The following is a 56,184-nucleotide window of genomic DNA, read 5'->3' as shown; positions in this document are numbered from 1 at the left end:
GCTGTTTTCCATCTTCGTACTGATGGCGCTGGGGCTGGCGATTATTTTTGGGCAAATGGGCGTGATCAACATGGCCCATGGTGAGTTCATGATTCTGGGTGCCTACACCACGTATCTGACTGCCCAGGTGTTTGAAAGTGTCATGCCCGGTTTATACGGGGGTTATTTCTTTGTGGCCATGATCCTGGCCTTTGTTGTCACCTTTGCACTGGGGGCATTGGTGGAATGGTTGATGATACGGCATCTCTATCATCGGCCGCTGGATACCTTGCTGGCCACCTGGGGCCTGAGCCTGATTCTGCAACAGACCTACCGCAGTGTGTTTGGTGCCCGTGAAGTGGGTGTCAGCCTGCCGGACTGGATGATGGGCTCCATTGCCGTGACCGACCTGGTGGAAATTCCCATCAATGGTCTGTTCGTGATGGTGTTGTCGCTGCTGATCGCCTTCGCCGTTTACCTGTTGATGTTCCGTTCCGGTTGGGGCCGTCAGGTCCGCGCCGTCGTGCAAAACCGTCCCATGGCCGAAGCGGTGGGTATCGACAGTGGCCGGGTTGACCGGGTCACCTTTGCGCTGGGTTGCGGTATTGCCGGCGTGGCAGGCAGTGCTTTCACCATGATCGGTTCCACCGGTCCGACTTCCGGACAGCTGTATATCGTGGATACCTTCCTGGTGGTGGTGTTCGGTGGCGCCCAGAGTCTGCTCGGCACCATTGCCTCTGCCTTCACCATTTCCCAGGCCCAGTCCACCATGGAGTTCTTCCTGAGTGGTTCCATGGCCAAGGTTCTGACCCTGCTGTTTGTGGTCGGCATTCTGATGCTGCGCCCGCAAGGCCTGTTTGCCCTGAAAGTGCGTCGCTAGGAGGCTGCCATGAAAGCGAATCTTTTCTTCGAATGGTTGAAGTCCCGCGAGGGCATCTACTATCTGCTGCTGGCCTTGCTGCTGGTGGTGGTCTTCCCGCTGGCGCTGGATTCCTTCCGCCTCAACATGGTCGGCAAATACCTGACCTATGCCTTCGCGGCGCTGGGGCTGGTGTTGTGCTGGGGGCGCAGTGGCATCCTCAGTCTGGGGCAGGGGATCTTCTTTGGTCTGGGTGGTTACTGCATGGCCATGTTCCTCAAGCTGGAAGCGTCCAGTCCGGAGAACACCGCCATTCAGTCTACGCCGGGGATCCCTGACTTCATGGACTGGAACCAGCTCACCGCGCTGCCTTGGTTCTGGGAACCCTTCCACAGCTTCTCCTTCACCCTGATTGCGGTGCTGGCGGTGCCGGCCTTGTTGGCCTTCATCATCGCGGTGGCCATGTTCAAGCGTCGAGTGGGTGGCGTGTACTTTGCCATTATCACCCAGGCTATTGCTGCCATCCTGACCATCCTGATCATCGGTCAGCAGGGCTTCACCGGGGGCGTTAACGGGATTACCGATCTGCGTACCCTGATGGGCTGGGATATCCGTACCGATGAAGCCAAGACCCTGTTGTACTTTGTCTGTGTGGGCATGTTGTTTGTCTGCCTGATCGTGGGCGCCTGGGTAATGCGCAGCAAGCTCGGCCGCATTCTGCTGGCCATGCGTGACCAGGAAGACCGGGTGCGTTTCTCCGGTTATGACGTGGCGTCCTTCAAGATCTTCGTGTTCTGCCTGGCGGCCATGTTTGCCGGTATCGGTGGTGCCATGTTCACCCTGCAGGTGGGCTTCATGTCTCCCTCGTTCGTGGGCATCGTGCCTTCCATCGAGATGGTGATCCTGTGTGCGGTGGGTGGCCGGAACTCCTTGCTGGGTGCCATCTACGGTGCGCTGATCGTGAATGCCGCCAAGACCTTCTTCTCTGAATCCTTCCCGGAACTGTGGCTGTACGGCCTGGGCGTGTTGTTCATCGCCGTGGTGCTGGCTTTCCCGGATGGTCTGGCGGGTCTCTATCGCCGCTATGTGATGCCGCTGGAAAGCAAGCTGCCGGCAATGCTGCGTCGCAGTGCCAGCACCGCACCAACCTTGCCTGTGGAGGAAGCGAAATGAGCCCGAGTAAACAAGATTTCATTCTGGCCGTAGAAGGCCTGACGGTGTCCTTCGATGGTTTCAAGGCGGTCAACGATCTGTCGCTGTATCTGGAGCCGAAAGAGATCCGCGTCATCATCGGCCCTAACGGTGCCGGCAAGACCACGGTACTGGATCTGATCTGCGGCAAGACCAAGGCTACTGAAGGCTCCATCAAGTTTCAGGGCAAGGAGCTGACCAAGATGAGCGAGCACGGCATTGTCCGTGCCGGGGTCGGGCGAAAGTTTCAGAACCCGTCGATCTATGAAGATCTCACCGTGTTTGAAAACCTGGAAGTCTCCTATCCCGCGGGTCGCTCAGTGATTGGTGCACTGGCTTTCAAACGCGATGCAGAGGTGATCAAGGCGGTGGAGGAAGTGGCGGAAACCATCTTTCTCACCGAGATGCTTCATCAGGAAGCGGCGCTGCTCAGCCATGGCCAGAAGCAGTGGCTGGAGATTGGCATGTTGCTGATCCAGAAGCCGGACTTGCTGATGCTGGATGAGCCGGTGGCGGGCATGTCCGTGGCGGAGCGGAAAAAAACCGCAGAGCTGCTGCGGGTGATTACCGAGAACCACACCGTGCTGGTGATCGAGCATGACATGCAGTTTGTCGGTGATATCGCCGATCGGGTCACGGTGATGCATCAGGGCAAGGTGTTGTCCGAAGGTTCCATTGATCACGTCAAACAGGATCCGAAAGTCATCGAAGTCTATCTGGGACACTGACGCTTAGGCGAGGTACTGAATATGTTGAACGTATCGAATCTGCAGGTGGCTTACGGCCAGAGCACCATCATCAGCGACATGAATCTGAGCATCGCGGAGAACGAAATTGTGGCGGTGGTGGGGCGCAACGGCATGGGCAAGACCACGCTGATGAAATCCCTGATCGGGATGGAAAAAATGCGCGGCGGCAAAGCCGAGCTGGATGGCCAGGATCTTTCCTCCCTGAAAAGTTTTCAGCGGGTCAAGGCGGGGCTGGGTTTTGTGCCCCAGGGGCGAATGATCTTTCCGACCCTGACGGTAAAGGAAAATATTGAAACCGGCCTGGCGGCAGTGGGGGAAAAGAAAGTGCCGGAGGATCTGTATGAACTGTTCCCGGTATTGAAGGAAATGCAGAACCGCCGTGGCGGTAATCTGTCCGGTGGCCAGCAACAGCAGCTGGCCATCGCCCGCGCCCTGGCGACCCGGCCCAAGGTGTTGCTGCTCGATGAGCCCACCGAAGGGATCCAGCCTTCCATCATCAAGGACATGGCTAAGACTCTGAAACGCATCCGTGACGAGCGCGGGTTGTCCATTGTGGTATCCGAGCAGGTGCTGAGTTTCGTGATGGATGTGGCTGACCGGATTCTGGTGATCGAGAAAGGCAAGATCGTCCACGAAGAAAGCGGCGACGATGTGAACCAGGAAAAGATTGCTGCCTACCTGGCGGTGTAATTCCTCAACCGTAGAAAGGAGAGAGAACCATGCGACACGGGGATATTTCCAGCAGTCACGATACGGTGGGTGTTGCGGTAGTTAACTACAAGATGCCGAGGCTGCATAGCAAAGCCGAGGTGCTCGACAACGCCCGCAAGATTGCCGACATGATCAAGGGTATGAAGCAAGGGCTGCCGGGCATGGATCTGGTGGTGTTTCCGGAATACAGCACCATGGGCATCATGTACGACCCGGATGAAATGATGGAGACCGCCGCCACGGTGCCCGGGGATGAAACCGCCATCTTTTCGGCGGCCTGCCGTGAAGCCAACACCTGGGGGGTATTTTCCCTCACCGGTGAGCGCCATGAAGAACATCCCGCCAAGGCGCCCTACAACACCCTGGTGTTGATCAACAATGAAGGCGAGATCGTCCAGAAATACCGCAAGTGCATTCCTTGGTGTCCTATCGAAGGTTGGTATCCCGGTGACACCACCTATGTCACCGAAGGCCCCAAGGGGCTGAAGATCAGCCTGATCATCTGCGACGACGGCAACTACCCGGAAATCTGGCGGGACTGCGCCATGAAAGGTGCCGAGCTGATCGTCCGTTGCCAGGGTTACATGTATCCGGCGAAAGAGCAGCAGGTGATGATGGCCAAGTCCATGGCCTGGGCCAATAACTGTTATGTGGCGGTGGCAAATGCCACCGGTTTTGATGGCGTGTACTCCTACTTCGGCCACTCCGCGCTGATCGGTTTTGACGGCCGCACGCTGGGGGAATGTGGCGAAGAGGATATGGGTGTGCAGTATGCACAACTGTCCGTGAGCCAGATCCGCGATGCCCGCGCCAATGATCAATCCCAGAACCACTTGTTCAAACTGCTGCACCGTGGCTACACCGGTATGCATGCTTCCGGTGATGGCGACAAGGGCGTGGCAGATTGTCCGTTCGACTTCTATCGCACCTGGGTGATGGATGCGCAGAAAGCGCAGGAAAATGTGGAAGCCATGACGCGTTCTACTGTTGGAGTGGCGGAATGTCCGGTGGGTGAGTTGCCCGTGGAGGGCAAAGAGAAAACGGCAGGTGGCTGATGCCCTTCATCAATGAGCAGCTGATGACGAACAAGGAGGTGGCAGATCGGCAGCGCTGGTCTGTCGACCCCGGTCGCCAGAGCCGTTTCCTGTTCGACCCGGCTGACGTCATGGCTCGCCTGCGGGCGCGCATCGTCGGCCAGGCTCATGTGCTGGATAGCATCGACAACATGCTGCAGGTGCTCAAGGCGGATATCGGTGCAGCGGACCGTCCGTTAACCGTGCAGCTGTTTGTCGGGCCTACCGGTGTCGGAAAGACGGAAACCGTCAGACTGCTGGCGGAGGCGATTCATGGTAGTGCGGATGCGGTGTGCCGCATCGACATGAGTACCCTGGCCCAGGAGCACTATGCGGCCTCGCTGACGGGCGCACCGCCTGGCTATGTGGGCAGCAAGGAAGGGCAGACCCTGTTCGATGTGGATGCCATTACCGGCAGCTTCAGCAAACCCGGCATCGTGCTGTTCGATGAACTGGAGAAGGCCAGCCCGGAAGTGGTGCGGGCCCTGTTGAATGTGCTTGAACGGGGGCGCTTGAGATTAAGTGCGGGCAACCGGGAAATTGATTTTCGTAATAGTCTGATCTTTATGACCAGCAATGTGGGTGCCGCTCAAGTTTCCCGACTGAGTCGGCAGCAGCAGCGACGCTGGTGGAGCTGGGGCAACGCCCGGCAGCAAATCCACGATGTGGTTGATCAGGCCCTGCATCAACGCTTTGATCCTGAGTTCCTTAACCGTATCGATAACATTATTACCTTCAATCCCCTCGCCAAGGACTTGAGCGAACAGCTTCTCGATATCGAGCTGGATCGACTTAACCGTCGACTGCAAAAGCGAAAGGCGCTACTGAGCCTGGGAGAGGGCGCGCGCCGTCATCTTTGCCGTCCGCTTGATGCCCGCTTCGGTGCCCGTGAGATGGCACGGCGGGTACGCAATGAACTCTCGCCCCCGTTGGCGAGGGTGATGCTGGATTACCCCAAAGCCGATACGTTTGAAGCGCGAATGGAGGGTGGTGCGCTTATCGTGATTCCGGTGTAGACCGCCAATCTGCCAAGGCACAAAAAAGCCCGCCCGGTTTTCCTGGCGGGCTTTTTTTGTGTCAGGCATTTCCACACCGGGTGCGATTCAATACGTCAAATGACGTACCCCGAGTGGGACATGGGCGAATGGTGAGAGGTGGATCTTTTTCCGATAGTGAACTGGCAACGACGGGAATACCGCGATGAAGGTAAATCCCAGTGGTCAAACCGGAGGAGAGCTCACCATGGCTGAAACGATTATCAAGATTGACCTGAACCAATCGCCTTACGAAAACGAAAACATCCATAACCGCTGGCACCCGGATATTCCCATGGCCAAGATGGTCAAGCCGGGTGACGATTTTATCCTCGAATGCCATGACTGGACCGGAGGCCAGATCAAGAATGATGACTGCGCCGACGACGTGCGCGATGTGGATCTCTCCCAAGTCCATTTCCTGACCGGCCCGGTGGGCGTGGAAGGGGCTGAGCCTGGTGATCTGCTGGTGGTGGACATTCTCGATATTGGCACCTTTGAAGAAAGCCAGTGGGGCTTCAACGGCTTCTTCTCCAAGCAGAACGGCGGTGGCTTCCTGACCGAACACTTCCCGGAAGCACAGAAGTCCATCTGGGATTTCAATGGCATGTTCACCAAGTCCCGTCATATTCCCAATGTGGAATTTGCCGGTCTGATTCACCCCGGCCTGATCGGCTGCCTGCCTTCCAAGGATATGCTGGATGAGTGGAACAGCCGTGAGAAAGAACTTTACGACACCGAGCCTGACCGTGTGCCGGGCCTGGCCAACCTGCCTTACGCCGACACTGCCCACATGGGCAAGTTGTCTGGCGATGCCAAGGCCAAGGCCGCGGCGGAAGGCGCCCGTACCGTGCCACCCCGTGAGCATGGCGGTAACTGTGATATCAAGGATCTCTCCCGCGGTTCCCAGGTGTACTTCCCGGTCTATGTGAAAGATGCCGGTTTGTCCGTGGGCGACCTGCACTTCAGTCAGGGTGACGGCGAGATTACCTTCTGTGGCGCTATCGAAATGGCCGGCTGGATTCACCTGCGGGTGAACATCATCAAGGGCGGAATGGAGAAGTACGGCATCAAGAACCCCATCTTCAAGCCCAGCCCCATGGCGCCCAAGTATGACGACTACCTGATCTTTGAAGGTATCTCCGTGGATGAGCAGGGCAAGCAGCACTACCTGGATGTGCATGTGGCCTATCGTCAGGCCTGTCTGAATGCCATCGAGTATCTGAAGAAGTTTGGTTACACCGGTGCTCAGGCCTACGCCTTGCTCGGTTGTGCGCCGGTGCAGGGGCATATCAGTGGCGTCGTTGATGTACCCAATGCCTGTGCCACCCTGTGGCTACCCACGGATATCTTCGACTTCGATATCAAGCCGGGGATGGACGGGCCGCAGCATAGCGTCGCCGGCAGCACCGACGTTCCGCTATCAAAAGACAAATAAGCAAGAGAGGAGCTGATCATGCCGCTTTATGATTACAAATGTTCCGAGCACGGCCTGTTCCACGATCTGGTGCCGATGCAGGCCTCTGGGGAATGTGCCCCCTGTCCCACCTGCGGTGCGCTCTCCGCCCGGGTGATCATGGTGGCGCCGGAGCTGCTGGATATGGCACCGGAACGGCGCCAGGCCTTTGAACGGAATGAGAAGGCAGCCCACGAGCCTCGTCATGGCAACAAGCACTCAGAGAAAGAGCAGGGCTGCTGTCATCACAAGCGCAAATCCAAGCTGTTCTACACCGCGGAAGGCAACAAGATGTTCCCGTCGGCACGGCCCTGGATGATCAGCCATTGATTGCTATTGATCTACGGCAGTAAGGCGTCAACGGCGACGCCTTAACCTTCCCTTGCGGGCAACTGGATGTTGCCCGTTTTTTTCTGCTTTGCGCTTCTTGCAATATGCCAAAAGTTCCTTGAGCTAGCGATCTTTCAGAAACGAGCTGGCCGTGAAACCCTTGAGCCTCTATGGAGAAGACTGGATGCGTTCCAGGGCCGATATGCGCTGTTGCTCTGCTTCGTTGAAAAGCGTGCTACGCAATTGCTCAAGCTGTTGTTGTTGATCTTGATCAGATAAACCCGACATCTGGATTTTTTGGCGCTGCTGCTGATAGTCATCTACTTTCCGCTTCCAGTTATTCCGTTGCCGGGACAGCTGTTGTAATCGCAATGCTGCGGCATCCCCAAACTGTTCCTGATGCAGGGCAAAGAGATCGGTTTCGTCGCCACCGGATTCAATAAGGGCTTGTTCGCTCTTCTGCAGAGTTCGCAGCTGGTGTTGTTGCTGATATTGCCTTGCGAGATGTTCTGGTTGAGTTTGCCGCAGGGTGGTCAGGGCCAGCTCTTTTTCCTGATCGCTCAGTTCAGAGGCAAGAATATCGTGACGCTGGAGACTGTACTGATCATAGCGATCTTCATCGGCAAAAAAGCTGGAAGCGTGGTCGGCCCCCAGGATGTCGTCGCGCAAACGCTGCCGTCGTTGCAGCTGATCGCGAATGTTGCTGTCATTGGTGGCGGCAAAATCACCGCTGGAAAATGCTCGTAAATAATGCTGGTAGCTATCATGTAGCGTAGTCAGTTCGCGTGCTGCGGTTTCTCCTGCGGTACCGGAGGCCCACTGCTGCAGCAACGAGCGAATCTGTTGTTCTGGAATTTCACCGGAGAGGGAGAGGAAATAATCCAGGATAGCCTTGCTGTTGCTATCAACGATCAAATGTCCTTGCCTGTCTATATTGAGCTTTGCAGGAACCTGGGTGTCAGCCAGCGATGTGGTTGCCAATATCCTGTTAACGGAGATGGTTGACGCTTCATCTTGTGCACTTTCCTGAACCACTCTTTGGGAACCGGTAGTGGGCGAACGTCCTTCTCTGATCTCGTCTGACTCTGGATATGAAAGCGAAGATGTAGCTGAGTCAGGCTTTTTTAATTCAATGATGATGGCAACCAGCGAGATCAACACTATGCTGGATAAAGCCAGATATTTTTTCATGGCCAACTCCTGTATCAGGCGGGGCGATACCCCGCCTGATGTTTTTTACAGACCAGCGTTTTTCAGACGGTTGGCATGATTGCGATACAAGGTCTTGGGGTCGGTTTCCCAACCCAGTAACCCGAATAGCTGACGTATAGCGTCGGCATGATTGTGGTTGTAGTTATGACGAATCGGCTTGCCCAGATACATGCCACAGACGGGCAGTACGCCATCGTGCTGTTCATCATCAAAGGCCAGCTTGGTGACACTCACCAGCAGGCTGTCAAAGGGATCCAGCAGGTTGGTTTGCACGCCATCGCCACCCCAGGACCAGTAGCGGACGCCGTTGACGTTGTGTGTTCCTTCCCGGCCACAGGCCGTGGTCGGCATGGCTTGCGGATAGCGCTGATTGAATTCAGCCATCCCCTGGGTGGTAGAGTCGGCAAGCACGGCAGAGGCTGACTGGTTGAGCGGGTTTGGGCCACCGGAGGCGGCTTCCCACAGACCGGCAAAGGCAAAGGTAATGGCATCGCCAAGGCCTTCGACGATGCCGCCTTCCGGCATAATACCGCGAATCACATCAGCGACTGGAGTGCCGCGGTTTTCGCCATGTACGGAAGTGACAGAAGCGACAAGCTCCGGCCTGACGGCTGCCACGTAGCGTGCGGTGGGGGCACCCTGAGAATGGGCGATGATATTGACCTTTTGTGCGCCGCTGACGGCAAGATAATTTTCAATTTGTTGAATGAGTTCTTCGCCGCGATATTCGTTGCTCTGCATCCCGCTCACATTACTTTCGTAGACGTCGGCACCGTAGTCTCTCAACTCGTCAGCGATGCCATAAAAGTAATCAATCCCGGCAATCTCATCGAAGGCGATGATGCCGCCAACCATCACTATGGGGTAACGGGTTTCTGCGTAGTGTTTGTCTTTGCCAAACCACCAGGCACTGGCCGGGTTGCTGGCTATGAATATCAACAGGGCTGTGATCAGCCGGTTCCTTTTGCTTGTCATGGTGACTCTCCGTCGTTGTTGTTTTCTGTGTGGCCGGCGCCGGGCCATTTTTTTGTCGACGGGAACACTCTAAAAAAGATGTCTGGTAGCAAACTTGTAAGAAACCGTGTAGGTATACATATTGTTCTGCTCTGTGCCTGATTTTGTGATGCATCGCACGCTGCGTGAGAAAAACAATAATGAATCACTCAGAAACGCTGCCTACAACGCTGTATCTGTGGCCTCAACGCACCCTCTTTCTGGGTTACATTGGGCCGCTCGCTCCGCTGAATATTGGTGCTCACACACTTTTGGTGGGTGTCGATCAGGGAATTCCGGTCACCGTGGGTGATCGGACTATAGTGTCCGACAGGTTGCTGATTCCTGCCGGTACCAGCTTTACTGCCTCGTCGAACGGTGGGCGAATTGGTTGTTGTTTTCTGGACCCGATGGGCAGGGACTTCCGTTTTCACAAGAGCCGTATGCGGGAGGAAGAAGCGGGCCTGTTTGTGGCCGATATCGAGGGTGACCTGCAACACCAGATCCTGGCGCAGCTACACGATCAGCAGGCCGGTGCGGCGCAGGCGTATAGCAAGCTTGCAGGGGTGTTGTTCCCGGCAGGCGATGAAGTGGTTGCGGATTTTCGCGCTGATGAGCGGATCGCCGAGGTGATTTCCCGCATTCGCAGTGATCCTTCCGATAACGTGTCCAACAACACGCTTGCGGATGCGGTGGGATTGTCGGGCGACCGTCTACAGCGACTGTTCAAGGAAGTGACCGGTGTGCCTATTCGCCGTTACCGACTCTGGCACCGACTCTTTGTGACATCCTCCATGATGGCGCTGGGAAGCAGCCTGACGGATGCCGCCCTCGCGGCCGGGTTTTCCGACTCGTCGCATCTCACGCATGCTTTCAAGAGTATGTTGGGGATGAGTCCTTCAACGGTGCTGCGTCGTTCCCAGCAAATCCGGATTCTGGTGGGCCAGGGTGAGGGCTTCACCTGAGGTCGGCTTCCCGCTATGGTGCAGGGGTTTATTCACTTGGCAGTCAGGCATCCATGCATATTCATATTCTCGGCATCTGTGGCACATTCATGGGCTCGCTGGCCCAGTTGGCTAAAGCTCAGGGCCACCGGGTCACGGGCAGTGATCTGAACGTTTATCCCCCCATGAGTGACCAGCTGGAAGCCGCGGGCATTGAACTGATCCAGGGTTATGACGCGGAGCAGCTGGAACCGGCACCGGATCTGGTGGTGATCGGCAATGCGCTTAGCCGAGGCAATCCGGCGGTGGAAGCGGTACTGGACAAGGGGCTGGCGTATACCTCTGGAGCTCAGTTGCTGGAAGAGGTGGTGCTGCCCGGTCGATGGGTGTTGGCGGTGGCAGGAACCCATGGCAAGACCACCACCAGCTCCATGCTGGCATGGATTCTTGAACATGCCGGCTTGAATCCCGGTTATTTGATTGGTGGTGTACCTGGCAACTTTGGTGTCTCGGCTCGTCTTGGTGAGACACCGTTCTTTGTGGTGGAAGCGGACGAATACGACACCGCCTTCTTCGACAAGCGCAGCAAGTTTGTACACTACCGGCCGCGCACCGTGATTCTGAATAATCTGGAATTCGACCACGCGGATATCTTCGCCGACCTGGCCGCTATCCAGACCCAATTTCATCATTTGATTCGTACCGTGCCCTCCACTGGCCGATTGATCCTGCCGGAAGGCGAAGCCGCTCTGGAAGAAACCCTGGAGAAGGGTTGCTGGAGTGAAGTGGAGCGTTTCGGTGAAGAGACGATGCTGGGCTATCGGCTCGACAAGGAAGATGGCTCAAGCTTTACCGTGCTGGAAAACGGAAAGCCGGTGGCGCAGGTGAACTGGGGCCAGACCGGCCGCCACAGTGTTAACAACGGCATGGCTGCGCTTCTGGCCGCGCGCCATGTGGGTGTTACCCTGCCTGATGGGGCTGCAGCACTGTGCGAGTTCGAAGGCGTAAAACGTCGCATGGAATTGCGTGGCGAAGTGGGTGGTGTGCGTGTCTACGATGACTTTGCCCATCACCCAACCGCTATCGCTACTACGCTTGATGGGTTGCGTCGCAAAGTGGGCGAAGGCCGCATCCTGGCGATCATTGAACCGCGCTCCAATACCATGCGCATGGGCAGCCACAAAGCCGCCTTGGCTGGCAGCATCGTGTCTGCCGATGAAGTGATCTGGTATCAACCACCGGGACTGGACTGGTCACTGGATTCGGTGCTGGAAGCATCCTCCGTACCGTCGTCAGTCAGCGAGTCCCTGGACGACATCATTGCCCGCGTGGTGGCTCACAAAGGCGAATCGCTGGATGTGGTGGTGATGAGCAATGGTGGCTTTGGCGGTATTCATCAGAAGTTGCTGGATGCGTTGGCGGGGTAAACGCCTCACGCTTCACGCAACACGCATCAACACGGGATGGCTTGCTGTGTACTGGCAGGCCGTGCCCGCGTTTCAATGACCTCTACCTCTGATCTGTGTCAGTTTTCCAGTCGGGCAGGGGTTGGAGTTGAAAGTTCAAAGTTTAAAGTTGAAAGGCGCGGGGTAGCATAGGCGGAACCTTCAACGTCGTACCCGCGCACAAACTCTTGATCGCGGCGATGGTCTTTCAGTCAATGTTGGCCTGTGTCGCGCTTTTGAACTTTTAACTTTGAACTGCTTTTGAGGGCTTGCCATGTTCTGGTCCGTGTTCTGGGCGTCTGCGCATTATCTGGGTATTCTGGTGTTGTTCGGCTGCGTTTACGGCATGCTGCTGTTCTGGCGGACGCAGATCAATGAGTACAATTTCCGTACCCTGTTGTGGCTGCATGTGGCGTATTGGGTGTCATTGCTGGTGGTGCTGGTCAGCGGGCTGGCACGGGCCGGATGGACGGAGAAGGGCATGGTTTTTTATATGGCCAATCCCTGGTTTCACGCCAAGGTGACTGTGTTTGTGCTGATAATTCTGCTCAGTCTCTACCCGGTCAAGCTCATGCGCGCCTGGCGCAGGACGGCGGACGGGGAGGCGGTGCCACCGGTTTCCTTTGCACTTCAGAAGAGCCTGCGACGGACTCTGGTGGCAGAAATTCATCTGATATCATTGATGCCAATCCTGGGTGCTTTGATGGCTCGCGGTGTAGGAATGTAATCATGGGCAAACGTGTCACACTGGCGTTTACCGGGGCCTCTGGTGCGCCTTACGGGTTACGACTGTTGCAGTGCTTGCTACAGGCAGACTGTGAAGTGTTCGTGATTCTGTCCAAGGCGGCGCGAATCGTGATTGGCACGGAAACCGAACTGTCTCTGCCTGCCGGCACGGGCAAGTCCGAACAGGCCTTGCGTGACTGGGTTGGTACCGACAAAGGGACGCTGGTGGTGTGCGGTCTGGAGCAATGGACGGCACCGGTGGCGTCGGGCAGTGGCGCTCCTGCGGCCATGGTGGTGTGCCCCTGCTCCACTGGGACCCTGTCGGCTATTGCTAGCGGCGCCAGCGATAACTTGATCGAGCGTGCGGCTGACGTGGCCATCAAGGAAGGCCGAAAACTGATCCTGGTCCCGCGAGAAACCCCGTTCTCCGCCATTCATCTGGAAAACATGCTCAAGCTCTCCCGCCTCGGCGTCACCATCATGCCAGCGGCGCCAGGGTTTTATCACCAGCCTGAAAGCGTTTCCGATCTGGTGGATTTTATGGTGGCGCGGTTGCTGGATCATCTGGGTATCGAGCAGACGCTGATGAAGCGGTGGGGGGAATAGACAATAGCTACGAGCTACGAGCTACGAGCTACGAGCTACGAGCTACGAGCTACGAGCTACGAGCTACGAGCTACGAGCTACGAGCTACGAGCTACGAGCTACGAGCTACGAGCTACGAGCTACGAGCTACGAGCTACGAGCTACGAGCTACGAGCTACGAGCTACGAGCTACGAGCTACGAGCTACGAGCTACGAGCTACGAGCTACGAGCTACGAGCTACGAGCTACGAGCTACGAGCTACGAGCTACGAGCTACGAGCTACGAGCTACGAGCTACGAGCTACGAGCTACGCTCGATTGGATAGGGCGATTCTGAAAAGTTCCCCGGCGGTGCTGCACTTTTTCGAAGCCGCCGTAGGAGCGGCGCTTGAGCCGCGAACCGCGTGTTAACGCGGAATCGACCGCAGGGCGGCTGGGCAATCCTGAGCTCGACTGGTCTTTGAAAATAATTATCTTCGGTCGCCTCGCTGCACTTGCTGGCAAGCTCCCGGGGCTTTTCGGCCTGATATTGTCGGTTCTCCTCGCAGCTGAAAGCTCGTAGCTCGCAGCTGCTTTTCACCCCACCAGCAAATGCCCTACCAACCCCAAGGCAAACCCGGCAACGGCTCCCTGTGACGGTGCCCAGGCCCGCTTGAGCGGAACCTGTGGGGCGATGTCCTGGAAGATCAGGTAGAGAATGCCGCCGCTGGCAAACAACATGATGCCCCCGAGGATGACCGGCATGTCTACCAGTATGGCAAAGCCAAGCCAGGCGCTGAGTGGACCCAGCAGGGATAGGGCGGCAAAAGCCAGAATGATCTTGCCGGGCGCTAGCCCGCCACCGCCACGAATCTCCCGATAGGCGTTGAAGCCTTCAGGAAGGTTCTGTAACCCGATCAGGAACGCCAGCAGATACGCTTGCCCTCCGCCAACTGCCAGAGCCGCGCCAAGCGCAATGGCTTCGGGTACAAAGTCGAGCAGCATAGCCAGCAGCTGTGACATGGCCCCTCCCCGTGCCGCCAGGGCGCGGTCGATGATCATGAAGACGAGACCGCCTCCCACAAACATGACGGTGGCGGAAAAGGGGGAGTGATGTTTGGCTCCTTCCGGTACCAACACCAGCGCCACAGCGGCAAGCAATGCTCCGCCCCCAAATGCGATGACGGTGTGGCGAACCTCCTGGCGAAGCCAGTCCCGTGCAATAAGGGGTTTGACGGCGAGTAGTGCGCCTATCGCCATGCTTAACCCGGCGGCCAGGCTCAACAGTAGAGCAAGATAAAGTGGGTTCATCCCGTGTCCTTGTCTTGTGGGAGACGTAGGGAGCCTCTGAATAACTCCTTGCGTACTCAGCGTGACCTGAAGGGTGCAGCTGCTGTGTTTTGTCTCGATGGTCAGGGTGGCTCCCTTTCCGAGAGGCAAAGCGCAGAAGATGGGCCCTTCAGGTCGCGCCCTCCGGGTCTTTCAGGCTGATCCACACTCGTTGTTGCCGTTCTTTGAAGGTAAGAGGCTCGACAGGCAACCAGAATGCCTTCAAAAGTGCGCCCCGCTTTACCTTTTGGCCCTAGAGGGGGTGAATCGGCCTGAAAGACTGAGCATGCAAGGAGTTATTCAGAGGCTCCCTAGCAGGGGTTGCCCCGCCTGTCTCTTGAAAATACGGACAGGCGGGAGAGGGATCAACTGTTGTTCAGGCTGTAATCTACCGGCACGGTGATGCTGACGGGGATCGTTTTCAGCTCGCGGGGCGGAGCTTCAAAGCGCAGACGGGACAGGAGCTCCAGAGTGGCGCGATCGAGAATACGGCTGCCGGAGCTGTCGGTCAGCGCTACCTGTTCCGCACGGCCATTGGCGTTGATGGCAAAGCTGATCTTCACCGTGCCTTCCTGACGACGCATGCGGGCGCGGTGCGGGTACTGCTTGTTGTCTTCGATTGTGTTGCGCACCTTGGCCAGATAGCGCTTCAGCAGCGTGTCGTTATTACCACTCAGGTCTGCGCCTTTGCCTGGATCGCCGGCTATGCCTTTGGCGCCCTGCTGCTGGCTCTGGGATGCTGTCTGCTGTGTGGTTTCCAGTGGCTGCTCTGTGGGAGCCGTTTCCTGTGTCACCACTTCCTCTACCGGCTCGGGTTTCGGCTCTGGCTTGGGCTCGGGCTTTTTCACCACAGGCTTGGGTTTGGGCGTGGGTTTGACCTTGGGCTTTGGCTTTGGCTTCGGTTTGGGCTGTGGCGCCGGCTGTGGCGCAACGGTCGGTGTCGGGGCCGGTGGCGCAGACAGGTTAATGGCGATTTCGGTAACGCCGGGTTGGGCAGGGCGTCCACCTGCCAAGGTCAGGGCTCCAACGGTAACCAGGACGCTGGCATGGACAACGATAGACAGGCCCCAGGCCATCAAGGTTCGTTTGTTCATGGTTGGCTCTCGTCCCCGTTACTACCTGGATCCGCTTGTGTTACCAGACGCACCTGTTCCACACCCATGGCCTGAAGAATTTCCAGTCGCTGGCGAAGTGATGCCATGGAAATACTGGCGTCGGCCAGCAGGCGAACTTCCGCATCCTTCATCAGGGTGCCTGTGTCCTCGTCGGCAACGGTAGGCAGACCGTTAATGAGTTCTGCCAGAGCCGCCTCATTCAGCGGTGACTTGCCGTCTTCGGTGAACCATTGCCCATCGGATTTGAGAACCAGCAGCAGTTTTTCACGGGCTTCCTTGCCATTCGCCACCTGGCTCACCGGTGTCTCTACCGCCACCACGGGTCGTTTCGCTAACTGGCCGGCCAGCATAAAGAAGATCAGCAGCAAGAACACCACGTTGATCAGTGGTAGCACTGGTTCCAGCGGCGGCCGGCGGCTGGAGTTTTCCATGATCATCATGGCAACAGCTCCAGTTGTACGTCACGGGCCCCTGCCGCCTTAATGTCGTCCACTGCACGCAGGGCCTGCTGCAGGGTGGCATCCGGGCTTACGGTTACCCATACCTTCTGGTTTTTTCTTTCCAGACGGTCGGCGATGGCGGCCGGAGTAAAGCTCACGCCGTTCAGCATCAAAGCGCCATCAGCTTTCACTTCCACCACCAGCCATTCGTCCTGTTGCTCGCTGCTGCTGTCTGCCGGCTGCACATTCACCGGCAGATCGTTGAACTGCCCAAAACGGGTGGCCAACATAAAGAACACCAGCAGGATAAATACCACATCAATCAGTGGTGTCAGGCTGATGAACGGTGCGCGATGGTGTTCGGCTTCAATATGCATGCGATACCGCCGGCTCGCTGCTGTCGTCTACCGGTTCGGGGTCTGTTTTGAGGTTGCGAACCACTTTCAGGCGGGAAAGACGGTCCTGCATTTTTTCTCGGCACTGCTCAATATTACGATCAGCCCAGTGGAATGCCGCCAATGTGGGGATGGCCACAGTGAGACCCGCTGCGGTGGTGAGCAGTGCTTCCCAGATACCACCGGAAAGGATCGACGGGTCTACCTGAGAACCTGCTGTTTCCAGTGCCTGGAAGGCGCCAATCATACCGAATACGGTACCGAGCAGGCCCAGCAATGGGGCGATGGCGCTGATCACTTCCAGCACCCGCAGACCGCCGCGCAGATCGTCCAGGGAAGTGCGTGCCAGGCGCAGGCTTTCTTCCTGCCAGGCGGCTTCGTCCAGATTGCGGTTCTTCCAGCATTGCCAGATCACCCGGTCTACCGGCGAAGACAATTTGCCGGGTTTGCCTGGTTGTTGTCCTTTACGCAGGGCGTCAAGCAGCTGATCCGCCTGGCGGGTGTTGCCGGGGCGAATACGGGCGAAGTGCAGAATCTTTGAGATTAGTGTTGCCAGGGCAACCACCGAGAGCAGGGCCAGTACCCACATGGTGATGCCGCCGCTGACAAACCATTCCGGCAGCTGCAGAGTAAGAGGGGGCATGGCAAAACTCCTGTCGGATACCTGTGTAGATCATCTGATGATTTAAACGCGCCAGACTTTGCGTGAACCGAATGACAGTGATGTGTCAGGGGGTGCGATGGGCTCAAGGTTCCCATCGGGGGCAAAGTAGCCTGAATACGGTTCGCGATATTAGGCTTGGGGCGGCCTAAATGCAAGTCATTCCTATTCGCAGTAAGACAATCTGATCAGAAGGGTAGCTTAGCGATGCTTCGTTTTGTGGGCGCGGCAGGAATGCCGCGCCCCGAGGGTGTTGGGGCTACTTGCTTAGCAGTCGGTAATTCAGATTGCTTTCGATAATATTGCCATCCTGGTCAAGCTGCTCAACCGCGTTGACTGCATCACGCAGGTACTGGCGTTTGGCGTCCGGAGTTTCCGGATTGATGATGTACAGATCCATTTGACGGTCATTATGGATGCGGTTCTCCAGCGCCCAGTCTCCACGTTCAACGGCTGTCAGGCCAACCTTGGAGCCCTGCAGATATTCTTCGCGCAACTGGAATCGGGTTGGTGCATCGAACTGGTCGCGATACAGGGTGAGCGTGGTACGAATGCCAGAGCAATCTGCACAGGGCAACATGCCACTGTAAACGGCTTTCTGTGCGGTAGGATTGATTACCACTGGCTCTTCATCAACCGGTTGCTGGGATTGGCAGCCGGCCAAAACGGCGGCGGCAAGACCTGCAATCAATGCTTTCTTCATTTTTTCACTCCCTCGAATGGTCCCGACATTGTAATCCTTGGAGTCCTTGCTGCGACAAAGGTTCGTGAGTTTTAACCCTTTTTAGCAATCCCTGATGGCGGAATTAGGCTGTGGGTATGAGATTGCTGACAATGCTCAATCAATGCCTGGAGAGGGCGATCTTGATAAGACTGCTCGCCATGGCGCGAGTGCTTAAGAAGCGAAAGGTAGTGGTTCAGGGCCATCACACCGACAAAAACCAGCAAGAAGTACAACAATATCATTGTCGCTGCATCCTCAGTACGTTGCAGCAAGACTAGAAGGGCTGCTGGGCGGACGCTGTAGCCACTTTGTTATGGCTTGTTATGTTCCTGTTTCTTGTCCCTTTGGACATGAAAAATCACAGAAAGCGGGAGTTGTGATTGGGGGTCCAGCGGTTCTTCAATGCGGACGATCTTGCCATGTTGTTGTAGCAGGTCGAGCCAGCCGGCCATTGGGCGGAAATACCATGGGGGAGCCTCTCCCAGCGCCTGCCCCTGCTCATCGAGACCTTGCCATTGACTGTCCCGCCAGCCTTCCCGGTAGTCTCCCTGACAGGCGCTGAGTGGGTGGAGGGTCTGAATCAGCAGGTAGCCGGTGGGGGCAGTCAGATCATCAAGTGTAGCAAGCAGAGATCGAACGGAGTCGTCGCCGAAGAGGGAGAAGTTGCATACCGCCAGATCAAACTGCTGCCCGGCGAGAGGTCCGGGCAGTGCTGCGTATTCCAGACAGTAATATTGGCTGCGGGGATCCTGCTGCCGGGCATTCTCAATCAGGCTGCTCACGGCATCCGTGGCGGTGATGGTAATGCCGCGTGCTGCCAGTCTCCGGGCCAGCCAGCCTTCTCCGCAGCCCAGGTCAAGAACCGTGGCGGGCTGATAATCAAGAATAGCCTGCTCAATGGCTGGGTTGGTAATAGCGCGGCTTGCCAGGCGGTTGTGCGTAATCAGTTGCCGCCAGTGGTCAGCACTTTGCTGCCAACACGCCAGTACCTTGTGTTCGGGATCTGGCGCGTTGTCGGCAGGCGAGTGTGTCACGGTTTAGCTCATCGGAGTGAGTGGGCCAGCAGTTTCGACTGCACGCTGGTATGCCGGGCGAGCCTCCATTTGCTCCAGGAAGCGTTTGATGCCCGGTAGTGTATTAATGTCAGCGCGGGCACTGGCCGCCTGCAAGGGAAAACTCATCATGATGTCGGCGCAGCCGGGCTGTTCGCCGGTAAACCAGTTGTGCTCAGACAGATGTTTGTCGATCACTTCAAGCTGGGTCTGTAGCTGAGGGTTGATATAGCCTCCGATTACCTTGCCGCTGATGCCTTTGGCTACCGGTTTCACGAAGAAGGGCATCGGTGAGCGCGGGATATGACTAAAGATCAGCTTCATCACCAGCAGCGGCATCAGCGAGCCCTCTGCGTAGTGCAGCCAATAGCGCTCTTGTTGCCAACGGGGGCTATTGGCCGGGATTACCCAGTCTGGCGAGCCGTAGCGATTGGCAAGGTATTCGATAATGGCACCGGATTCGGCAATCACGTTGTCCCCATCGGTAATGACCGGAGACTTGCCGAGCGGGTGGATCTCACGGAGTTCAGCAGGGGCAAGCATGGTCTTGCTGTCGCGCTTGTAGTGCTTGATGCGGTATTCCACGCCCAGCTCTTCCAGCATCCAGACGATGCGAAGGGAACGGGAGTTTTCCAGGTGATGGACAGTGATCATGGTGACAAATCCGGATTCGCGTAAGGGAGGTGCTCTGCTGCGGCTATCTGTTATTGATTGCTCGCAGCAGTGTTGCACAAACCATCCAGCAAAGCATGGACGTCATGAACGGAGGGTGAGCGACTACTGATTGGATGCGGTATGAATGGGTTGCAGACGAGCGGCGAGGTGAACCTGCTCGATGATCTCATCCAGTACCGGTTCGGTTTTCCAGGCCCGCAGGTCATTTACCATGGCAACGACGACCCAGGTGGTGTTGTTTTCATCCCGGGTGTAGCCGGCGATGGAACGCACATCCTTCAGCGATCCGGTTTTGATATGGCCCATGCCTGCCATGTCGGCGTGGCCGAGGCGGCGGCGCATGGTGCCATCCATCGCCACCAGCGGCAGTGAGGCGATAAGTTCGGCGGAGAAACGGCTGGCCCAGGCGTGCTCCAGCAACTCGCCCATCTGGCGGGCGGAAATGCGTTCGCTGCGTGATAGTCCAGAGCCGTTTTCGAAGACCAGATTGGTGTTGTCGATCCCTTTGTCGGTCATCCATTCACGAATGGTGCGGTCTGCCGCAGCCAGGTCATCGGCGTCATCCGGTGTACGGAACTTGGCGCCCAGCGTCAGATAAAGCTGGCGCACCATTACATTGTTACTCCACTTGTTGATATCCCGCACCATGGTGACCAGATCATGGGAGGAGGTGGTTGCCAATAACTGGGAGCTCTTGTCACGGGGGCGCAGGCCTTCGCGAATTTGTCCGGTGAGGGTGCCCCCCAGTTGTTGCCAGAGGCCCACCAGCAGCGCGCCGGTGTAGTCGGCCTGGTCCAGAATGGACAGGTAACTGGAGGTGGAGCAGCCCTCCGGCAGTACTCCCGTAAGGGTGATTTTCGTCAGCCCATTTTCTGTGACCGAGGGGGTGTAATCGAACTGGAAACGCCGTGGGCAGGCCCCATACTTGCGAACCACAATCTGGTTATCCAGTTCCACGCCCGCCAGTTGCGGTTCCATCCAGCTGTGAACACCTCGTTGATCTGCCCGTGAGCGAATGCGCAGCACATTGAGATTGGTGAGCAGGCCGTTGGGTTCCACCAGAAAGGGCGCGTTGGGATTGCCTCCATCGTCATCAAAATCGGCAATGCCATTGGGCAGATTGAATACGCTGCCGTCCAGTACCAGGTCACCCTGAATGTGGTCGATGCCCATGGAACGCAACTCCCTGAGCAGTAGCCAAAGCCGCTCCTCGGTGAGTTTCGGGTCGCCACTCCCGGCGTAATACAAATTGCCTTGAAGGGTATCGCCTTCAATGGTGCCGTCGGTGTAGAGGCGAGTGTGCCACTGGTAGGTGGGGCCAAGCAGTTCCAGGGCGGCGTAGGTGGTAACCACCTTCATGATCGAGCCTGGGTTGAAGGGTTGGTCAGCGTTCAGAAAGTGTGCTTCACCCGGGCCGTTGAGAGGCACGGCCGCCAGTGCCAGATTCTGTTCATCCAGGCGCAGTTTCTGGGCGGTGCTGAGCACCGTTTTCATGATCGGGTTTGGCGACTCGGCGAGACTGGTTTCGCTGAGTAAAAGTGCAGCCAGCAACATCATGGCAAGGCCAAGTTGCTTGTGTAATGTCGTCACCCGGACTACGAGCGGCAGCATAGAAATACCCCTGAAACGGATGTCACTTCGACGAAAGGACAGCTTGTTGTTGTTACAGACACCGTTCCGGAAAGTCAGCAGGCATGCAGCAGCAGGAACGGCAACGACTGGATTAGACTACCGCAAACCTTGTGGCGGGTCAGTGTGCCAGTCGATGCATAATTGTAAATTTCGCAGCACGGCAGTGCTGGATTCCAGGGTTACGCGGGTTTGTGAATGCCCACATCGACACCCTTGTGCTGCAGGTCGGCATGGTAGGAGCTGCGAACCATCGGGCCAGATGCCACCGAGATGAAACCCAATTCCTCGGCGATGCGCGCATATTCACGGAATTCGTCGGGGTGGACGAAACGTTCAACGGGGGCATGGTGTTTGCTGGGCTGCAAGTATTGACCAATGGTAATCATGTCTACGTCATGGGCGCGAAGGTCGCGGATGGTAGCAATTACCTGATCGAAGGTTTCACCCAACCCGACCATGATGCCGCTTTTGGTGCTGACGTCTGGACGACGCGATTTGTATTGCTTGAGCAGGTCGAGGGAGTGTTGGTAGCGGGCACCGGGGCGGATGTGTTTGTACAGGTCCGGTACGGTTTCGATGTTGTGGTTGAAGACATCCGGCGCGGTGGCTTCCAGTATATCCAGTGCGGTGTCCATGCACGGACGGAAGTCCGGTGTCAGGATTTCGATGGTGGTGTCCGGGGTGCGGCTGCGTACCTGGCGAATACATTCGGCAAAGTGTTCAGCGCCACCGTCGGCCAGATCATCCCTGTCTACAGAGGTGATCACCACATAGCTCAATTCCAGGTTTTCCACGGACTCTGCCAGATGCACGGGCTCTTCCGGGTCAAGCGCATTGGGACGGCCAAAACCCACGTCACAGAAGGCACAGCGGCGAGTACAGATGTCGCCCATGATCATGAAGGTGGCGGTACCCCCGCCGAAGCATTCCGGCAGGTTGGGGCAGGCGGCTTCTTCACACACGGTATGCAGCTTCTGCTTGCGCAACAGGGTCTTGATGCGCTGGATTTCCCCATTGGCAGGCACCCGTACACGAATCCAGTCCGGTTTGCGCTGGTAGCCCCCTTCCTCATTGACCAGAGGAATGGTGCGCACCTTGTCTGCGCCACGCAGTTTGTCGCCGATCTGAACCTTGCGTTTGGCCTGTGTCTGCTCGCTCATGGAGTGCCTGTATTGATTGCCTGTGTCCTGGCTGAAGATCAGTCAGAGGTAGTGGAGTCAGGGTTATTGTACCAGTCCGGGGCTGGCGCTGTCCGTGCTGTCAGCCCCAGACGTTTGGCTAAAACGGTCACCAGCTGTTGCTCCATGTCTTCACGGGTCAGATGGATGCCCAGGGCTTCCAGGGTGGTCATGGGTTGCCCCACGTGGCCACAGGGGTTGATCCGCTGCCAGGGGGAAAGGTTCATATCCCGGTTGATCGCCAGACCGTGGTAGGTGGCCCCACGCCGAATGCGAAGCCCCAGAGAGGCGATCTTGGCGCCCTGCACATAGACGCCGGGGGCATCGTCACGGCTGGCAGCCTGAATACCCAGATCGGCCAGAAACTCGATAATGCTTTCCTCGATGGCGGTGACCATTCCGCGGCTGCCCAGCCCCAGTCGTTTGATGTCCAGCATCAGGTAAATCACGGTCTGGCCGGGGCCGTGGTAGGTCACCTGGCCACCCCGGTCGGTTTTGACCACAGGGATGTCGCCGGCATTGAGCACATGCTCGGGCTTGCCGGCCTGGCCGAGGGTAAAGACGGGAGGATGTTCCAGCACCCATAACTCGTCTGGCGTGTCCGGTGTGCGCTGGTCGGTAAGATCACGCATGGCCTGCCAGCAGGGGGCGTAGTCCACATGGGGGAAGTAACGGATCAGGGCTTCTTTCATGGGCAAAGAGTATAAGGCTTGCCGCGACTGTCGGGCTATGCGTTGGCGGGCGAAGTGATAAAAAAAGCCCGGTGGGGGGACCGGGCTTAAGGCAGACCCCTCTCGGGGTAACAACAGTCAATCAGATTCATACTGATCAGATCAGGCGGTTTCCTGTTTTCTGGTTCACCAGATGCAGGTTTAATTCCCGGACGCTGATGCCATATTCAATGCCATCGTCATCGTGCAGGTTGATAGTGTTGAAGGCATCGAAATGCACCGGTGTGCCATTCACGCGCTGGAGAATCGCGGGGCTGCGTGGCATGGCGGGAATAATGGTTTTGTCTGGGCGAAGATGATCAGTATTGGCGACGGGCTCTGCGGTAGGCGCGGTGCTGAGGCCAACCAGTATCATGAGAGTTCCAATCAAACCCAGTAATGAAAGTACTTTCATGTGAAGCCCCCGAACATTGTTGTTATTGGGGCTAAGCTAAACGGACGGAAGGTCGAATCCAATGCATGGTTGGTGGGGCTTCGGTGTCGGGCTGTGACGCCGGGTTACTATGTGTAAGAGCGGTATGAAAAGTACAGAACAGCAAAAAAATATGCCATGCGCTCCCTGGGGATGCCGGAGGCTTAAACCGGAACTGTCCCGGCTTTTGGCGTTAGCGTCCGGCGTCGTAGCTTAAATCGTCATCTTCACATGTGGGCATTCGTTCAGAGCCTTGTAGATGGCTTCTACCTGGCCCCGGTTGCGCATCACTACCTGTGCGGTGAATGAGATGAAGGTGCCTTTGCTGCTGGGTTTGCTGGTGAGATGAGTATCCGCCTCGAAATCGTCCAGGTGGGTCGAAAGGATTTCGACCAGGGCTTCTTCGAGAGGGGCGTCTGCGGACCCCATGACTTTTAGCTGCATGGCGTGGGGAAATTCCCACAGGTGTTCCTGAATAGCCATGAGGTTACTCCTGATCCTGGCCGCACAGGCGGCGCTTGAAGTTGACGTAGTGGCGAGCCACTTTTTTCCACACTTGTCCAGGTTTGCCATCGCCCACCGGGGCGTTGTTGAGCTGGATAATGGGCACAATTTCCTTGGTCGAGCTGGTGACCCAGATTTCATCCGCCTGTCGTAGCTGGTTTTCCGGGATTTCCCGCTCTTCAATGGGGATATGGTGGCTACGACACAGTTCCACAACCAGGTCACGGGTAATTCCGCCGAGAATGGCATGGCTTTTGGGCGGCGTGATGATGGTGTCGGCGATGACCACAAAGACATTGCTGGCTGAGCCTTCGGTAACGAAACCATCTCGCAGCAGGATTGCTTCACTGGCCCCTGCTTCCACCGCCTGCTGGCGGAGCAGGCTGTTGGGGAGTAGCGAGATCGACTTGATATCACAGCGTGCCCAACGGATGTCGTCCAGGGTAATGGCCTTTGAGCCTGAGGCTGTGTCCGGGCTGTCGGCGGCAGGAATGGCGATGGCACCGGTCATCATGAAGACGGTGGGTGCTACTGGCGGGTTTGGAAAGGCATGATCCCGTTTTTCCGTGGCCCCGCGGCTGATCTGCAGGTACACCGAAAGGTTTCCGCCACCGTTGCGCTCGATGAGTGTCTCGCAGAGGTGACGCCACTCTTCACGACTATGGGGGTTGTGGATAGCGATTTCAGCAAGAGAGCGTTCCAGTCGAATCAGGTGCTCATCGAAACGAAACAGTACACCGTTATAGGCCGGGATGACTTCATAGATGCCATCGGCAAACAGGAATCCCCGGTCCATGGGTGAAATGTGTGCTTCCTGTGGGGCCATGAAGGCGCCATTGAGGTAGACCTGTGACATGGGCTGTCCCGGTGTAGGAAAGGGAGGCCGTCCTCTCTGTGTGGTGCGGCCTCCGGCGCTGGGTCAGGTTTAGAATAACCCGGTGAAGAACATCAGGATATGGTGCCAGATCTTGGTCAGGAAGCCGGCTTCTTCGATGGTTTCGAGTGCGACCAGGGGTTTTTCTACCAGCAGCTCATTGTTCATCCGAACGATGACTTTGCCGTACTGTTGGCCCTCGGCAATGGGGGCCTGCAGCTGCGGGTTGACGGTGACTTCCGCTTTCAGGTTCTCGTGGCTTTCCTTTGGGATAGTCAGCACCAGGTCCTCAGCCAGACCCAGGCGAACTTCACGTTTCTCTCCCATCCACAGTTCAGCTGTGTCGAGGATATCGCCAGCGCTGTAGGCCTTGTAGGTTTCGAAGAAACGGAATCCATAGGTCAGCAGCTTCTGGGATTCCCGAGCTCGTGCACTTTCTGAATCTGTGCCCATGACCACAGCAATCAGGCGCATGTCGCCATCTTTCGCAGAAGAAACCAGGCAATATCCTGCTTCTTCGGTGTGGCCGGTTTTCAGACCATCCACCCGGGCGTCGCGCCACAGCAGCAGGTTGCGGTTCTGCTGCGTGATGCCGTTGTAGGTAAATTCTTTTTGGGCGTAGGTGTCGTAGTGCTCGGGGAAGTCACGCACGATGGCGCGGGCCAGGGTGGCCATGTCCTTGGCAGTGGTGAAATGGTTTTCCGCCGGCCAGCCGGTAGCGTTCATGAAGTGGGTGCTGTGCATGCCCAGGCGGCGAGAGTGCTGGTTCATCAAATCAGCGAAGGCGTCTTCGGAGCCAGCCACGAATTCGGCCATGGCGACGCTGGCGTCATTACCGGACTGGATGATGATTCCTTTCAGAAGATCACCCACGCTAACGCGGGTCCCTTCCTTGATAAACATCTTTGAGCCGCCCATGCGCCATGCCTTGACGCTGACAGGGGCCATGTCGTCTTCGGACAGATTCCCTTTCTGCAGCTCCGCCTCGGCAATGTAGGCCGTCATCATTTTGGTCAGGCTGGCGGGCGGCAGACGCTGCTCGGCATTGTGTTCCACGATAACGTGGCCACTGGCAGCATCCATCAGCAGGTAGCCGCGCGCATCAATCTGGGGAGCGCGGGGAACCATGCTGGCGTTAGCCTGCAGGGTGATCAGGGCACCGAAAAAAGCAAAGAAAACAAAAAAAGAGCTGCGTAATGACTGGGGGCGCATGGTGGTCTGCCTGTAGTTCCTTGTCTGCCTGACAAAATGAATAGTTATGGGCCGGTTGGCAGGGGTTTGACATGAGAATGACAAAAAGATCCCTGCGTATCGCAATGTTCTACGTTAACCGTAACGGCCCTGTGACGACATGATGGCCGCATTTTAGGGGTTGGATGCCAGAATTTGTACCGCGGACTGAAGCTTGTCCGACGATGCGTCATGTTGGCCTGCAAGTCACGGGGCAACCGGCATGGGGCGGTCAAAACCCGCATCAGCAACCTGTTGGCGCATCTGTTGGCGACTCAGATCATCCTGATAAGGGCCAAGCCAGACCCGAAACAGGGGCTGCTGCTCTCGGATCTCGGCTTCCAGACCCAGCTGCTCACGCAGGGACTGGCGCAGGCGTTCAGCGCTGCTTCGGTCCTGAAAAGCGCCCGCCTGCAGGTAGAGGCGTTGGGCGGAAGAGGGGGTGCTGGCGGTATTGGGAGGAGGGCTGTCTACAGCCGCTCGGACGGCAGTTGGCACGGTGCTGCCGGGTGTTTTCTCGTCATTGGCGCTCAGCGCTTCTACCCGGACCCTGCCGGTGCCCGCTTGATCAATCCCCAGGCGAACGGCGGCCGCCCAAGACAAATCGATGATGCGATTGTCGTGGAAGGGGCCGCGATCATTGACGCGAACCACCAGATTCTTGCCATTATCCAGATTGGTGACGCGTACATAGGTGGGTAGCGGCAGGCTGCGGTGAGCTGCGGTGAACTGGTACATGTCAAAGGCTTCACCACTGGATGTCCTGTGGCCATGGAATTTCTGGCCGTACCAGGATGCATTACCCTCAGCGATATACCCTTTGGCATCCGGGAGCACATGATAGGTTTTGCCCCAGACGCTGTAGCTCTCCATGTTGCCGTATTTACTGCGCGGCTCTTGTTTTGGCACCGGCTCGGGCAGGGCTGACACATCGCGATGCTGATGTGGGGCTGTATCCTGCTGCAGGCTGTAACGATCAGACCCAGGGGCTCCATTGGGGTCCTTCTGGGTACCCGTGGGGGGCGGGGCTGTCACGCAGGCGCCAAGGAAGGCACTTGCGGTTGCCAGTATGGCAAGGCGTTTCATTGCGTGTTCTCCAGCGCAGCGGCTAACTGTCGTGACAGTTGTAACACGGCCATGGCGTAGAGACGACTATGGTTGTAGCGCGTGATGGTATAGAAATTGTCAGTGGCCAACCAAAACTCGGCGCCGTCGGTACCCTGCAGATCCAACAGGGCGACACGGGTGCTGTCCGGCAGATCGAAGCAGAACTCACTGGTAATGGCTGCCTGGCAACTCAATGGGGTGACACCTGCCGCCTGGGCCGTGGCGAGAGTGAAGCTGGGTTGGTATCCCTTCTTGGCCAGCGCCTGGTAGCCAGAACCGGTGAGTTGAGCCCGTGCTGCCACAGGCAAACCGGGCTTCCATTTATGTTCACTGAAATAGTTGGCGACCGAGCCGATGGCGTCTACCGGGTTGTTGACCAGATCGGTGACGCCGTCGTTGTCGAAGTCCACCGCATAGGCCTGATAGCTGGTAGGGATAAACTGGCCGAAGCCCATGGCTCCGGCATAGGAGCCAGTGATGGTCTCGGCATCAATGTGCGCCTGCTGCTCCAGTTCAAACAAGGCTTTCAGTTGCTTGCTGAAGAACTTGCCCCGCGGCGGATAATCAAAGCCCAGAGTGGCGAGCGCATCGACCACCCGGTATGTGCCCATGTGCTGTCCATAACGGGTTTCCACACCAATGATGGCGAGTATGATCTCCCGCGGTACACCGTAGGTTTGTTCAGCGCGGCTCAGAGTGTCGGCATGCTCATGGGCGAATTCCACCCCTTTCTGTACCCGGCTCTCCTGAAGGAAAATCTTTTGGTAGGTCGCCCAGGTGTGTGTCTTTTCGGCTGGCCTGGCGATGGACTCGAGAATTTTCGGCTGACACTCGGCGCTACCCAGTACGGTGCGAATGCGCTGTTCATCCAGGCCTTGTTTTACCAGATCAGCGATCATGGTTTTGGCCGCAGGACGCTCAAGATAAGCGCCATTTTCCGGGCAGGTATGCTCCAGTTCGGCTTGGGCCGTGAGGGCAGCAAGGGAAAGCAGGGTGCCAATAAATCCGTGATGAATACGCCGCAAAGCCGCTACTCCTGTTTGTTTTCTTTTGGCGCAGCCTCTCCCGCATGTTGCGTGAAGCGTGCTGCAGTTGCTCAATAACTAATCAGGCGTCGATGGGTCTGAATCGACATTAACATTCCGAAGCTGGCCAGCAGTGTCACAATAGAGGTGCCGCCGTAGCTCACTAGTGGCAGCGGAACACCGACTACGGGTAACAGCCCGGTCACCATGCCCATGTTGACGAAAACGTAGATAAAGAACGTCATGATCAGGCTGGAGCCCAGTAGCCTTGAGAAGGTGTCCTGTGCTTGCCAGCTGATAAAAAATCCGCGCCCGACAATGACCAGATACATGATCAGCAGGATGCAGACACCAACAAGACCGAATTCTTCGCTGAGCACTGCCAGAATGAAATCGGTTGAGGACTCAGGCAAAAAATCGAGCCGTGACTGAGTGCCATCCAGCCAACCTTTGCCGTCGATGCCGCCAGAGCCGATCGCTGTCTTGGACTGGATAATGTTCCATCCAGTTCCCCGTGGATCGGCTTCCGGGTTCAAAAAAGTGTCTACCCGATTGCGCTGGTAGTCATGCATCACGAAGAAATACATCAGCGGTGCGGCGGTAACAACGACGATCACTGCCACGGCGATCAGCCGCCAGGACAGTCCAGCCATAAACAGGACGACCAGGCCGCTGGCTGCAATCAGAATGGCGGTACCCAGATCTGGCTGAAGGCCAATCAGCATGGCGGGCAGGCCCAGCAGGATCAACGCGCCTATCACGTCTAGCAGTTTGGGCGGTAGCGTGCGTTCGCTGAAGAACCAGGCCACCATGGCCGGCACGGCCAGCTTCATGACTTCAGACGGCTGAAAGCGGCCGAGACCGGGGATGGAAAGCCAGCGCTGCGCCCCTTTGGCCTCGGTGCCTGCCACCAGTACCAGCACCAGTAGTATCAGGCCAATGGTATAAATGACGGGTGCCCAGAAGCGGTAACTGCGGGGAGGGAACTGGGCCAGCACAAACATGGCGGCAAGGCCTGCGCCAAAGCGAATACATTGGCGAACGACCAGTTCCATGCTCTCGCCACCGGCACTGTAGAGCACTGTCAGGCCACCCAGCATCAGCATTAGCAGGCTGGCCAGTAGCGGGGCGTCCAGATGCAGACGCTCAGCCAGGCCGGGAGAGAGCGAGGCGCCACCCTGGCCTGGCATTTGCCGAAAAAATTCGCGCTGGCTCATGGGCTCTCCTCGCCGCTGGTTTCATCACTGTCGGGCGATGGGGGCGCTGCTGTTTCAGATTTCGCTGCAAAAACCGCCGGAACGTTCAGGTTGCCGTCCTTGTCCAGCAGCCAGGCATCCATGACTTCCCGTGCAACCGGGCCAGCGGTGGAGCCGCCATGGCGACCATTTTCTACCAGTACCGCTACTGCTATCGCCGGATTGTCGGCAGGGGCAAAGGAGACCATCAGGGCGTGGTCGAGCATTCGCTCGGCGATTTCGTCTTCGTTATAGGTTTCATCCTGGCCTACGGAGAAGACCTGGGCGGTGCCGGACTTGGCGGCGATTGGGTATTGGGCGTTGACTGCCATGACTCGTGCTGTGCCTTTGGGGCCGGTCACGTCCACCATGGCGTTGGTCATCTTTTCCCAGTTGCTTTCATCCTGAAGCACCAGATCGCTGCGCTCTATCGCCTGTTGTTCTCCCGCCAGCGTCGGGATGACTTGCTTGCCGTGATTGGCAGTAATGGCGGTGGCGGTGGCGAGTTGCAGAGGGGTTGCCAGGACAAAACCCTGTCCGATACTGGCGTTGATGGTGTCGCCGTGGAACCAGGGGCGGTTGCGGAAGGCCTTTTTCCATTGCTTGGATGGCATCAGGCCCTGAGATTCGTTGTCCAGATCAATGCCCGTGACTTGTCCGATGGAAAACTGGTTCATGTAGTCGTGCATCCTGTCGATGCCCAGCTTGAAACCCATGTCGTAAAAATAGGTATCACAGGATTGCACGACGGCCAGATGCAAATCGACGCGGCCATGGCCCCAGCGTTTCCAGTCGCGGTAACGGTGGGGGTCGTTTTCCAGCTGGTAGAAACCGGGATCACGAATGCTGCGTTGCCAGTTGGTGACGCCGGCATCCAGGCCAGCGAGCCCGAGCATGGGCTTGATGGTGGAGCCCGGCGGGTAGCGTCCCTGCAGGGCCCGGTTGAACAGGGGGTTATCGTGATCGTTACGGTAGGCGGAGTAATCCTTGTGTGAGATACCCGTCACGAACAGGTTGGGATTGAAACCCGGACGGCTGACAAACGCCAGTACACTGCCATCGCGGGGATCAATGGCGACTACCGCGCCGCGGCGGTCCCCCAGGGCATCATAGGCGGCCTGTTGCACCCGCATAGACAAGCGCAGGGTCAGGTCCTGGCCGGGAACCGGTGGTTGTTCTTCCAGTACGCGCAGGATGCGGCCACGGGCATTGGTTTCCACTTGTCGATAGCCCACTTCACCATGCAGGCGATCTTCGTAAAAGCGCTCGATGCCGGTGCGACCATAAAAGTGGGTGCCGGCATAATCCCGTTGCTGATCCAAGGTCATGTTATCCAGATCCTGGGCGTTGATCCGGTTCACGTACCCGATCACATGGGAAAACAGAATGTCATGGGGGTAGTGACGGACCGGGTCGGCGGAAATGCGCAGCCCTGGCAGGCGGTGCTGGTTGACCACCAGGCGGGCAATTTCCTCTTCGGTCAAGCGGCCGCGCAAGGGTACGGGTTCCCATGGGCGACGGGCGGAGCGGCGACGTTTGTCGAACCGCTCCCGGTCCCCTTCGTCCAGTTCTACCAGCTTGGCAACTTCGGTGAGCAGAGCGTCCAGATCCCGAGTCTGTTCGATGATCACTTCCAGTGAAAAGTCGGGCCGGTTTTCGGCGAGGATAACGCCATCGCGGTCAGTGATGAGCCCCCTTGGCGGAGACATCGCCTGGGTTTGCACCCGGTTGTTATCACTGAGGGTGGTGTAGCGGCTGTGCTCGATGACTTGCAGCCAGACCATGCGACTGATCAGAACGCCGGTGAGCAACAGCACCAGAAAGACGCCCACGACCAGTCGCACGCCAAAGATGCGCTGTTCATGGTGATGGTCTTTGAGGGTTAAAGGTCGACGCATGTTGGCGTTAGCGCACACTCAATAAAGGTCAGCGATGATAGGGGTGCCCGGTCAGCAGCGTCCAGCCACGATAGAGCTGCTCGGCCAACAATACCCGCACCAGTGGATGCGGCAGGGTCAGCTTGGAAAGGCTCCAGCGTTCATGGGCACTGGCAGACAGTTCGGCGCAAAGCCCATCGGGGCCACCGACCAGAATAACCAGATCTTGTCCCAGATCCTTCAGTTCACCCAGTTTACGGCTGAGTGACGGGGTGTCCAGTGCGCGGCCCAGTACTTCCAATGCCACCACCTTGGCACCGGGGTACTTTTCCAGTCGCTTGCGGATCGCCTCGGCTTCACTGCGAATCTGGCTGGCGGTATCGCCCTTGCTGCGTTTGGGCATGGGGATTTCTTCCAGTTCCAGGCGCATGTCTGGTGGCATGCGTTTCTGGTATTCGGAAAAACCTTCGGTGACCCACACAGGCATGCGGGTGCCCACTGCCAGCAGAAAGATGCGCATGGGTCAGGCGTCTTTATCCTGATTGCGGTCGGGGTGATGATCCGGGTTTTGCCACAGACGCTCCAGATCGTAGAATTCGCGGGTGGCGGGTAGCATCACATGCACAATCACATCACCCAGATCCACCAGAATCCATTCCCCCGAGTCCTCCCCCTCGCTACCAATCGGCGGTTGTTCAGCCTTCTTGGCGGCATCGATTACATTGTCTGCCAGGGCTTTCACATGACGGTTGGAGGTGCCGCTGGCGATCACCATATGATCGGCCATGCTGGTCATGTCGCGCACGTCCAGTTCAGTGATTTTCTGGGCTTTCAGTTCTTCCAGGGCGTTGATGACCAGGGACAGAAGCGGGGTGTCTGCGCTCATGGTGCCTCGTGATTGGTTGATGAATTCAGTGTTGCCACATTATACAGGTGCTGGCGGCGAATATGAGCGCTGACGGCGGGATCCAGTGCCGGACAGTCGCCTTTTTTTTCCAGCGCCTCGCGGATGGCGGTGGCAGAGACATCCAGAAAGGGACGTTTGAGCATTAATCGAAGCCCAAAAGGCTGCCGCATCAATTGCTCTGCATCACTCTCCGGGAAGGCTGCCTGAACCTGGTCCGGTGCCAGTGCACAGTCTGGTCTCGGCACGACGGCCAGATGGCAAAGGGTGGTGTAATCCTGCCATTGATGCCAGAGATGGAGAGAGTTGAAGCTGTCTGCCCCAATCATGAACACCAGGGGTCTGCCGGGGTTCTGCTGCCGAAAATGGCGCAGGGTATTGAGGCTATAGCTGGGGCCGTCCTGGCGTAATTCCCAGTCATCCACCACGAGTTCCGGGTAGCGCTTGCATGCCAGCCGCAGCATGGCCAGCCGCTGTTCGCCATCAGCCATGGGCTGGGGGCGATGGGGTGGCACTGCGTTGGGCAGCAGGTGCACCGGGGCGCCGTGCAGCACCTTCGACACAGCTCGTGCGGCACTGATATGCGCACGGTGCACCGGGTCAAAGGTACCGCCAAAGAGGACGAGGGGCGCCTGCGGGCTCAGCTTGCGAGGTCCAACCTCAAGCATCAGGCTTTACTGCCTAATGTGTCCATCACCCAGCACCACCCATTTCTGGCTGGTCAGGCCTTCCAGGCCTACCGGGCCGCGGGCATGGATCTTGTCGGTGGATATACCGATCTCAGCACCCAGGCCGTACTCAAACCCATCAGCGAAACGGGTGGAGGCGTTCACCATGACCGAGCTGGAGTCCACTTCGGTCAGGAACTGGCGGGCGCGAGTATAGTTCTCGGTGATAATGGCTTCGGTATGGCCAGAGCTGTAGCGATTGATGTGCTCAATCGCTTCGTCCATATCCTTGACGATCCTGACCGCCAGGATCGGAGCCAGATATTCTTCGCTCCAATCGGTTTCAGTGGCTTCGCTCATGCCTTCTATCAGGCTGCGAGCCTGCTCACAGCCGCGCAACTCTACCCCGGCGTCCTGATAGCGGGCGGCTAGCTGAGGGAGTACCTGTGCGGCAATGGCATTGCCCACCAGCAGCGTCTCGGTGGTGTTACAGGTGCCATAGCGCTGGGTCTTGGCGTTGTAGGCCACCTCAATGGCCTTGTTGATGTCGGCCTGATCATCAATATAGGTGTGGCAGTTGCCATCCAGGTGTTTGATCACGGGCACCCGGGCATCATTGCTGATGCGCTCAATCAGACCCTTGCCGCCCCGGGGCACGATCACATCCACATATTCGGGGTGGCTGATCAGCTCGCCCACGGCTGCGCGATCAGTGGTTTCCACTACCTGCACGGCGGTATCCGGCAGGCCAGCATCTCGCAGGCCAATGCGAATACACTCGGCAATGGCCTGATTGGCATTAATCGCTTCGGAGCCACCACGGAGAATCGCCGCATTGCCGGATTTCAGGCACAGGGCGGCGGCGTCGATGGTCACGTTGGGCCGGGATTCATAGATGATGCCAATGACGCCCAGCGGTACCCGCATTTTGCCCACCTGGATGCCGGAAGGACGATAGGCCAGGTCGGTGATGGTGCCTACCGGGTCTGCCAGGCTGATAATCTGCTCCAAGCCTTCCACCATGCCATCAAAGCGGGCAGGGGTCAGTTCCAGGCGGTCAAGCAGGGCGGCGTCCAGACCGTTATTGCGGCCGTTGTCCAGGTCCTGCTGGTTGGCTTGCAGAATTGCACTGCGATGGCTGCGCAGGGCGCTGGCGATTGCTGCCAGGGCCTTGTCCTTGTCTCCGGAGCTGGCGCGGGCCATGGCCCGGGATGCCTGGCGAGCTTGCTCGCCCAGGCGCTGCATGTATTGCTGGATATCCATAGCGTCACAAACTGAAAGAGGTAAAGAGCGGCATTATAGCGATAACTGGTGCTTTACGCTTGCACACAAATGGTGAAGAATTGAAATCCTTTGCTACACAAACGGTGCCAAGTTGTTGTTTTCTGGCACGATTGTGCCAGTTTGGCACAGAAAAATGGTAGCGCACAAGCGCGTGAACTTGGCGTGCAATCAGGACTGCCAGAGCCTTTGAGGGCCAGAGGCTGCCTGATATTACGGTAGTTATACCGGTGCCCCCCAGAGATCAGATAAAGAGATCAAGTGATGGGCACCAAACAACAAGAACAAGATACGGAGCCAGCCAATGGGAATCCATTACGAGGAATATACCCGCGCCTCCATCAAGGCAGAACCCTTGCAGATGTGGGTAGGGAAATGGCGAATCGATTACCTGGCGTTTGCGCATCCCGGCAATGCCCACAAGCCGCCTCTATTGGTCGTTGGTGGAGCCTTCCAGAATTTTACTTCCTACAAATACTGCGTCGAGCGTATCTACGAGGATTTCCCGGTCATCCTTGTCGATTTGCCTTCTCTCGGTAACAACACCCAGATCGCTCCCGATTTGAGTATGGAGGACCTGGCTGACCTGCTTTATGAGTTTTCCTGTCGCTCCGGCCTTTCCACGGTGCATCTGATGGGGTTGTCATTGGGGTCAGCCATTGCCAGTACTTTTGCCTACAAGTATCCCGATGCCACCGGCAAGCTGATTGTGGCTGGTATTGTCACCCGCCCGCGCAAGAGCTGGCGCATGCTGGTGGATGAGTCCAAGCGTGTGCTGGGTGAAGGACGCATGGATGAATTCAGCCAGGCTGTGGTGCTGTATCTGGTGAACTACAACCGCATCAAGGAAACCGGCATCACTCCGACCGCCAGAAAACTGTTCTATCGGCAAATGAAAAAGTTGTCCGAGAACGAGCAGGAGCGGTATGTGATTAACGGGAGCCGGTTGCTGTCCGTGGAAGGGCTGCTGGGCTATCCGGAATGCGACACTCTGGTGACCACGGGCGAGTTCGACAGCTTTACCCTGCCGTGGGAGAACGCTTCTTTTGCCGAGAAGTGTCCCAATGCCCAGTTTGTGCTGATCAAAGGCGCGGATCACCTGCCCCAGCTGGAAAAGCGTGAGGTGTCTCTGGATCTGTTCTCCACCTTCCTGCGTGGTGAATCCATCGAAAATGTCGAGGGCACCCGATACTTCCGCAAAGGAGAATCAAAAAATCTGGATCGCCGACGCGCCGAGCGCCTGATTCCATGCAACAGCCGTGGTTATGTCACCAGTGAATCTCGTATTGGTGATCAGTATCGTTTCAACAAGCCGGTGAAAGTGGTCGACATCAACTTCTTTGGTTGTCTGATCAAGCTGGATGATCCAGGCTTCTCGATGGCGGACCATGCCAGGGATTGCACCCTGTACCTGGAAAACCCGGAGCTGAAACTGGATTTGCTGGTGTTTGACTATGACGACCAAGGCTATCTGCGTTGCTTGTTCAAGCACGGCAATATTGCCTTGGCGGAGAAATTCACCGAATTGCTGAAAGACAACCAGTACTTTCTGAGCCCGAAAAATGACGGCAAAGTGCACCGGATCTATGGCTGATCCTAAAGGCAGTTAACAGCTAAAAGCTAAAAGAAAGATCCAGACCAAAAAGGCTGCGCCCGGGATTCGGGCGCGGCCTTTTTGGTTCCGACTAAGTGAAAAAACCGCTCGCGCGCTGTTCACTATTAACTGTTAACTATTCACTGCTCTTAACCGCTTCCATGATCCGCACCATAGGGTTGCCCCGGGTTTTGGGGATGGGGAGCTGGTCGTAATAGTTAGCCGGGTTGTGAATTTTCAGGTCGTCGAAACCCAGTGTTTTAAAGTGGCTGATGGCTTCGTCGTCGGCGTGAAAGTGGAAGCCGACCTGGCTGCGCGATACCGCACCGAGCATATTGCCGAGCACTTTCAGGGTGCGGTAGAAGGGCATGCCGCGATAGAGGGGATAGTTGTCGGTGAGGTAGGTGCCCTGAGGAAAGGCTTGCAGGGCGATGGCCAGTTTTTTCCAGAATTCTGAAATGACGTCCAGCGGGAAGTAATTCACCAGCCCTTCGGTAATCACCACCACGGGTTTGCTGTGGTCCAACTGGTCGAGCACATGTGCCAGGCTCAGTTCGCCGTCTTCGGCGAAAATATTGATAGGCATCACCCGGTGACGTTCACTGAGCACATCATGTTCCTGCAGCAACTGTTGCTTGCGATGCGCCATATCGGGAAGGTCGGTTTCCAGATAAGTCAGCTGCGGATACTGCTGGCAGAAACGATGTCCCCGTGGCGACAGGCCGCAGGCAATCTCTACGACTTGAGTCACGCCTGCTTCGATCAGCTGGTGCAGGCGGTGATCAATTAGGTGATGCCGCTGCAGCAGAAAGGTGCGGATGTTGCCGCCGACAATATGTCGCCCGACAAACTCGAAGGGTGCCAGCGCCCCATACAGGAAGGCTCCACCGCGAGTGTGGAAAAACGGGGCGGAGATGCCGTCACGGGTCCAGACATGGCCGGTGTACAGGGCAGTGAAACTGATGGAGGACGTATCGCGGGGTTCGCTCATTGTTGTTCTGCTGCTGTTGATCGTGGTCTGACAGGCTAGCAGAGATTGGCGATCCGGTGAGGGCTATTTGGGCCAAATGAGCAGAACTGGTGAGTCTCATTTCTTGGCTTGCAGGAAAATCAGTTCCGAGTTTCGAAAGGCAAACCTCAAACCTCGTCGTGCCTGGTTGTTGTTCTTTGATTTTCGAAACTCGCTTCTGGAATTCTTGCCTCGCCAAGGCTCGGATTGCCTGCAGGCAGGCTATTGCGGGTAGTAGCGAGTGTTTACCAAGGCATCATGGGTGCAGCGGCATAGCTACCTTTCCATGCTTCTCGGCAGCGGCTTGCCCGCGAGGCGCAGGGCCAGGTTGGTGATGTGTTGCCAGGGGTCGCCCTTGGACATGCCTTTGACACACTGATCGGCACGGATAGCGCTGGCCTGGGCGGCGCGGATTTGTTGCGGGTTGAGGCGTTGTGCCTGGGCCTGCATGGCGCGTGCGCGTTGTGGCGGCAGACGTGGTGGTGGGCCGCCGGCAATCATGCCGTCGAGCATGCGAATATCGCGGCTGAGCGCCCACAGCAGAACGGGGGGCTCAACCCCTTCTGCGCGCAGGGTTTGAATGATGTGCATGACCCGATGGGCATCGCCCTGGGCGGTGGCCTCAGTGAGATCGAACGGAGAGTAGCGGCTGGAATCGCCCACTGCCTGCTGTACATCTTCCGGGGAGACCTGACCGTTTTCCACCAGCAGGGACAGCTTGTCGACTTCCTGGGCGGCGGCCAGCAGGTTGCCTTCACTACGTTCGATGAGCAGCGCCATGGCATCGTCGCTGGCGTGCAGGCCACGGCTGGCTAGTCGGTCCTGTAACCAGTTGCGCAGGTTGTTGCCTTCCACCGGCCACACTTCAATGATGGCGCCGATCTCGTCCAGGGCCTTTACCCAGGCGCTGTTCCAGTCCTTGCGACGATCCAGCTTGGAGCAATTAATCAGCAGCAGGGTGTCGGGGGAGGGGGCTGCGAACAGTTCACGCAGGATCTCGCTGCCATTTTTATCGGGACGTTTGCCATTGAGCACCAGCTCGAGAATTCGGCGACCACCGAACAGGCTCATGCTCTGGGCTTCGTTGCGCAGGGCGTTCCAGTCGATCCCTGTGTCTGAGGAAAAACGGTGGCGCTCGTCGAAGCCCTGGTCACGGGCAGCCCGACGCAGGTCATCAAGCAATTCCTGTTGCTGCAGGGGTTCATCACCGGCGATCAGATAGGCCGGTTTCAGATCTGCTGACAAGTGCTTGCCGAGTTGCTCCGGGCGCAGACGCATGTCAGTAGGGCTCCCAGCGCTGCGAGGCGGTGGCGATCTGGTTGATCAGGCGAATGGTCATGTCCTCATAGAGGTCATCACGCACCAAGTCTTCCTCATCGGAGGAGGCGGTGGCGTTTTCCGGGTACCAGGGCAGGGTACGAATGGCGCGCAACCTGGCCGGGGTGGTGAGCAGGGCCCCGGTTTTGCGATCCTGGATATGCCAGTAGAGCGTGTAGCGGAGTTCAATTTCTGCCTGGCGGCCCTGGGCATCCACAGCAGAGGTTCGCCGCATCCAGTCTTCGTCATCCACGATCAGCAGGTAGGGCGACTCGCCGTGCGTGAGTACACCCTGTTTTTCCAGCTGGGCTTCAAGAGTGTAATGCAGCTTGGTGCTGGCACCCTTGATAGTGAGGGTTTCCAGATTCGGCTGGTTGGTGACGCCGCGTAGCTGCCAACCACAGGCGCTGATCAGCAGAGTCAGAAACAGGGCGGTGATACCGGCAGCAGCCTTCATGAACATCTCCGTGAACACTGGTGGCGGAGATCGGCTAGCGCCGATTTCCGCCCTAGGTTAGTTGGCAACGATGTTGACCAGTTTGCCTGGTACCACAATGACCTTGCGGATGGTCTTGCCTTCAGTGAATTTCTGCACGTTGGGCTCGTCCTTGGCAAGGGCTTCCACTGCATCCTTGTCCGCATTGGCGGGCACGGTCAGCTTGGCGCGCACTTTGCCGTTCACCTGTACCACCAGCTCGATGCTGTCTTTCACCAGGGCGCTTTCGTCTACGCTCGGCCAGCCGGCTGTGAGTACAGTGTCATCATGACCCAATGCTTGCCACAGGGCATGAGCCGCATGGGGGATGATTGGGGCAAGCAGCAGTACGGCGGCTTCCAGGGCTTCGTGTTTAACGGCGCCATCGGCTTCGCTCTTCCCTTCGAAGCGGCTGACTTCGTTGATCAGCTCCATCACCGCGGCGATGGCGGTGTTGAAGGTGTGGCGGCGACCGAAATCATCGCTGACTTTCTGGATGGTTTCGTGAGTCTTGCGGCGCAGGGCCTTGGCGTTGTCATCGACTGCATCCACGTTCAGCGCACCAGGCAGACCGCCTTCCACATGCTCGGCAACCTGACGCCACAGGCGCTTGATAAAGCGCGATGCGCCCTCTACACCGGAGTCGTTCCATTCCAGGGACTGCTCCGGGGGCGCGGCGAACATGATGAACAGGCGCACGGTATCGGCACCGTATTGCTCGATCATTTCCTGCGGGTCCACGGTGTTGCCCTTGGACTTGGACATCTTGGCACCGTCTTTCAGTACCATGCCCTGACACAGCAGTTGCTTGAACGGCTCGTCAGAACTCACCAGGCCGGTATCACGCAGCAGCTTGTGGAAGAAGCGGGAATAGAGCAGGTGCAGAATAGCGTGCTCGATACCGCCTACGTATTGGTCGACCGGCAGCCAGTAGTTGGCGGCGTCCGGGTCCAGCATGGCCTGATCGTTCTGCGGGCAGCAGTAACGGGCGTAGTACCAGCTGGACTCCATAAAGGTGTCGAAGGTGTCGGTTTCACGCAAAGCAGGCTGACCATTGAATGTGGTCTTGGCCCACTCCGGGTCGGCCTTGATGGGGCTGTTGACGCCATCCATTTCCACGTCGGTGGGCAGTACCACCGGCAGCTGGTCGGCAGGTGTCGGGTGCAGCTGGCCGTCTTCGGTTTCCACCATGGGAATGGGGGCGCCCCAGTAACGCTGACGGGAGACCCCCCAGTCGCGCAGGCGGTAGTTCACTTTTTTCTCGCCCAGGTTGCGCTCCTTCAGCCAGGCAGCGATGGCATCGAAGGCTTCGGCGGAGGTTAGCCCCGTGAACTGTCCAGAATTAACAAGAACGCCTTTGTCGTCGTACCAAACCTTCCATTCGGTTGGTTCAAACGCGTACTTTTTTGCAATGCGCTCCAGCTGTTCTTTGCCTTTCTCGGTTGCATCAGCCATCTCCTGACGCATATCTACATATTCAATAACCTGGGTGATGGGCAGGCCATACTTCTGCGCAAATTCAAAGTCGCGCTGGTCGTGAGCGGGCACCGCCATCACGGCACCTGTGCCATAACCCATCAGTACGAAATTGGCGATCCACACTGGCACCTGCTCACCGCTGATGGGGTGAGTAGCGTACAAGCCGGTGAAGATACCTTTCTTTTCCATGGTGGCCATATCGGCTTCAGCCACCTTGGTGTGCTGGCACTCGTCCACGAAGTCAGCCACTTCATGATTGGCAGCGGCCGCTTTTTGGGCCAACGGGTGTCCAGCTGCTACGGCTACGTAGCTTACGCCCATCAGGGTATCCGGGCGGGTGGTGTAGACGCGCAGGGGCGCTTCACCCTCGATGGCAAAGTCCAGTTCCACCCCTTCGGAGCGACCGATCCAGTTGCGTTGCATGGTCTTGACCTGCTCCGGCCAGCCATCCAGTTGATCCAGATCGTTGAGCAGCTCTTCGGCATAGTCCGTGATCTTGATAAACCACTGGGGGATGTTCTTTTGTTCCACCGGTGTGTCGCAGCGCCAGCAGCAGCCTTCGATCACCTGCTCATTGGCCAGCACGGTCATGTCATGGGGGCACCAGTTCACGGTGGACTGCTTGCGGTATACCAGGCCTTTCTCGTAGAGCTTGGTAAAGAACCACTGCTCCCAGCGATAGTATTCCGGGGTGCAGGTGGCCAGTTCACGGTCCCAGTCGTAGCCGAAGCCCAAGCGCTTGAGCTGGCCCTTCATGTAGTCGATATTTTCGAAGGTCCACTTGGCCGGAGCCACCTTGTTCTTGATGGCGGCGTTCTCGGCGGGCAGGCCGAAAGCATCCCAGCCCATGGGCTGCAGAACGTTTTTGCCCTGCATGCGCTGGTAGCGGCTGATCACATCGCCGATGCTGTAATTACGCACATGCCCCATGTGTAGGCGGCCAGACGGGTAGGGGAACATGCTCAGGCAATAGAACTTTTCCTTGCCGGCCTCTTCGGTGACCTTGAAGCTTTGGTTATCCTCCCAGTACTGCTGGGCTTGGGCTTCGATCTGATCGGGGCGATACTGTGCGTCCATCGGGTCTCTTTCTGATCACAAAAACAACTGGAAATGGGGTGCGGAACCTTTGAATGGCTCAGAGGCCAGATAGTCCAAGGGTTACCGGCAAAGGAGACATAGGATACATGAGCTCGGCACGGATTTCTCAATGCTCTGAGGGTATTTGTCGGACTGAAAGCCGGGGGATGCATTCATGGCGCTGACCTGGCTGGCATTGATGGTGCTGGTTGGGGCGACCTTGCCGGCCATTGTCAGGGGGTTGCTGCCACCGATGCCCAGGCGCATTTCAGGTGTGACCCCCCAGGCCGTGGTGGTACTGGGGGCTGGGCGGCGGCAGCGTAACGGGGAGTTTTCCCTGACAACTCGTGGCCTGCGGCGGCTTGAGTTGGCCGCTCGATTGGCCCATGAGCATGGCCTGCCGTTGGTGGTCAGCGGAGGCCTGAAGCTTCAGGGCCAAGGGGATGAAGCGCCCTCGGAAGCGGATTTGATGGTCGAGCAAGTCCGTCGCCGTTGGTCAAACCTGACGGTGCTCAAGGAAAGCGACAGCCGCAATACCTGGGAAAATGCAGTGAACACGGCGGTTCTGCTGGCGCAACATCATGTGGATGAAGTCATTCTGGTGAGTGACCGCTCGCACCTGCCCCGAGCTCTGCTGTGCTTTCAGAGTCAGGGCATTCTTGCCCAGGCCGCCTGGCAGAAACGCCTGCCTAAGCAGGCCTGGCGTCCGTCCGCTGGCGCGTTATCCCTGTTGCCGGAAATCTGGTACGAGTGGCTGGCGCTGGTGTGGTATCACCTGCGGTATCTTTAGTTACGAGTAGCGAGTACCGAGTTTCGAAAATCGATTGCGGTTTTGCCTTTCGAAACTCGCTTCTCGTAACTCGAAACTTTTTCCTCACCAAGGCTCGGATCGCCTTCAGGCAGGCTCCTACACCAGCGGCTCGGAGTGGCCCCTAGCCGCGACGCTGATCCAGCCGCCCCACAAGACCACTCAGATCGTAACCGGCGTCGGCTGCGGTGTTGAGGATGGTGTTGTTGTCCAGTTCATCTGCCTGACTCAGGGCCCACAGGGTGGTGCAGCGGGTGCCGGTGCGGCAGAAGGCGAGTACTGGAGTGTCGGCCAGAGACACGATGGCATCAAAACCGTCGATGTCGGTTTCACTGATATTGCTGCCGACCACCGGCTGATGTGCATATTCCAGTCCGGCGGCCTCGGCGGCAGCGGCCATCTCTGCGCTGCTGGGCTGATCCTCTGACTCCCCGTCCGGGCGGTTGTTGATCACCATTTTGAAGCCCGCTTTGGCCAGTTCGGCCATGTCCCCAGGTTGCAGTTGTGCGGCAACAAACAAATCGTCAGTCAATTTCTTGGTGGTTGTCATGAGGGCTCCTCGTCAGTGTGACATCAGCTTACCGGGCTATCTTTGCCTTGCAAGTCATGGCGCTTTTTTTCAAGGCATTCCGGGGCAAGGTCTTCAATGGCCTGAAAGTGAGTCAGATAAATATTACCGGTCAGGAGCTCAGGGATGTTCGCCCGCTTCAGCTGATCCATCACCGGCCCCTTGATCTCGGAAAAGTGCAGTGTGACACCGGCATCGCTGAGTCGCTGGTTAAGGCTCAGCAGACCGTCGACGGCGCTGGCATCCAGATGGTTGATGGCCGCCCCGTTGAGAATGACATGATCGATTTGCGGACGCTGCAGCGCGGCGTCGTAGATCTGGTCTTCCAGGCGACGGATATTGGCGAAATAGAGCGCCTCATCAATGCGCAGGCTGAGGATGGTCGGGGAAACTCGCACCTCATGTCGTTGCACATTACGGAAGTGCTCTGTGCCGGGAACCTGGCCGATCTCGGCCACATGGGGTTGGTTGGTGCGGTACAGGTACAGCGCCAGCGAACTGATCACCCCGGCCATGACACCGGCTTCCACGCCCACGCCCAGTACCCCGAGAATGGTGATGAGCATGGCGGTAAAATCCAGCCTGGAAAAATGCCAGGTGTGTTTGAGGGTGCCGAGATCCACCAGTGACAATACGGCCACCACGATGGTTGCCGCCAGGGTGGCCTTGGGCAGATACACAAACAAGCCGGTGAGGAACAGGGCGGTGAGGGCAATGCCCACGGCGGTGAAGACACCAGCCATAGGGGTCTGGGCACCGGCATCGAAGTTTACCACCGAGCGGGAGAAGCCACCTGTGACCGGGAAGCCACCGCTGAAGGCACTGGCCAGGTTGGCGCTGCCCAGACCCATCAGTTCCTGGTCCGGGTTGATACGCTGGCGACGTTTGGCAGCCAGGGTTTGAGCGACGGAAATGGATTCCACAAAACCAATCAGGCTGATCAGGATGGCTGGTACCAGTAGCGACTTCCACAGTCCTGGGTTCAGGCTGGGCATTACCAGTCCGGGCAGGCCGCTGGGGATATCACCGACAATGGCCAGACCACCCTCATCCAGGCGCAGAGTGGCGGTGAGCAGCGTCGTCACGAGTACTGCCAATACTGGTCCGGCCTTGCTGGTCAGGTCTGCCCAGAATGGAGTGAAACCGGTTTTCAGCAGCAGTGGTTTGAACGCCTTGCGTACCCAGAACAGAAAGAGTGTGGCGCCACCGCCAAGTGCTACGGTGGGCCAGTGAATCGCCCCCAGATTGCGGTACAGGGAAAGGGCCAGTTCATAGAGGTTGTGCCCGCTGATGGGGATGCCGAGTAGATGCTTGAGTTGGCTGGCGGCAATCAGCAGGCCGGAGGCGGTGATAAAGCCACTGACCACCGGATGCGAAAGCAGACTGGCAATCCAGCCCAGTCGTAACAACGCCATCACTACCAGGAACAGGCCGGACAGGGTGGCGAGCAGGATGGCCGCGGTCAGGTATTCGGTGGTGCCTGCGGCGGCAATCTCGCTGGCCGCGGCGGCGGTCATCAGCGAGGCGACAGCCACGGGGCCAACGGCCAGAGTGCGGCTGGTGCCAAACAGGGCGTAGGCCACCAGTGGCAGAATGCTCGCATACAGCCCCACCTCCGGCGGCAGACCGGCAAGCATGGCATAGGCCAGGCTCTGAGGGATCAGCATAATGGTGACGATAATGGCGGCGACGCCATCCTGGGCTGCGGTCTGCCGGTTATAGTCAGGCAGCCATTGGGACGCGCCCATCCACTGGGGCAGTTTCATCACAGCTTGTCCGGCTTGGCCAGCCACTCATGGCCTTTGAGCATCAGGCTGAAGTAGATGCGAGGCATGGCGTGGCGTTTCAACCACCACATGCTGCTTCTGGCCACGGCTGGGTTGAGCGGGAAGCTGGGCTGCAGTTTGCCTCCGTAGCCGAACTCGGCCAGTACCACCTTGCCTTTTTCCACGGTCAGTGGGCAGGCTCCGTAACCGGTATAACGGGCGCGCATGGGTTGTTTGCCCAGCCATGCGAGCAGGTTTTCGGCGACCACAGGCGCCTGTTTTCTTACTGCAGCGGCGGTTTTGGCGTTGCTGGCACCGCAGGCATCGCCCAGGCTGAACACGTTGGCATAATGGGGGTGCTGCAAAGTCGCTTCATCTACAGCGACCCAGCCTGCAGCGTTGGCCAGTTCGCTGTTGCGCACAAAGGCTGGCGCGCGTTGTGGTGGCACCACATGCAGCATGTCAAAAGCTTCGCTGCGTTCATGGCTGCTGCCATCTGCGGCGGTATCGCGGAAGGTGGCGGTTTGCGCCGGACCATCCACTGCGATCAGCTCGCTACTGAAAGCCAGGTGGGCGTGATAGCGTTTGACGTATTCCATTAGCGGCGGCACAAAATCGGCTACCCCGAACAGCGCGCCACCGGTGTTGTGGAAGTGAACATCGATGTGGTTCAGGCAGCCTTGTTTTTCCCAATGATGGCAGGACAGATACATGGCTTTCTGTGGCGCGCCGGCGCATTTGATGGGCATGGCGGGCTGGGTGAACAGCGCGCGGCCTGTTTTCAGTTTCTGTACGCATTCCCAGGTGTAAGCGGCGAGATCGTAGCGGTAGTTACTGGTCACGCCGTGCTTGCCCAAGGTGTCCTCCAGTCCGGCGATCGCTGCCCAGTGCAACTCAAGCCCGGGGGCAACGACCAACGTGCGGTAGCTGAGCAGTTCACCGTTTTCCAGGGCCACCTGACTTTGCTGGGGCAGTAGCCGGGTTACCCGGCTGCGGATCCACTTGGCTGCGTGCGGAATCAGGGAGGCAGTGGAGCGGCAGGTGTCTTCCGGGTTGAAGCAGCCGCCGCCCACCAACGTCCAGGCAGGCTGGTAATAATGCCGATCACTGGGCTCGACGATGGCCAGGGACAGGGTGGGTTTACGCTTCAGCAGGCTGGCGGCAGCGGCCAGACCAGCGGCACCGCCCCCCACTATGATTACATCCCAGAGCACTTCTTCCATTGGCATGTCTTGGCCCTTCATAGCGCATTCAGCGGGATTTTCAGGTAGCTGACGCCGTTGTCTTCCTCGGGCGGAAGATGGCCGGCGCGCATGTTTACCTGCACCGAGGGCAGAATCAGGCGTGGCATATCCAGGGTGGCATCCCGTGTCTCGCGCATGCTGACAAACTCATCTTCGCTGATGCCCTGGTGCACATGGATGTTGTGCCGGCGTTGATCACCCACGGTGGTTTCCCAGATAAAGTCCTGACGGCTATCCGGTAGATAGTCATGGCACAGGAACATGCGGGTCTCATCGGGAAGGGCCAGCAGCTTCTGGATGGATTGATACAGGGTGCGGGCGTCGCCGCCGGGGAAATCGCAACGCGCAGTGCCGTAGTCCGGCATGAACAGGGTGTCACCGACGAACACGGCATCGCCGATCACATGGCTCATGCAGGCCGGGGTATGGCCGGGGGTGTGGATGGCACGGGCTTGCAGATTGCCGACCTGATAGGTCTCGCCGTCTTTGAACAGGTGATCAAACTGGCCGCCGTCGCGGGCGAATTCACTGCCTTCGTTGAATACCTTGCCGAAGGTTTCCTGCACCGTGGTGATGTGCTCGCCAATGGCCAGCTTGCCGCCCACCTGTTGCTGGATCCAGGGTGCGGCGGACAGGTGATCCGCATGCACATGGGTTTCCAGCAGCCAGTCTACGGTGAGGTTTTCCTGCTGGATGTAGGCAACGATCTGCTCGGCGCTGGTGAGCCGGGTACGCCCGGAGTTGGGGGCGTAGTCCAGCACGGAATCCACTACGGCGCAGTGCCGGGTGGCCGGGTCGGTGACCACATAGCTCACCGTATTGGTGTCGTGATCAAAGAACGCTTTGACGTCGGGGCGTGACATGGTGCTCTCCCAAAAGGATTCGACAATGTCACTGTTATAGGGGCCTAATGGCCCAAAGTCAAATTAGCTATAAGTATATACTTAATTGGAATAAGCTATGGTTGTCTCATCCTGAACCGCCACCCTGCTGCCATCATCAGCGCTGCCAACAGTAGCCACGGCCAGACGCCGGTGGTCATGAAAGGGGTCGTTCCCTGTCTGGGTTGGTAGCTGCTGAGCAGAACATCCCGTTCAAACTGGGGCAGGGCATCGACCACCTTGCCTCTGTCATCAATGACCGCAGTGACGCCATTGTTGGTGCCGCGCAGCAACCAGCGACCGGTTTCCAGGGCTCGCATGCGGGCCATCTGAAAGTGCTGCAATGGCCCGGCGGAGGTGCCGAACCAGGCATCGTTACTGATGGTGATCAGGGCATCTGAGCCGTGGCTGCGGGTGGCAACCTGTTCGGGGTAGAGAATCTCGTAGCAGATGAAGGGGGCGATGGTGTGGCCGAGGGTTTGCAGGTTTCCCTGGGCCGGGTCGCCGGGGGTAAAGCCGGACATGGGCAGATCAAAGAACGGGATCAGTCCACGGATCAGGGACTGCATTGGCACATATTCACCAAAGGGCACCAGCTTTTGTTTGTGGTACACCCGTTCGTGGCCATCTTCTGCCTGTAGGGGGATGGCGGCGATGCTGTTGCGGTAGGTGATGCCGCCGTTGTCCAGGGTGCGCCAGGGAACACCGGTGATAAAGGCACCGCCGCGCTGCTGCAAGGTTTCGCCTTCGCTTTCTACGAAGTCGGTGATGGTCTGGTAGAACTCGGTGAGTGCGGATTCCGGCCAGATCACCAGATAACCGTCGGGAATGGTGGCGGTGAGTTCGTGGTAGATCTCGCGGGTGCGCTCGCGCATGGAGATCTGCCATTTCAGGTCCTGGGGGATGTTGCCCTGGACCAGTGCCACTGGCTGGGGTTCGCCGCTGGAGTGGGTGAAGGTGAGGGTGTGGGCGATGCCGGTCATGACCAGAATCAGTACCGACAAGGCCCCGGCCAGCCAGCGCTGTGGACCGGGCTGACGTAGCTGAACGAGGCTGCTGGCCAGCAGTACGGCGCTCAACGTGAGCAGCCAGACACCGCCAAGGGGAGCCAGCGGCGCGAAGGGGGTGTCGATCAGGCTGTAGCCGGCATAGAGCCAGGGAAACCCGGTCAGGAACCAGCCGCGTATCCAGTCCAGCAGCAGCCAGCTACCGGCAAACACCAATGCCGAGCGTCCCAGTCGCCAGCTGCAATAAAACGTCAGGCCGTAGAACAGCGCGAGCACAGCGGCAAAGACGGCGGTGAAGGGAATGGCCATCCACAGGGACATTTCCCCATATTCGTGCATGGAAACATGCACCCAGCTGACGCCAAAACCGAACATGCCCATGCCATAAAGCCAGCCTCGCAACAGCGCCTGACGGGCTGATTCTGATTGCTGCAGGCAAAAGCATGCCATGGCGATACTGACAAACATCAGCGGCCAGAGGTCATAGGGGGCAAAGGCAAGGGGAAAGAGCAGGCCGGCGATCAGGGCCAGCAGTGCGTAGCGCATGGATATCCTCGTTTCATAGCCGCTTGGCGGTCAACGGTAGAGTCTGTGCAATGGTTTGAATAAAGTAGAGCAATAACGATTAGTCGTAGGGGGAGGAGTTGAAAGTTTAACGTTCAAAGTTGAAATGCGGATGGCGTCATCATTACCGGGATGCCGTGCCCGTGCTTACCAATAAGGGCACGGGCTCGGCGGCTGAGAATCCCGGCACCCCTGGCGCGCTTTTCAATTTTGAACGTTACACTTTCAACTACCCCAACCCCGAAACGGCAACGACTGCTTTGGGGGCATCATAGTGAATCGCTATTGCAAGTACCATCCAGGTGCAGAGGCACTCTGGTTTTGCGCCCATGATGGGGTGTTTTTGTGTCATCAGTGTGTGGATGGCCAGAACGATAATTTCAATGAAGCCCGTTGCCTGGTGTGCAATCAGGCGCTGGCGCCTTCCAGCCAGGAGCAGGCGCTGCCGTTGTGGCAGCAGCTGGACCGCTTTCTGCGTTACCCGCTGCAACTGACACTGTTGCCGGTGCTGTTGATCTGGGCGGTGGTGGCGGCGGTGATTCCGCCGCTACCGGCGCTTTTTGCGCTCACTGTGCTGGGTGGCATCCCTGCCTTCGGTTTTGCCCAGGCGATCATGGCCAGCAAGGCTCAGGTTCGACGCCGCCATCAGCGTGAACGCCAGCCTTCCTGGCAGGACCTGTCTTCCGGCCATGGCTGGAAAGGTGCTCTGCTACAGGCTGCCCCTGCAGTGGTGCTGTTACTGGCGGCCATCGCCCTGATGATTTGGGTGTCGGTGCCTGCCGGGTTGCTGCTGGGTACGATCACGATGTTGCTGGTACCGGCCCTGTGGCTGGCCATTCAGGTGCGCGGCGCTGATCCGGGATCGTTTGCGGCGGCGCTGACCTATATGGTTTCTGCTCCCCGAGATTATCTGGTGGCGGCTTTACTGGGCGTGCTGGGCTGGTTGTCCGGTGTGGCTGTAGTGATGGTCGTCATGGATGTGTTGCCGGCACCGCTGACCCAAGCGGTGGGTGGTGCACTTGCCGCATACGGCTGGTTGGTGCTGGCGGCGGCCTGTGCAGCCCTGCTGGAACAGCATGGTCGCCTGTGGGGGCTGAATCCGGGAGCGCCCCGGGTCACTCAGTCGCTGGCAGAGCGCCGCCAGCGGGTGTTGTTGTGTGCCGGTCGTTTCGACAAGGTGCTGCTGGGGGCTGCCAAGGCAGTGAAGGGCAAGAAACCGGCATTGGGCGACTGGAGGCAGTATGACCAGTTACTGGCGATCCTGGGCAAGGAAGAGGAACGCGCATTACAGGTTGAGCCTTATCTGGATGCGTTGGTGGCGGCCGGTGATTGGCAGGGTGCGTTGCACCTGATCAACGAACAACGTCAGCGTGAGGCCGACTGGCTGCCCTCCGGTCCTGCTACTCGTCTGGCGCTGGCTCAGGGATTGTATGATCCGGCTCCCAAAATGGTGGTGGCCTTGCTCAAGGACATGCACCAGCGCCATCCGGATTTCACCGGGCTGGGCGAAGCCTACCTGCTATTGGCAAAAACACTGGCGGAAAAATTTGCCCTGTCCGGCAAGGCTGAGCAGTACCTGCGTTTTGTCGATCACCATTGCCGGGATGCGAAGTTGCGCATGCAGGTGAGTGAGCTGCGGCAGGCGTGGGCGGAGTAGCGATAGGCGGACTACGAGTTTCGAGCTACGAGTTGCGAGTTGCGAAAGGCGGAACCCTTCCGATCTGAAGCGGAGCCTCTCGCTGTTCGTCACTCGTCGAGCTTACAGTCACACCTTCAGGGCATCGGCCCGGTGTTTTAACCCTTCACTTAGCAGCGCTTCACGGAGCACTGTCAGTGCATTCTGGCGGTTGTCGGGTTTGTCGGAAATTTCGGCAAACCGGGCGGCCAGCTTTTCTGCCTGCTGGTATTCCCCTGCCTGGGTCAGAGTGATAACGAGTTGCCAGGCGCACTTTTCCGGCAGGGTCTCCTTGCTGGCAGGGGGATACTGTTTCCAGTGCTGTGCGATCTGGGTGGCCTGGCCGATATCGTCTGCTGGGCGGGCGAACAGGGTGGTGGCGGTGTCGTGCCAGGCTTCCTGCACGGGCTGCTGCATCTGTTGGGCGATGAACAGACCGGTAAGGGCGTCGAACTGTTGCGGGTCGCTGTTCAGGACTTCTCGAAAGTGGCGCTCAGCAGTGTTGCCATCCAGCCTCCCCAGAGCATCCCAGCCGTTGGCCATGGTTTGCTGTTGTTCCGGTGGCAGCAGGGCGGTGTCTGTTTCGCTCACCAGAATCTGATCACCACGCGGTTGCAGCACGAGGGCCAACAGGGCTCCGCCAACCGCGGCCAGCAGACCCGCTGACAGGTTGGCGGTCATGGGGGGGTGGCCGAGGGTCAGTGCGATGAGTAATGCCAGTGGAATAAACGCCAGGCTCCAGGCGGGCAAGTTCAGTGACATGGGCTCCTGCTTGCCTCTGGGCAGGGTAATGGCGATGGCCTTGCGGGACAGTGCCGCAGCGGCGGCCAGTATGGCCATCAACGCCGGAGCTGCGCCATGCAGCGGGATCTGGCCCGGTCCTGTGACGAGCAGATAACCGGCACCACTAAGCACACTACCGGCCAGCCAGATTACCGCCAGTCGTCCCGGCCCGAGTTGTCGTTCCAGTGGTTGTGCCACCAGCGCAAGGCATGCCAGCGCGAGCAGGGTCAGCCACAGGGTTCCGCCAGTGAAGGGCGCGGTGAAAAAGCGTGATGGGCGTGGATCGGCGGCGGCCAGGCCCCAGCGATAGAGGGGCGATTGTTCCAGCTGTTGTGGAGCCTGCTCACGCAGGGTTTTCCACTGCTGGATCTGGCTGGAGGACCAGAAATCAGTGGCGCGAGCGTCGCTGTCCGTGACGAACTGTTCTGACAGCAACGCGTTGCCCCACGGGTGGGGGTTGCCTTCCCGGAGTTGCTGTTCGAGGGCTTTGGCTTGTTCAGCCTGACCGTTGAAGCGTAACCAGGAGAGGTAGTTGTCCCATTCCAGTTTGCGCAGGCCGCTGGTTTCATACCAGACCAGGGCCGCCTGTGGGCCTTGACCGGAGTTGAGAAACTGGCTGGTCAGCAGCAGGGCACCCAGCAACATGAGTGCCCAGGGAAGCGCCTTCCAGTTGATGCCTTGTGTCGGCTCAGGTGCTGGCCTGTTCTGTGGTGGGTTCATTATTGTTTTCCCCCGGTGGTGTGACGCGCAGCAATCGTATGGTTCTGCCGTCGGCGCTGAGTACGGTGAAGCGGTAACCGTCCAGATCCACGCTTTCATCGCGCCCCGGTAGTCGACCAAACTTCTGCATCACCAATCCCCCGATGGTGTCGAACTCTTCGTCACTGAATTCGCAATCAAAGTGCTCGTTGAAGTCGTCGATGGGCGTCAGTGCCTTGACGGTGTATTCGTTGTCGTCCAGATCCTTGATCAGGTAATCGTCTTCTTCGATATCGTGCTCATCTTCGATTTCGCCGACGATCTGTTCCAGCACATCCTCAATGGTCACCAGGCCGGCGATGCCGCCGTATTCGTTGACGACGATGGCCATGTGGTTGCGGCTGATGCGAAATTCACGCAGCAGCGAGTCGAGACGCTTGGACTCAGGCACTACCATAGCCGAACGGATGTGATCCTTGATGGCAAAACGTTCCATACGGGCCGGATCAAGGATCAGCGGTAGCAGATCCTTGGCCAGCAGGATGCCGATGACTTCGTCCGGGTCCTCACCGAGCACCGGAAAGCGCGAATGGGCGCAATCGATGATGGTGGGCAGGAAGTCGCGTGGATCGGAGCTGGAGCGGATGCTGACCATTTGCGAGCGGGGAATCATGATTTCCCGCACCTGCATGTCGGCCACACAGATGGCCCCTTCAATGATGCCGAGGGTGTCCCCGTCAATAACGTCGCTGTCGCGCATGGAGCGGATCAATTCCAGCAGCTCAGACCGGTCGCCCGGTGTGGATGAGAAAAACTGGCCGACACGCTCCAACCAACTTCGGCTGGTACCGTTATCCGAATAATCGTCTGACATCAGGGGGACTGCTCCATCGTGTTATCGGGTGCCTCAGTGTAGGGGTCATCAAACCCTTGTTCTGCCAAGGCGCGAATTTCCAGTGTTTCCATGGCGACGGCATCGTCGTCATCAATATGATCATAGCCCAGCAGGTGCAGCACGCCATGGGTGACCATGTGTGCCCAGTGTGCCTGCAGGGTTTTGTGCTGTTCAATGGCTTCCTGGCGCACCACGCTGTCGCAGATGATGATGTCGCCCAACAGTGGCTCCATGGCATCAGCAGGGAGCCCTTCCGGCATCTCAAAGGGGAAGGACAGCACGTTGGTGGGTTTGTCCTTGCTGCGATAATCCCGGTTCAGTTCGCGGATTTCGTCTTCATTGACAATGCGCAGGGTAATGTCCCCTTCCGCGCCACCCGCCGCCTGCGCAGCATGGCGCGCCCAACTCACCAACTGGCTATCGTCAGGGATGTCCGGGCTCTCGGTGGCGCGCTGGATGTCAACGGTCGGTATCGGTATCCCGTTCATGACGGTCATAGGCCTCTACAATGCGTTGAACCAGGGGGTGGCGAACCACATCTTTACTGTCGAAGGTGGTGACGCCAATGCCTTTGACGCCGTCCAGGACTTCCAGAGTATTCACCAGACCTGAGCGTTGATGACGGGGCAGATCCACCTGGGTTACGTCACCGGTGATCACAGCCCGGGTGCCGAATCCGATCCGGGTCAGGAACATTTTCATCTGTTCCGGAGTGGTGTTCTGGGCTTCATCCAGAATCACAAAACTGTTGTTCAGGGTTCGCCCACGCATATAGGCCAGCGGCGCAACCTCAATGACCATTCTGTCCATCAGTTTGGCGACCTTTTCGAAACCGAGCATTTCATACAAGGCATCGTAGAGCGGACGCAGATAAGGGTCGATCTTCTCGGCCAGATCCCCCGGCAGGAAACCCAGTTTTTCCCCGGCTTCGACCGCCGGGCGAACCAGCAGAATGCGTTGTATTTCTGCCTTTTCCAGAGCATCTACCGCACAGGCCACCGCCAACCAGGTCTTGCCGGTACCGGCCGGGCCCACACCAAAGTTGATGTCGTATTTCTGTACATTCTTGACGTACTCGCGCTGGTGCGCGCCGCGGGGCTTGATCTTGACCCGGCGGGTGCGAATGACGACGTCGTCCGAAGGGAAAGGCACGGTATTGTCGGCAACGTTCCCGGTGGCCATTTCGGCAACGCTGGACTGTTGCAGATGCAGGTGGACCATTTCCGGAGTCAGCTCTGTGCCGTCCCGTGTCTGGTCGTACAGTTCGGACAAGATTGTGGCAGCGGCCTCCACCAGATCCGGCTCGCCAGACAGGTGGAACTGGTTGCCACGATTATGGATATCCACATGCAGGCGCGTAGCAATCTGCTTGATGTGTTCATCAAGATGACCACACAAACTGGCCAGGCGACGGGAATCGTTGGGTTCGAGGCGGATGTGCTGTGAAGCGAGTGGTGTGTCCAAGATGGAAAAGGTGGCCCTGCGGGCTGTTGCAAAGGGTTTCAGAATACTCCGAAGGCGGGCTTCGGGGAAGTGAATTTGCTGTGTCTGCGCGCGGTGCGGCTAACGTTTCCCGCACAAGGGCAGTATTCGGGAGGAGGAGCGACTCCCTGACGCGATTAACAGATGGCTACGATTCATTGCGTTTTGCTACATCCAATGTCGTTTCGGTGGCGTAACTGATTGTGTGCACGGAATTTTTACGCGTATCGACATAATGGATTGATCAGGAGCGACAACATGAATCGGCAATTGCACTGGATAACGGGTTTGACGATGGGTACTGCCTTGACCCTGGCTGGGTGTGGCGGAAATGGGAGCAGCAACAGCAATCGGCAGGTTGTGCCCGCCAGTGCCCGTTCGGCGCCTTTGCTGGTGATGCACAATGGTAGTGACAACAAGGGTCAGATTGACCGGCTGGGGCCAAACCTGGCAGTCGAGGCTACCTTTCAGTCCAACGCTAATGAAGGCATGGTGCTGGATCTGCTGGGCAATCTCTATGCCGCCAGTGATATCAGTGCTTCGCCGAGCCAGTTCCAGGTGGTGCACCGCACCTCATCACGGCCGGATGAGGCTACCAGTAATCTGGGGCTCGATCGCGAGGTGGATGCTCCGGGATCAGCCAATCTGAAAGGGGTAGCGATTGCCCATCAAGCCGGTCTGATTTTCGCGGCCAACGTGGGTGGAAACAGTATTGAGGTGTATGGCACCGCCGCCGGTGAGGAAGCGACGCCCCTTGCTTCCACAAGTCTTCCCGGTAATGCCTGGGATCTGGTTTACAACGAGACGCTGGATCGGGCGTTCCTGGCCATGACCAATGGCACCATCCTGGTCATCGATAACTATGTGGCAGGAGACTTCTCGGCCATGGCTGCGCGCACGATTACTCCCGGTGACGGAATGGCCGTGTCTAATATTCATGGCATTGCCTACCGGGCGGACATCGACACACTGGTAGTGACGGATGTGGCCGATCCGGGCGTGGCCGATGATGGCAAGATCTTCGTGATTTCCAGCGCCAGCACCGCGGAGGGGATGGTGACACCGGATCGCACCATTGCCGGGCCTTCCACCTTGCTGGGCAATCCGGTGGACCTGATTCTGGAAGGCAACCGGGCCTTTATTGCCGAGAAATCCAATGATGCCATCCTGGTCTACAACAATATCTTTGCCGGGGAGTCTGGCGATATTGCGCCGTCCAGAGTGGTCGATTCCGTCAAGCCTGAAGCCCTGATCCGCGATGCTACGGTGCCGTTGGGGGACGATGTGTCTGATATCGATGACACCCGTATTTCCATTGAGGGGGTGCTGGTCACCAGTAATCCGCCGCTCATGGGCCAGCCTGATGTGGTGGTGCTGGATACTGATCTGTCGATGGTGACGCGCAGTTTTACAGTCGGCGGCTCGCTGGAGAGTGTGAGTGTCAACCAGCTCGGGGATGTGTACCTGACAGCGGATAATGCGATGACGCCCAGTGAGGGCAGCATGGCTGTGATCAACCGGCTAGGGGTGGCTCGCGATGGCGAGATGTTTAGCCTGAGCCGTGATCGTATGCTGAGCGGTGAAAATACCGGGTTGGTCAGCCCCAAGGGGTTTGATATCGCGGATGGCCTGGGGTTGGTGCTGGTGACCGACAATGGTGATCCCGCGGTGAAAGTGTTTGGTGCCCAGGCGGGCGGCAACGTGGCGCCACTTTACAAGACCACGCTGAGTGTGGCGCCCTGGGATCTGGACTATGACCCGGACAGCGATACCCTCTACGTGGCGCTGGTGAATGGCACTGTGGCGGTATTTGAGGACTACAGTGTGGACAGAGGCACCGGCGGTCCTGATCGCACAATCACCCCGACTATCGGTGGTATGCCGATTACTGCGCCGACCAATCTGCATGGGATTGTCTATGTGGCGGATCGCAATGCCCTGATTGTCTCTGACGTGGGAAGTGGCGCAAATGGCACCGACGGCAAGTTGTATGTGATTGAGCGCGCGGACCGGGCGGATGGCAATACGCCAGTGGCCATCAGCATTGATGACGGCAATAACGACGCCGTGGGCAATACCCAGTTGGGCAACCCGGTGGATATCGCCTGGGATGGATCCAGCCTTTATGTGGCTGAAAAATCGCAGAAACAGGTGCTGCGCTTCGATAACCTCTTTGATAGCGAAGGGGGCGATGTGGCTCCCGATGCCAGCTTTGCCCAGAACAATCCGGAGTCGGTAGTGCTGCTGCCTGATTATCTGGCCCCTGCCAGAGATGAAAACGGGCTGCTACAAAGCAACCCGTAATGGCTTAGCCTGGACGTGCAACCCGGGCGATCAGCCCGGGTTGCGCGGATCGGTGCCGAGCAGCGAATTACTGTAGGCTTCGGCGATGGTCACATCCACAAATTTGCCGATCAGATCGGTATCGTCACAACGGAAGTTCACCACCCGATTATTCTCGGTACGGCCCTTGAGCTGGCCGGGATCCTTCTTGGAAAAACCATCCACCAGAATACGCTGGGTGCTGCCCACCATCTTGCGGGAGA

56 protein-coding genes (2 of these 56 cut by a window edge) are annotated in these 56,184 nt (G+C 57.9%); 17 read left to right on the top strand and 39 right to left on the bottom strand.

The annotated features are described in order from the left end of the window. The 8 genes from urtB to Y5S_RS03980 form a co-directional block, all read left to right on the top strand. Window positions 1-859, top strand: partial view of an urea ABC transporter permease subunit UrtB gene (gene urtB / locus Y5S_RS04015; protein WP_035230577.1) — the 3' portion only. The gene continues 68 nt to the left of window position 1, outside the view; the window shows 859 of its 927 coding nt (coding positions 69-927); its start codon lies beyond the left edge, outside the window; it ends in the stop codon at window positions 857-859. A 9-nt stretch (window positions 860-868) separates the two neighbouring features. Then, window positions 869-2,011: an urea ABC transporter permease subunit UrtC gene (gene urtC, locus Y5S_RS04010; protein ID WP_035230575.1), complete on the top strand. Its 1,143-nt coding sequence runs from the start codon at window positions 869-871 to the stop codon at window positions 2,009-2,011. Beyond that, window positions 2,008-2,757, top strand: coding sequence for an urea ABC transporter ATP-binding protein UrtD (urtD, locus tag Y5S_RS04005; RefSeq protein ID WP_035230573.1), 750 nt, complete (start codon window positions 2,008-2,010; stop codon window positions 2,755-2,757). The genes urtC and urtD overlap by 4 nt, the downstream gene beginning before the upstream one ends. A 21-nt stretch (window positions 2,758-2,778) precedes the next feature. Further along, window positions 2,779-3,468 (top strand): urea ABC transporter ATP-binding subunit UrtE, encoded by a 690-nt coding sequence (gene urtE / locus Y5S_RS04000; protein ID WP_035230571.1) that lies wholly within the window; start codon window positions 2,779-2,781, stop codon window positions 3,466-3,468. 29 nt (window positions 3,469-3,497) lie between these two features. After that, window positions 3,498-4,544 (top strand): aliphatic amidase, encoded by a 1,047-nt coding sequence (locus Y5S_RS03995; RefSeq protein WP_035230569.1) that lies wholly within the window; start codon window positions 3,498-3,500, stop codon window positions 4,542-4,544. A gap of 23 nt (window positions 4,545-4,567) precedes the next feature. Beyond that, window positions 4,568-5,578, top strand: coding sequence for an AAA family ATPase (locus tag Y5S_RS03990; RefSeq protein ID WP_231552619.1), 1,011 nt, complete (start codon window positions 4,568-4,570; stop codon window positions 5,576-5,578). 226 nt (window positions 5,579-5,804) lie between these two features. After that, window positions 5,805-7,034 carry a formamidase gene (gene fmdA / locus Y5S_RS03985; RefSeq protein ID WP_035230670.1) on the top strand — a complete coding sequence of 410 codons (1,230 nt, stop codon included), beginning with the start codon at window positions 5,805-5,807 and terminating at the stop codon, window positions 7,032-7,034. An 18-nt stretch (window positions 7,035-7,052) separates the two neighbouring features. Beyond that, on the top strand, window positions 7,053-7,382 hold the full coding sequence (locus Y5S_RS03980; RefSeq protein ID WP_035230565.1) for a zinc ribbon domain-containing protein: 330 nt from the start codon (window positions 7,053-7,055) through the stop codon (window positions 7,380-7,382). 168 nt (window positions 7,383-7,550) lie between these two features. Here the strand turns inward: Y5S_RS03980 and Y5S_RS03975 are convergent, their stop codons facing one another. Beyond that, window positions 7,551-8,573 carry a lipase secretion chaperone gene (locus tag Y5S_RS03975; RefSeq protein ID WP_052041381.1) on the bottom strand — a complete coding sequence of 341 codons (1,023 nt, stop codon included), beginning with the start codon at window positions 8,571-8,573 and terminating at the stop codon, window positions 7,551-7,553. Between the two features lie 45 nt (window positions 8,574-8,618). After that, on the bottom strand, window positions 8,619-9,569 hold the full coding sequence (locus Y5S_RS03970) for an esterase/lipase family protein (protein WP_035230563.1): 951 nt from the start codon (window positions 9,567-9,569) through the stop codon (window positions 8,619-8,621). Between the two features lie 179 nt (window positions 9,570-9,748). Here Y5S_RS03970 and Y5S_RS03965 point away from each other — a divergent pair, with 179 nt between their 5' ends. From Y5S_RS03965 to Y5S_RS19635, 5 genes are all read left to right on the top strand, one after another. Then, the gene (locus tag Y5S_RS03965) at window positions 9,749-10,552 is read left to right on the top strand and encodes a helix-turn-helix domain-containing protein (protein WP_035230561.1); all 804 of its coding nucleotides are present in this window, start codon (window positions 9,749-9,751) and stop codon (window positions 10,550-10,552) included. Between the two features lie 53 nt (window positions 10,553-10,605). After that, a complete protein-coding gene (mpl, locus tag Y5S_RS03960; RefSeq protein WP_035230560.1) occupies window positions 10,606-11,958 on the top strand; it encodes a UDP-N-acetylmuramate:L-alanyl-gamma-D-glutamyl-meso-diaminopimelate ligase in 1,353 nt (450 codons plus the stop codon). 292 nt (window positions 11,959-12,250) lie between these two features. After that, a complete protein-coding gene (locus Y5S_RS03955; protein ID WP_035230559.1) occupies window positions 12,251-12,703 on the top strand; it encodes a DUF2214 family protein in 453 nt (150 codons plus the stop codon). A gap of 2 nt (window positions 12,704-12,705) precedes the next feature. After that, entirely contained in the window at window positions 12,706-13,308 is a 603-nt protein-coding gene (locus Y5S_RS03950; RefSeq protein ID WP_035230556.1) for a flavin prenyltransferase UbiX, read from the top strand. Between the two features lie 367 nt (window positions 13,309-13,675). Further along, window positions 13,676-13,849, top strand: a complete 174-nt coding sequence (locus tag Y5S_RS19635; protein ID WP_156107562.1) for a hypothetical protein — start codon at window positions 13,676-13,678, stop codon at window positions 13,847-13,849. Between the two features lie 14 nt (window positions 13,850-13,863). Here the strand turns inward: Y5S_RS19635 and Y5S_RS03945 are convergent, their stop codons facing one another. From Y5S_RS03945 to Y5S_RS03830, 23 genes are all read right to left on the bottom strand, one after another. Next, window positions 13,864-14,577, bottom strand: coding sequence for a ZIP family metal transporter (locus Y5S_RS03945; protein ID WP_035230554.1), 714 nt, complete (start codon window positions 14,575-14,577; stop codon window positions 13,864-13,866). A gap of 383 nt (window positions 14,578-14,960) precedes the next feature. Beyond that, window positions 14,961-15,689: an energy transducer TonB gene (locus Y5S_RS03940; protein WP_035230552.1), complete on the bottom strand. Its 729-nt coding sequence runs from the start codon at window positions 15,687-15,689 to the stop codon at window positions 14,961-14,963. Beyond that, window positions 15,686-16,150: an ExbD/TolR family protein gene (locus Y5S_RS19090; RefSeq protein WP_052041380.1), complete on the bottom strand. Its 465-nt coding sequence runs from the start codon at window positions 16,148-16,150 to the stop codon at window positions 15,686-15,688. Before Y5S_RS19090 ends, Y5S_RS03940 begins: the two co-directional genes overlap by 4 nt. Beyond that, window positions 16,147-16,527 (bottom strand): ExbD/TolR family protein, encoded by a 381-nt coding sequence (locus tag Y5S_RS03930; RefSeq protein ID WP_035230551.1) that lies wholly within the window; start codon window positions 16,525-16,527, stop codon window positions 16,147-16,149. The genes Y5S_RS19090 and Y5S_RS03930 overlap by 4 nt, the downstream gene beginning before the upstream one ends. Next, window positions 16,517-17,188: a MotA/TolQ/ExbB proton channel family protein gene (locus Y5S_RS03925; RefSeq protein WP_052041379.1), complete on the bottom strand. Its 672-nt coding sequence runs from the start codon at window positions 17,186-17,188 to the stop codon at window positions 16,517-16,519. Before Y5S_RS03925 ends, Y5S_RS03930 begins: the two co-directional genes overlap by 11 nt. A gap of 277 nt (window positions 17,189-17,465) precedes the next feature. Next, on the bottom strand, window positions 17,466-17,909 hold the full coding sequence (locus Y5S_RS03920) for a copper resistance protein NlpE (RefSeq protein ID WP_035230549.1): 444 nt from the start codon (window positions 17,907-17,909) through the stop codon (window positions 17,466-17,468). Between the two features lie 332 nt (window positions 17,910-18,241). Continuing rightward, window positions 18,242-18,964: a class I SAM-dependent methyltransferase gene (locus Y5S_RS03910; RefSeq protein ID WP_052041378.1), complete on the bottom strand. Its 723-nt coding sequence runs from the start codon at window positions 18,962-18,964 to the stop codon at window positions 18,242-18,244. 3 nt (window positions 18,965-18,967) lie between these two features. After that, window positions 18,968-19,636, bottom strand: coding sequence for a glutathione S-transferase family protein (locus Y5S_RS03905; protein WP_035230543.1), 669 nt, complete (start codon window positions 19,634-19,636; stop codon window positions 18,968-18,970). Window positions 19,637-19,759: 123 nt separating this feature from the next. After that, window positions 19,760-21,268, bottom strand: a complete 1,509-nt coding sequence (gene dacB, locus Y5S_RS03900; RefSeq protein ID WP_052041377.1) for a D-alanyl-D-alanine carboxypeptidase/D-alanyl-D-alanine endopeptidase — start codon at window positions 21,266-21,268, stop codon at window positions 19,760-19,762. 200 nt (window positions 21,269-21,468) lie between these two features. After that, the gene (gene lipA / locus Y5S_RS03895) at window positions 21,469-22,449 is read right to left on the bottom strand and encodes a lipoyl synthase (RefSeq protein ID WP_035230541.1); all 981 of its coding nucleotides are present in this window, start codon (window positions 22,447-22,449) and stop codon (window positions 21,469-21,471) included. Between the two features lie 38 nt (window positions 22,450-22,487). Next, window positions 22,488-23,159, bottom strand: coding sequence for a lipoyl(octanoyl) transferase LipB (gene lipB / locus Y5S_RS03890; RefSeq protein WP_052041376.1), 672 nt, complete (start codon window positions 23,157-23,159; stop codon window positions 22,488-22,490). A 136-nt stretch (window positions 23,160-23,295) separates the two neighbouring features. Further along, window positions 23,296-23,592, bottom strand: coding sequence for a hypothetical protein (locus tag Y5S_RS03885; protein ID WP_035230539.1), 297 nt, complete (start codon window positions 23,590-23,592; stop codon window positions 23,296-23,298). Window positions 23,593-23,823: 231 nt separating this feature from the next. Then, window positions 23,824-24,093 (bottom strand): YbeD family protein, encoded by a 270-nt coding sequence (locus tag Y5S_RS03880; protein ID WP_035230537.1) that lies wholly within the window; start codon window positions 24,091-24,093, stop codon window positions 23,824-23,826. Window positions 24,094-24,097: 4 nt separating this feature from the next. Next, the gene (locus Y5S_RS03875; RefSeq protein WP_035230535.1) at window positions 24,098-24,970 is read right to left on the bottom strand and encodes a D-amino acid aminotransferase; all 873 of its coding nucleotides are present in this window, start codon (window positions 24,968-24,970) and stop codon (window positions 24,098-24,100) included. A 69-nt stretch (window positions 24,971-25,039) separates the two neighbouring features. After that, a complete protein-coding gene (locus tag Y5S_RS03870) occupies window positions 25,040-26,200 on the bottom strand; it encodes a D-alanyl-D-alanine carboxypeptidase family protein (RefSeq protein WP_035230532.1) in 1,161 nt (386 codons plus the stop codon). Between the two features lie 225 nt (window positions 26,201-26,425). Continuing rightward, complete coding sequence (locus Y5S_RS03865) at window positions 26,426-27,304, bottom strand: septal ring lytic transglycosylase RlpA family protein (RefSeq protein WP_035230530.1); 879 nt, start codon at window positions 27,302-27,304, stop codon at window positions 26,426-26,428. After that, entirely contained in the window at window positions 27,301-28,350 is a 1,050-nt protein-coding gene (gene mltB, locus Y5S_RS03860) for a lytic murein transglycosylase B (RefSeq protein ID WP_052041375.1), read from the bottom strand. Before mltB ends, Y5S_RS03865 begins: the two co-directional genes overlap by 4 nt. A gap of 71 nt (window positions 28,351-28,421) precedes the next feature. Further along, complete coding sequence (rodA, locus tag Y5S_RS03855) at window positions 28,422-29,567, bottom strand: rod shape-determining protein RodA (protein WP_035230528.1); 1,146 nt, start codon at window positions 29,565-29,567, stop codon at window positions 28,422-28,424. Next, window positions 29,564-31,483: a penicillin-binding protein 2 gene (gene mrdA / locus Y5S_RS03850; RefSeq protein ID WP_035230525.1), complete on the bottom strand. Its 1,920-nt coding sequence runs from the start codon at window positions 31,481-31,483 to the stop codon at window positions 29,564-29,566. The genes rodA and mrdA overlap by 4 nt, the downstream gene beginning before the upstream one ends. A gap of 28 nt (window positions 31,484-31,511) precedes the next feature. Beyond that, window positions 31,512-31,982, bottom strand: a complete 471-nt coding sequence (rlmH, locus tag Y5S_RS03845) for a 23S rRNA (pseudouridine(1915)-N(3))-methyltransferase RlmH (RefSeq protein ID WP_035230523.1) — start codon at window positions 31,980-31,982, stop codon at window positions 31,512-31,514. 3 nt (window positions 31,983-31,985) lie between these two features. Continuing rightward, the gene (gene rsfS / locus Y5S_RS03840) at window positions 31,986-32,348 is read right to left on the bottom strand and encodes a ribosome silencing factor (protein WP_035230521.1); all 363 of its coding nucleotides are present in this window, start codon (window positions 32,346-32,348) and stop codon (window positions 31,986-31,988) included. Further along, complete coding sequence (nadD, locus tag Y5S_RS03835; RefSeq protein ID WP_052041374.1) at window positions 32,345-33,034, bottom strand: nicotinate-nucleotide adenylyltransferase; 690 nt, start codon at window positions 33,032-33,034, stop codon at window positions 32,345-32,347. The genes rsfS and nadD overlap by 4 nt, the downstream gene beginning before the upstream one ends. Window positions 33,035-33,040: 6 nt before the next feature. Beyond that, a complete protein-coding gene (locus Y5S_RS03830; RefSeq protein ID WP_035230519.1) occupies window positions 33,041-34,297 on the bottom strand; it encodes a glutamate-5-semialdehyde dehydrogenase in 1,257 nt (418 codons plus the stop codon). Between the two features lie 322 nt (window positions 34,298-34,619). Between Y5S_RS03830 and Y5S_RS03825 the strand changes: the two genes are divergently transcribed. Then, window positions 34,620-35,909, top strand: coding sequence for an alpha/beta fold hydrolase (locus Y5S_RS03825; protein WP_035230517.1), 1,290 nt, complete (start codon window positions 34,620-34,622; stop codon window positions 35,907-35,909). A gap of 136 nt (window positions 35,910-36,045) precedes the next feature. On the opposite strand, the gene Y5S_RS03820 is transcribed toward Y5S_RS03825, so the two are convergent. The 4 genes from Y5S_RS03820 to leuS form a co-directional block, all read right to left on the bottom strand. Next, window positions 36,046-36,900 (bottom strand): class I SAM-dependent methyltransferase, encoded by an 855-nt coding sequence (locus tag Y5S_RS03820; protein WP_035230515.1) that lies wholly within the window; start codon window positions 36,898-36,900, stop codon window positions 36,046-36,048. A 294-nt stretch (window positions 36,901-37,194) separates the two neighbouring features. Continuing rightward, window positions 37,195-38,196, bottom strand: coding sequence for a DNA polymerase III subunit delta (gene holA, locus Y5S_RS03815; protein WP_035230514.1), 1,002 nt, complete (start codon window positions 38,194-38,196; stop codon window positions 37,195-37,197). A gap of 1 nt (window position 38,197) precedes the next feature. Then, entirely contained in the window at window positions 38,198-38,692 is a 495-nt protein-coding gene (locus tag Y5S_RS03810; RefSeq protein WP_035230512.1) for an LPS-assembly lipoprotein LptE, read from the bottom strand. Window positions 38,693-38,749: 57 nt separating this feature from the next. Continuing rightward, window positions 38,750-41,266: a leucine--tRNA ligase gene (gene leuS, locus Y5S_RS03805; RefSeq protein ID WP_035230509.1), complete on the bottom strand. Its 2,517-nt coding sequence runs from the start codon at window positions 41,264-41,266 to the stop codon at window positions 38,750-38,752. 175 nt (window positions 41,267-41,441) lie between these two features. Between leuS and Y5S_RS03800 the strand changes: the two genes are divergently transcribed. After that, window positions 41,442-42,056 carry a YdcF family protein gene (locus Y5S_RS03800; RefSeq protein WP_035230508.1) on the top strand — a complete coding sequence of 205 codons (615 nt, stop codon included), beginning with the start codon at window positions 41,442-41,444 and terminating at the stop codon, window positions 42,054-42,056. A 142-nt stretch (window positions 42,057-42,198) separates the two neighbouring features. Here the strand turns inward: Y5S_RS03800 and Y5S_RS03795 are convergent, their stop codons facing one another. The 5 genes from Y5S_RS03795 to lnt all read right to left on the bottom strand — a co-directional run bounded on the left by Y5S_RS03795 (window position 42,199) and on the right by lnt (window position 48,086). After that, window positions 42,199-42,624: a TIGR01244 family sulfur transferase gene (locus Y5S_RS03795; protein ID WP_035230507.1), complete on the bottom strand. Its 426-nt coding sequence runs from the start codon at window positions 42,622-42,624 to the stop codon at window positions 42,199-42,201. A gap of 23 nt (window positions 42,625-42,647) precedes the next feature. Beyond that, window positions 42,648-44,408 (bottom strand): SulP family inorganic anion transporter, encoded by a 1,761-nt coding sequence (locus Y5S_RS03790; RefSeq protein WP_035230504.1) that lies wholly within the window; start codon window positions 44,406-44,408, stop codon window positions 42,648-42,650. Next, the gene (locus Y5S_RS03785) at window positions 44,408-45,652 is read right to left on the bottom strand and encodes an NAD(P)/FAD-dependent oxidoreductase (RefSeq protein ID WP_231552618.1); all 1,245 of its coding nucleotides are present in this window, start codon (window positions 45,650-45,652) and stop codon (window positions 44,408-44,410) included. The genes Y5S_RS03790 and Y5S_RS03785 overlap by 1 nt, the downstream gene beginning before the upstream one ends. Then, on the bottom strand, window positions 45,649-46,515 hold the full coding sequence (locus tag Y5S_RS03780; protein WP_035230502.1) for an MBL fold metallo-hydrolase: 867 nt from the start codon (window positions 46,513-46,515) through the stop codon (window positions 45,649-45,651). The genes Y5S_RS03785 and Y5S_RS03780 overlap by 4 nt, the downstream gene beginning before the upstream one ends. 95 nt (window positions 46,516-46,610) lie before the next feature. Then, on the bottom strand, window positions 46,611-48,086 hold the full coding sequence (lnt, locus tag Y5S_RS03775) for an apolipoprotein N-acyltransferase (RefSeq protein WP_035230500.1): 1,476 nt from the start codon (window positions 48,084-48,086) through the stop codon (window positions 46,611-46,613). A gap of 292 nt (window positions 48,087-48,378) precedes the next feature. Here lnt and Y5S_RS03770 point away from each other — a divergent pair, with 292 nt between their 5' ends. Then, the gene (locus Y5S_RS03770) at window positions 48,379-49,761 is read left to right on the top strand and encodes a B-box zinc finger protein (RefSeq protein ID WP_231552617.1); all 1,383 of its coding nucleotides are present in this window, start codon (window positions 48,379-48,381) and stop codon (window positions 49,759-49,761) included. 108 nt (window positions 49,762-49,869) lie between these two features. On the opposite strand, the gene Y5S_RS03765 is transcribed toward Y5S_RS03770, so the two are convergent. Genes Y5S_RS03765 through Y5S_RS03750 form a run of 4 tightly spaced genes read right to left on the bottom strand, consistent with a single transcriptional unit; the run spans window position 49,870 to window position 53,620 of the window. After that, the gene (locus Y5S_RS03765) at window positions 49,870-51,282 is read right to left on the bottom strand and encodes a rhomboid family intramembrane serine protease (RefSeq protein ID WP_035230498.1); all 1,413 of its coding nucleotides are present in this window, start codon (window positions 51,280-51,282) and stop codon (window positions 49,870-49,872) included. Beyond that, a complete protein-coding gene (locus tag Y5S_RS03760) occupies window positions 51,251-52,135 on the bottom strand; it encodes an HlyC/CorC family transporter (protein ID WP_035230496.1) in 885 nt (294 codons plus the stop codon). Before Y5S_RS03760 ends, Y5S_RS03765 begins: the two co-directional genes overlap by 32 nt. Next, complete coding sequence (gene ybeY / locus Y5S_RS03755) at window positions 52,135-52,644, bottom strand: rRNA maturation RNase YbeY (protein ID WP_035230648.1); 510 nt, start codon at window positions 52,642-52,644, stop codon at window positions 52,135-52,137. The genes Y5S_RS03760 and ybeY overlap by 1 nt, the downstream gene beginning before the upstream one ends. Beyond that, a complete protein-coding gene (locus Y5S_RS03750) occupies window positions 52,616-53,620 on the bottom strand; it encodes a PhoH family protein (protein WP_035230494.1) in 1,005 nt (334 codons plus the stop codon). Before Y5S_RS03750 ends, ybeY begins: the two co-directional genes overlap by 29 nt. Before the next feature lie 276 nt (window positions 53,621-53,896). On the opposite strand from Y5S_RS03750, the gene Y5S_RS03745 reads away from it, so the two are divergent. After that, the gene (locus Y5S_RS03745) at window positions 53,897-55,942 is read left to right on the top strand and encodes a YncE family protein (protein ID WP_065130254.1); all 2,046 of its coding nucleotides are present in this window, start codon (window positions 53,897-53,899) and stop codon (window positions 55,940-55,942) included. Window positions 55,943-55,972: 30 nt separating this feature from the next. Here the strand turns inward: Y5S_RS03745 and miaB are convergent, their stop codons facing one another. Continuing rightward, window positions 55,973-56,184: the end of a tRNA (N6-isopentenyl adenosine(37)-C2)-methylthiotransferase MiaB gene (miaB, locus tag Y5S_RS03740; RefSeq protein ID WP_035230492.1), read on the bottom strand. The gene runs 1,126 nt beyond the window's last position; only the last 212 of its 1,338 coding nucleotides appear in the window; the start codon falls outside the window, past its right edge — the gene reads right to left on this strand; the stop codon is at window positions 55,973-55,975.

Origin of the sequence: Alcanivorax nanhaiticus (assembly GCF_000756665.1) — a bacterium.
GTDB classification, from domain to species: Bacteria; Pseudomonadota; Gammaproteobacteria; order Pseudomonadales; family Alcanivoracaceae; genus Alcanivorax; species Alcanivorax nanhaiticus.
Note: the sequence above shows the minus strand (reverse complement) of the source record. Positions and strands in the feature narration are given on the sequence as shown.

Bases quoted from the DNA above. Each gene is read 5' to 3' on its own strand.
- urtC (WP_035230575.1), top strand. From the start codon at position 869: ATGAAAGCGAATCTTTTCTTCGAATGGTTGAAGTCCCGCGAGGGCATC.
- urtD (WP_035230573.1), top strand. From the start codon at position 2,008: ATGAGCCCGAGTAAACAAGATTTCATTCTGGCCGTAGAAGGCCTGACG.
- urtE (WP_035230571.1), top strand. From the start codon at position 2,779: ATGTTGAACGTATCGAATCTGCAGGTGGCTTACGGCCAGAGCACCATC.
- Y5S_RS03995 (WP_035230569.1), top strand. From the start codon at position 3,498: ATGCGACACGGGGATATTTCCAGCAGTCACGATACGGTGGGTGTTGCG.
- Y5S_RS03990 (WP_231552619.1), top strand. From the start codon at position 4,568: ATGACGAACAAGGAGGTGGCAGATCGGCAGCGCTGGTCTGTCGACCCC.
- fmdA (WP_035230670.1), top strand. From the start codon at position 5,805: ATGGCTGAAACGATTATCAAGATTGACCTGAACCAATCGCCTTACGAA.
- Y5S_RS03980 (WP_035230565.1), top strand. From the start codon at position 7,053: ATGCCGCTTTATGATTACAAATGTTCCGAGCACGGCCTGTTCCACGAT.
- Y5S_RS03975 (WP_052041381.1), bottom strand. From the start codon at position 8,573: ATGAAAAAATATCTGGCTTTATCCAGCATAGTGTTGATCTCGCTGGTT.
- Y5S_RS03970 (WP_035230563.1), bottom strand. From the start codon at position 9,569: ATGACAAGCAAAAGGAACCGGCTGATCACAGCCCTGTTGATATTCATA.
- Y5S_RS03965 (WP_035230561.1), top strand. From the start codon at position 9,749: ATGAATCACTCAGAAACGCTGCCTACAACGCTGTATCTGTGGCCTCAA.
- mpl (WP_035230560.1), top strand. From the start codon at position 10,606: ATGCATATTCATATTCTCGGCATCTGTGGCACATTCATGGGCTCGCTG.
- Y5S_RS03955 (WP_035230559.1), top strand. From the start codon at position 12,251: ATGTTCTGGTCCGTGTTCTGGGCGTCTGCGCATTATCTGGGTATTCTG.
- Y5S_RS03950 (WP_035230556.1), top strand. From the start codon at position 12,706: ATGGGCAAACGTGTCACACTGGCGTTTACCGGGGCCTCTGGTGCGCCT.
- Y5S_RS03945 (WP_035230554.1), bottom strand. From the start codon at position 14,577: ATGAACCCACTTTATCTTGCTCTACTGTTGAGCCTGGCCGCCGGGTTA.
- Y5S_RS03940 (WP_035230552.1), bottom strand. From the start codon at position 15,689: ATGAACAAACGAACCTTGATGGCCTGGGGCCTGTCTATCGTTGTCCAT.
- Y5S_RS19090 (WP_052041380.1), bottom strand. From the start codon at position 16,150: ATGATGATCATGGAAAACTCCAGCCGCCGGCCGCCGCTGGAACCAGTG.
- Y5S_RS03930 (WP_035230551.1), bottom strand. From the start codon at position 16,527: ATGCATATTGAAGCCGAACACCATCGCGCACCGTTCATCAGCCTGACA.
- Y5S_RS03925 (WP_052041379.1), bottom strand. From the start codon at position 17,188: ATGCCCCCTCTTACTCTGCAGCTGCCGGAATGGTTTGTCAGCGGCGGC.
- Y5S_RS03920 (WP_035230549.1), bottom strand. From the start codon at position 17,909: ATGAAGAAAGCATTGATTGCAGGTCTTGCCGCCGCCGTTTTGGCCGGC.
- Y5S_RS03905 (WP_035230543.1), bottom strand. From the start codon at position 19,636: ATGATCACTGTCCATCACCTGGAAAACTCCCGTTCCCTTCGCATCGTC.
- dacB (WP_052041377.1), bottom strand. From the start codon at position 21,268: ATGCTGCCGCTCGTAGTCCGGGTGACGACATTACACAAGCAACTTGGC.
- lipA (WP_035230541.1), bottom strand. From the start codon at position 22,449: ATGAGCGAGCAGACACAGGCCAAACGCAAGGTTCAGATCGGCGACAAA.
- lipB (WP_052041376.1), bottom strand. From the start codon at position 23,159: ATGAAAGAAGCCCTGATCCGTTACTTCCCCCATGTGGACTACGCCCCC.
- Y5S_RS03885 (WP_035230539.1), bottom strand. From the start codon at position 23,592: ATGAAAGTACTTTCATTACTGGGTTTGATTGGAACTCTCATGATACTG.
- Y5S_RS03880 (WP_035230537.1), bottom strand. From the start codon at position 24,093: ATGGCTATTCAGGAACACCTGTGGGAATTTCCCCACGCCATGCAGCTA.
- Y5S_RS03875 (WP_035230535.1), bottom strand. From the start codon at position 24,970: ATGTCACAGGTCTACCTCAATGGCGCCTTCATGGCCCCACAGGAAGCA.
- Y5S_RS03870 (WP_035230532.1), bottom strand. From the start codon at position 26,200: ATGCGCCCCCAGTCATTACGCAGCTCTTTTTTTGTTTTCTTTGCTTTT.
- Y5S_RS03865 (WP_035230530.1), bottom strand. From the start codon at position 27,304: ATGAAACGCCTTGCCATACTGGCAACCGCAAGTGCCTTCCTTGGCGCC.
- rodA (WP_035230528.1), bottom strand. From the start codon at position 29,567: ATGAGCCAGCGCGAATTTTTTCGGCAAATGCCAGGCCAGGGTGGCGCC.
- mrdA (WP_035230525.1), bottom strand. From the start codon at position 31,483: ATGCGTCGACCTTTAACCCTCAAAGACCATCACCATGAACAGCGCATC.
- rlmH (WP_035230523.1), bottom strand. From the start codon at position 31,982: ATGCGCATCTTTCTGCTGGCAGTGGGCACCCGCATGCCTGTGTGGGTC.
- rsfS (WP_035230521.1), bottom strand. From the start codon at position 32,348: ATGAGCGCAGACACCCCGCTTCTGTCCCTGGTCATCAACGCCCTGGAA.
- nadD (WP_052041374.1), bottom strand. From the start codon at position 33,034: ATGCTTGAGGTTGGACCTCGCAAGCTGAGCCCGCAGGCGCCCCTCGTC.
- Y5S_RS03830 (WP_035230519.1), bottom strand. From the start codon at position 34,297: ATGGATATCCAGCAATACATGCAGCGCCTGGGCGAGCAAGCTCGCCAG.
- Y5S_RS03825 (WP_035230517.1), top strand. From the start codon at position 34,620: ATGGGAATCCATTACGAGGAATATACCCGCGCCTCCATCAAGGCAGAA.
- Y5S_RS03820 (WP_035230515.1), bottom strand. From the start codon at position 36,900: ATGAGCGAACCCCGCGATACGTCCTCCATCAGTTTCACTGCCCTGTAC.
- holA (WP_035230514.1), bottom strand. From the start codon at position 38,196: ATGCGTCTGCGCCCGGAGCAACTCGGCAAGCACTTGTCAGCAGATCTG.
- Y5S_RS03810 (WP_035230512.1), bottom strand. From the start codon at position 38,692: ATGAAGGCTGCTGCCGGTATCACCGCCCTGTTTCTGACTCTGCTGATC.
- leuS (WP_035230509.1), bottom strand. From the start codon at position 41,266: ATGGACGCACAGTATCGCCCCGATCAGATCGAAGCCCAAGCCCAGCAG.
- Y5S_RS03800 (WP_035230508.1), top strand. From the start codon at position 41,442: ATGGCGCTGACCTGGCTGGCATTGATGGTGCTGGTTGGGGCGACCTTG.
- Y5S_RS03795 (WP_035230507.1), bottom strand. From the start codon at position 42,624: ATGACAACCACCAAGAAATTGACTGACGATTTGTTTGTTGCCGCACAA.
- Y5S_RS03790 (WP_035230504.1), bottom strand. From the start codon at position 44,408: ATGAAACTGCCCCAGTGGATGGGCGCGTCCCAATGGCTGCCTGACTAT.
- Y5S_RS03785 (WP_231552618.1), bottom strand. From the start codon at position 45,652: ATGAAGGGCCAAGACATGCCAATGGAAGAAGTGCTCTGGGATGTAATC.
- Y5S_RS03780 (WP_035230502.1), bottom strand. From the start codon at position 46,515: ATGTCACGCCCCGACGTCAAAGCGTTCTTTGATCACGACACCAATACG.
- lnt (WP_035230500.1), bottom strand. From the start codon at position 48,086: ATGCGCTACGCACTGCTGGCCCTGATCGCCGGCCTGCTCTTTCCCCTT.
- Y5S_RS03765 (WP_035230498.1), bottom strand. From the start codon at position 51,282: ATGAACCCACCACAGAACAGGCCAGCACCTGAGCCGACACAAGGCATC.
- Y5S_RS03760 (WP_035230496.1), bottom strand. From the start codon at position 52,135: ATGTCAGACGATTATTCGGATAACGGTACCAGCCGAAGTTGGTTGGAG.
- ybeY (WP_035230648.1), bottom strand. From the start codon at position 52,644: ATGAACGGGATACCGATACCGACCGTTGACATCCAGCGCGCCACCGAG.
- Y5S_RS03745 (WP_065130254.1), top strand. From the start codon at position 53,897: ATGAATCGGCAATTGCACTGGATAACGGGTTTGACGATGGGTACTGCC.